40 protein-coding genes (1 of these 40 running past the window's edge) are annotated in these 57,671 nt (G+C 65.5%); 28 read left to right on the forward strand and 12 right to left on the reverse strand.

Annotation, left to right across the window (positions count from 1 at the left end):
• Positions 1-149: 149 nt before the first annotated feature.
• On the reverse strand, positions 150-2,900 hold the full coding sequence (gene glnE / locus EJB06_RS28235; protein ID WP_126077371.1) for a bifunctional [glutamate--ammonia ligase]-adenylyl-L-tyrosine phosphorylase/[glutamate--ammonia-ligase] adenylyltransferase: 2,751 nt from the start codon (positions 2,898-2,900) through the stop codon (positions 150-152).
• Positions 2,901-3,092: 192 nt separating this feature from the next.
• On the opposite strand from glnE, the gene EJB06_RS28240 reads away from it, so the two are divergent.
• The 3 genes from EJB06_RS28240 to tldD all read left to right on the forward strand — a co-directional run bounded on the left by EJB06_RS28240 (position 3,093) and on the right by tldD (position 9,662).
• Positions 3,093-7,298: a YhdP family protein gene (locus EJB06_RS28240; protein WP_126077372.1), complete on the forward strand. Its 4,206-nt coding sequence runs from the start codon at positions 3,093-3,095 to the stop codon at positions 7,296-7,298.
• A 35-nt stretch (positions 7,299-7,333) separates the two neighbouring features.
• Positions 7,334-8,131: a carbon-nitrogen hydrolase family protein gene (locus EJB06_RS28245; RefSeq protein ID WP_126077373.1), complete on the forward strand. Its 798-nt coding sequence runs from the start codon at positions 7,334-7,336 to the stop codon at positions 8,129-8,131.
• A 70-nt stretch (positions 8,132-8,201) separates the two neighbouring features.
• Entirely contained in the window at positions 8,202-9,662 is a 1,461-nt protein-coding gene (gene tldD / locus EJB06_RS28250; protein ID WP_126077374.1) for a metalloprotease TldD, read from the forward strand.
• A 142-nt stretch (positions 9,663-9,804) separates the two neighbouring features.
• Here the strand turns inward: tldD and EJB06_RS28255 are convergent, their stop codons facing one another.
• Positions 9,805-12,477, reverse strand: a complete 2,673-nt coding sequence (locus tag EJB06_RS28255) for a TonB-dependent receptor (protein ID WP_126077375.1) — start codon at positions 12,475-12,477, stop codon at positions 9,805-9,807.
• 516 nt (positions 12,478-12,993) lie between these two features.
• On the opposite strand from EJB06_RS28255, the gene aroG reads away from it, so the two are divergent.
• The 6 genes from aroG to EJB06_RS28285 all read left to right on the forward strand — a co-directional run bounded on the left by aroG (position 12,994) and on the right by EJB06_RS28285 (position 20,832).
• Positions 12,994-14,055, forward strand: coding sequence for a 3-deoxy-7-phosphoheptulonate synthase AroG (gene aroG, locus EJB06_RS28260; protein WP_126077376.1), 1,062 nt, complete (start codon positions 12,994-12,996; stop codon positions 14,053-14,055).
• Between the two features lie 716 nt (positions 14,056-14,771).
• Positions 14,772-17,504 carry a TonB-dependent receptor plug domain-containing protein gene (locus EJB06_RS28265; RefSeq protein WP_164558060.1) on the forward strand — a complete coding sequence of 911 codons (2,733 nt, stop codon included), beginning with the start codon at positions 14,772-14,774 and terminating at the stop codon, positions 17,502-17,504.
• A gap of 213 nt (positions 17,505-17,717) precedes the next feature.
• Positions 17,718-18,695, forward strand: a complete 978-nt coding sequence (gene ispH / locus EJB06_RS28270; protein ID WP_126077378.1) for a 4-hydroxy-3-methylbut-2-enyl diphosphate reductase — start codon at positions 17,718-17,720, stop codon at positions 18,693-18,695.
• Between the two features lie 19 nt (positions 18,696-18,714).
• The gene (locus EJB06_RS28275; RefSeq protein WP_126077379.1) at positions 18,715-19,065 is read left to right on the forward strand and encodes a hypothetical protein; all 351 of its coding nucleotides are present in this window, start codon (positions 18,715-18,717) and stop codon (positions 19,063-19,065) included.
• Positions 19,066-19,106: 41 nt separating this feature from the next.
• On the forward strand, positions 19,107-19,796 hold the full coding sequence (locus EJB06_RS28280) for a COG1470 family protein (protein WP_126077380.1): 690 nt from the start codon (positions 19,107-19,109) through the stop codon (positions 19,794-19,796).
• Positions 19,789-20,832 (forward strand): polyprenyl synthetase family protein, encoded by a 1,044-nt coding sequence (locus EJB06_RS28285; RefSeq protein ID WP_198420939.1) that lies wholly within the window; start codon positions 19,789-19,791, stop codon positions 20,830-20,832. Before EJB06_RS28280 ends, EJB06_RS28285 begins: the two co-directional genes overlap by 8 nt.
• On the opposite strand, the gene EJB06_RS28290 is transcribed toward EJB06_RS28285, so the two are convergent.
• Positions 20,808-22,331, reverse strand: a complete 1,524-nt coding sequence (locus EJB06_RS28290) for an NAD(P)/FAD-dependent oxidoreductase (RefSeq protein ID WP_126077382.1) — start codon at positions 22,329-22,331, stop codon at positions 20,808-20,810. The two genes, EJB06_RS28285 and EJB06_RS28290, sit on opposite strands and share 25 nt — an antisense overlap.
• A 220-nt stretch (positions 22,332-22,551) precedes the next feature.
• Here EJB06_RS28290 and EJB06_RS28295 point away from each other — a divergent pair, with 220 nt between their 5' ends.
• The gene (locus EJB06_RS28295; protein ID WP_126077383.1) at positions 22,552-22,821 is read left to right on the forward strand and encodes a RebB family R body protein; all 270 of its coding nucleotides are present in this window, start codon (positions 22,552-22,554) and stop codon (positions 22,819-22,821) included.
• A 49-nt stretch (positions 22,822-22,870) separates the two neighbouring features.
• Positions 22,871-23,923: a hypothetical protein gene (locus EJB06_RS28300; protein ID WP_126077384.1), complete on the forward strand. Its 1,053-nt coding sequence runs from the start codon at positions 22,871-22,873 to the stop codon at positions 23,921-23,923.
• A 79-nt stretch (positions 23,924-24,002) separates the two neighbouring features.
• Here the strand turns inward: EJB06_RS28300 and EJB06_RS28305 are convergent, their stop codons facing one another.
• Together EJB06_RS28305 and EJB06_RS28310 are read right to left on the reverse strand one after the other, a co-directional pair.
• Positions 24,003-26,621, reverse strand: a complete 2,619-nt coding sequence (locus EJB06_RS28305; RefSeq protein ID WP_126077385.1) for a TonB-dependent receptor — start codon at positions 26,619-26,621, stop codon at positions 24,003-24,005.
• A 287-nt stretch (positions 26,622-26,908) separates the two neighbouring features.
• On the reverse strand, positions 26,909-29,701 hold the full coding sequence (locus tag EJB06_RS28310; RefSeq protein WP_198420940.1) for a TonB-dependent receptor: 2,793 nt from the start codon (positions 29,699-29,701) through the stop codon (positions 26,909-26,911).
• A gap of 408 nt (positions 29,702-30,109) precedes the next feature.
• On the opposite strand from EJB06_RS28310, the gene EJB06_RS28315 reads away from it, so the two are divergent.
• The 17 genes from EJB06_RS28315 to EJB06_RS28400 all read left to right on the forward strand — a co-directional run bounded on the left by EJB06_RS28315 (position 30,110) and on the right by EJB06_RS28400 (position 51,462).
• A complete protein-coding gene (locus EJB06_RS28315; protein WP_126077386.1) occupies positions 30,110-31,048 on the forward strand; it encodes an ABC transporter permease in 939 nt (312 codons plus the stop codon).
• Positions 31,045-32,055, forward strand: a complete 1,011-nt coding sequence (locus EJB06_RS28320) for an ABC transporter permease (RefSeq protein ID WP_126077387.1) — start codon at positions 31,045-31,047, stop codon at positions 32,053-32,055. The genes EJB06_RS28315 and EJB06_RS28320 overlap by 4 nt, the downstream gene beginning before the upstream one ends.
• Before the next feature lie 8 nt (positions 32,056-32,063).
• The gene (locus EJB06_RS28325; RefSeq protein ID WP_126077388.1) at positions 32,064-33,728 is read left to right on the forward strand and encodes an ABC transporter ATP-binding protein; all 1,665 of its coding nucleotides are present in this window, start codon (positions 32,064-32,066) and stop codon (positions 33,726-33,728) included.
• Between the two features lie 102 nt (positions 33,729-33,830).
• Positions 33,831-34,778 (forward strand): VTT domain-containing protein, encoded by a 948-nt coding sequence (locus EJB06_RS28330; protein WP_126077389.1) that lies wholly within the window; start codon positions 33,831-33,833, stop codon positions 34,776-34,778.
• A gap of 179 nt (positions 34,779-34,957) precedes the next feature.
• The gene (locus tag EJB06_RS28335) at positions 34,958-36,001 is read left to right on the forward strand and encodes a glucokinase (RefSeq protein ID WP_126077390.1); all 1,044 of its coding nucleotides are present in this window, start codon (positions 34,958-34,960) and stop codon (positions 35,999-36,001) included.
• Positions 36,002-36,841: 840 nt separating this feature from the next.
• Positions 36,842-37,645 (forward strand): SMC-Scp complex subunit ScpB, encoded by an 804-nt coding sequence (gene scpB / locus EJB06_RS28340; RefSeq protein ID WP_126077391.1) that lies wholly within the window; start codon positions 36,842-36,844, stop codon positions 37,643-37,645.
• Positions 37,632-39,725 (forward strand): 23S rRNA pseudouridine(2605) synthase RluB, encoded by a 2,094-nt coding sequence (gene rluB / locus EJB06_RS28345; RefSeq protein WP_126077392.1) that lies wholly within the window; start codon positions 37,632-37,634, stop codon positions 39,723-39,725. Before scpB ends, rluB begins: the two co-directional genes overlap by 14 nt.
• Positions 39,726-40,056: 331 nt before the next feature.
• Positions 40,057-40,545, forward strand: a complete 489-nt coding sequence (rimP, locus tag EJB06_RS28350; protein ID WP_126077393.1) for a ribosome maturation factor RimP — start codon at positions 40,057-40,059, stop codon at positions 40,543-40,545.
• A complete protein-coding gene (gene nusA, locus EJB06_RS28355; RefSeq protein WP_099874597.1) occupies positions 40,542-42,107 on the forward strand; it encodes a transcription termination factor NusA in 1,566 nt (521 codons plus the stop codon). Before rimP ends, nusA begins: the two co-directional genes overlap by 4 nt.
• A 47-nt stretch (positions 42,108-42,154) precedes the next feature.
• Positions 42,155-44,992, forward strand: coding sequence for a translation initiation factor IF-2 (gene infB, locus EJB06_RS28360; protein ID WP_126077394.1), 2,838 nt, complete (start codon positions 42,155-42,157; stop codon positions 44,990-44,992).
• Between the two features lie 299 nt (positions 44,993-45,291).
• A complete protein-coding gene (gene rbfA / locus EJB06_RS28370; protein ID WP_126077396.1) occupies positions 45,292-45,729 on the forward strand; it encodes a 30S ribosome-binding factor RbfA in 438 nt (145 codons plus the stop codon).
• Between the two features lie 6 nt (positions 45,730-45,735).
• Positions 45,736-46,662, forward strand: coding sequence for a tRNA pseudouridine(55) synthase TruB (gene truB, locus EJB06_RS28375; RefSeq protein ID WP_126077397.1), 927 nt, complete (start codon positions 45,736-45,738; stop codon positions 46,660-46,662).
• On the forward strand, positions 46,663-47,154 hold the full coding sequence (locus EJB06_RS28380) for a metal-dependent hydrolase (RefSeq protein ID WP_126077398.1): 492 nt from the start codon (positions 46,663-46,665) through the stop codon (positions 47,152-47,154).
• Between the two features lie 234 nt (positions 47,155-47,388).
• Positions 47,389-49,221: a translational GTPase TypA gene (gene typA, locus EJB06_RS28385; protein ID WP_126077399.1), complete on the forward strand. Its 1,833-nt coding sequence runs from the start codon at positions 47,389-47,391 to the stop codon at positions 49,219-49,221.
• A gap of 225 nt (positions 49,222-49,446) precedes the next feature.
• Positions 49,447-49,968 carry a CPBP family glutamic-type intramembrane protease gene (locus EJB06_RS28390; RefSeq protein ID WP_126077400.1) on the forward strand — a complete coding sequence of 174 codons (522 nt, stop codon included), beginning with the start codon at positions 49,447-49,449 and terminating at the stop codon, positions 49,966-49,968.
• Between the two features lie 65 nt (positions 49,969-50,033).
• On the forward strand, positions 50,034-50,945 hold the full coding sequence (locus EJB06_RS28395) for a prolipoprotein diacylglyceryl transferase (RefSeq protein ID WP_126077401.1): 912 nt from the start codon (positions 50,034-50,036) through the stop codon (positions 50,943-50,945).
• A 175-nt stretch (positions 50,946-51,120) separates the two neighbouring features.
• Positions 51,121-51,462, forward strand: a complete 342-nt coding sequence (locus tag EJB06_RS28400; protein WP_126077402.1) for a YciI family protein — start codon at positions 51,121-51,123, stop codon at positions 51,460-51,462.
• A gap of 284 nt (positions 51,463-51,746) precedes the next feature.
• On the opposite strand, the gene EJB06_RS28405 is transcribed toward EJB06_RS28400, so the two are convergent.
• The 7 genes from EJB06_RS28405 to flgG form a co-directional block, all read right to left on the reverse strand.
• A complete protein-coding gene (locus EJB06_RS28405) occupies positions 51,747-52,766 on the reverse strand; it encodes a hypothetical protein (protein ID WP_126077403.1) in 1,020 nt (339 codons plus the stop codon).
• Between the two features lie 4 nt (positions 52,767-52,770).
• Positions 52,771-53,682, reverse strand: a complete 912-nt coding sequence (flgL, locus tag EJB06_RS28410) for a flagellar hook-associated protein FlgL (RefSeq protein ID WP_126077404.1) — start codon at positions 53,680-53,682, stop codon at positions 52,771-52,773.
• A gap of 10 nt (positions 53,683-53,692) precedes the next feature.
• Positions 53,693-55,063, reverse strand: coding sequence for a flagellar hook-associated protein FlgK (gene flgK, locus EJB06_RS28415; protein WP_126077405.1), 1,371 nt, complete (start codon positions 55,061-55,063; stop codon positions 53,693-53,695).
• A 72-nt stretch (positions 55,064-55,135) separates the two neighbouring features.
• The gene (locus tag EJB06_RS28420; protein WP_126077406.1) at positions 55,136-55,525 is read right to left on the reverse strand and encodes a rod-binding protein; all 390 of its coding nucleotides are present in this window, start codon (positions 55,523-55,525) and stop codon (positions 55,136-55,138) included.
• A gap of 13 nt (positions 55,526-55,538) precedes the next feature.
• The gene (locus EJB06_RS28425) at positions 55,539-56,657 is read right to left on the reverse strand and encodes a flagellar basal body P-ring protein FlgI (RefSeq protein ID WP_126077407.1); all 1,119 of its coding nucleotides are present in this window, start codon (positions 56,655-56,657) and stop codon (positions 55,539-55,541) included.
• A 53-nt stretch (positions 56,658-56,710) separates the two neighbouring features.
• Positions 56,711-57,364, reverse strand: coding sequence for a flagellar basal body L-ring protein FlgH (gene flgH / locus EJB06_RS28430; protein WP_198420941.1), 654 nt, complete (start codon positions 57,362-57,364; stop codon positions 56,711-56,713).
• Positions 57,364-57,671, reverse strand: the end of a protein-coding gene (gene flgG / locus EJB06_RS28435; RefSeq protein ID WP_167399876.1) for a flagellar basal-body rod protein FlgG. Its footprint extends 481 nt past the window's final position; only the last 308 of its 789 coding nucleotides appear in the window; its start codon lies off the right edge, out of view — the gene reads right to left on this strand; its stop codon occupies positions 57,364-57,366. The genes flgH and flgG overlap by 1 nt, the downstream gene beginning before the upstream one ends.

Below are 57,671 nucleotides of genomic sequence, written 5' to 3' on the forward strand. Positions count from 1 at the left end.
GCTCGCGGCGCGTCAACTTCTTCTTGCTGGCAAACTCGACGTCTGCAAAGCTCGTCTGCTTCATCATTTCGGTGTTGGAGATGGGATGCGTAATTGTGCCAGTTCTGCTCCTCACCTGGAACGGTCTGGTCGATTAAATCAGTGGTTCCCTAGGGAAACACCGCCTCCCACAACTGCCGCACCGGCGCGGCGTGCTTCGCCACTAGCGCGGCGTCGACGCGCGCATTGTCCTTGCCCTGCAAGCGCAGCTGGTGCTGCAGCTTGCGCATGGCGCGGTAGGCGTCGCCCACCGCCAGCGCCAGGCCGGCGTCGATCAGGCCCAGGTCGGCGAACATGCGCAGCAGGCCGATATTGCCCAGATTAATAGTCAGCTGCGGATACTGCGCGCAATGCCGCAGCACCAGGTATTGCGACATGAATTCGACGTCGATCATGCCGCCCTCGTCCTGCTTGAGGTCGAACAAGCCGGCGCGTGGCGGATAGGCGTCGTGCATTTTCTTGCGCATCTTCAGCACTTCCTGCTTGAGCTCGTCCGCGCGCACCGTGCGGTCGGTGCGCAGCACGCGCTCGCGCACGGCTTCGAAGCGCTCGCCGATGGCGGCGTCGCCGGCGCAGAAGCGCGCGCGCGTGAGCGCCTGGTGCTCCCAGATCCAGGCCGAATTCTCCTGGTAGCGTTCGAACGCGGCCACGCTCGACACCAGCATGCCGCTGGCGCCGTCCGGGCGCAGCGCGGTATCGATGTCGAACAGGATGCCGGCCGAGGTATGCGCCGTCATCCAGGTAATGAAGCGCTGGGCCAGCTTGGCGTAGTTGCCGGGCGCTTCCTGGTCGTCGTCGTCGAACAGGAAGATCACGTCCAGGTCCGACACATAGCCGAGTTCCTTGCCGCCCAGCTTGCCGTAAGCGATGACGGCGAAGCGCGGCACCTCGCGGTGGCGCGTGGCGATGGCCTGCCAGGCGGCATCGATGGTGGCGGCGACGATGGTGTCGGCCAGCGCCGACAGGTAATCGGCCAGCTTTTCCACGGTCAGCTCGCCCGCCAGGTCTTGCGCCAGCAGGCGGAACAGTTGCGCGTGGTGGGCTTCGCGCAGGATATCCATCTGGCGCTCGGTGTCGCCGGCGGCCGCGCCCAGCTGCTCCTTGAGTTCGGCGGCCAGGGCGGCACAGTCGGGCACGGCGCTGCGCACCCGTTCGTCGAGCAGTTCGTCGAGCACGAGCGGGTGCTGGGTCAGGAAGGTGGCGGCCCAGCCGCTGGCGTACATCATGCGGATCACCCGTTCCAGCGTGTGCGGATACTCGGTCAGCAGCGACAGGTAGGCCGAACGGCGCGCGATGGCTTCGAAAAACCCCAGCAGCCGGGTCAGGGTGGAACTGGCGCTGCCGGAGCCGGCTTCCTGCGCGGTCTTGCCGATCAGGGGCAGGGAAGCGTTGACCAGCGCCAGCAGGCGGGTGCGGCTCGCTTCGGGCAGGGCTTGCACCTTGCTCGACTGCCAGGTGCTCATCAGGCGGCCGGCGGCGCCGCCGGCGTCGTCGAAGCCCAGTGCGCGCAGGTGGGCTTCGATGGCTTCGCGATTGTCGAGGTCGGCGCCGCCCCAGTTGCTGGCGCCGGGGTCGACCGTGTCCTTGGCCTGCTCCGACTTGTCGCTGAAGATGGCGTCGAACTGGGCGGCCACGAAGCGGCGCGTGTCTTCCAGCTGCGCCAGCAGGGTGGCGACGTCGGGCAGGCGCATCATCTGCGCGATGACGGCGCGGTCGGCCTCGCTGGCGGGCAGGGTGTGGGTCTGGGCGTCGTCCAGGTATTGCAGGCGATGTTCGAGGTTGCGCAGGAAGCTGTAGGAGGCGAGCAATTGCTCGACCGTATCGAGCGGCAGCAATTCCTTGTCGGCCAGCACGCGCAGGGTGGCGCGGGTGGAGCGCTCGCGCAGGGCGGCGTCGCGCCCGCCCCGGATCAGCTGGAACACCTGGGCCAGGAATTCGATTTCGCGGATGCCGCCGCGCCCCAGCTTGACGTTGTTGCTGCGGTCCGGATGCAGGCGCTCCTGGCGGTCGACCTCGGCGCGGATCTGGGCGTGCATGGTGCGGATGGCGTCGATCACGCCAAAATCAAGATAGCGCCGGTACACGAAGGGATGGACGATGGCTTCCAGCGCGGCGATGTCGTCCGGCGCGCCGGTGACGGCGCGCGCCTTGACCCAGGCATAGCGCTCCCATTCGCGGCCCTGCACGATCAGGTATTCCTCGACCATGTTCAGGCTGGCGACCAGGGGGCCGGAGTTGCCGTTCGGCCGCAGCGCCATGTCGACCCGGAAGGTGAAGCCGTCTTCGGTGATCTCGGACAGGGCGGCGATCAGCTTCTTGCCCAGGCGCGCGAAAAATTCGTGGTTCGACAGCTGGCGCTGGCCCTCGCCGGCGGCGGTGTCGCCGTCTTCCGGGTACACGAAGATCAGGTCGATGTCCGACGACACGTTCAGCTCGCCCCCGCCTTGCTTGCCCATCGCCAACACAATCATTTCCTGCGGCAAGCCCGATTCGTAGCCGACCGGCATGCCGTGGCTGGCCACCTGCTCGGCCATGAGGGCGGCCAGGTGGGTGCGGATGGCAAAGTCGGCGAAGCCGGTCATGCTGGCGACCACTTCGGCCAGGTCGGCCTGGCCGTCCAGATCGCGCCGGATCAGGCCGCACACCAGCAGGTTGCGCAGGCGGCGCATGGCGCGCGCGGGCGGCAGCGGCGGGGCGCCCGGCCGGGCGTCGTCGAGCGCCAGGCGATCCAGCGTTTGCGCCAGATCAAGCTGGTCGAGCCGGCCCGCGCCGATGCTGGCAACTGCGCTTGCACGGCCCGGATCGGCCGCCAGCCAGCGTTGATAAAAGCGCGACAGCGGGGTCAGGGAGGCTGGAATCATTGTTTGGCTTGTGGAAATGGTAAGTGAAAGTCGGGTTCAGCGCGGCTTGTATAAGGTAAAATGGCCGGTCCGCGACAGGATGGGCCGCGCTACGGTGAGGATCAGGACGATGGTAAGGGAGCCTGCGGGATTCACGCAAGCGCAACCTTATTGCACTACATTTATACGGCGGGACCCTTTATCAGCTTATTGATGCACACACCGGAAGCACAGGAGGCCACGGAGCACCTGCCCATCGCAGAGCGCTGGCGGCGGCTGCGTTCCGCCTATCGGGCGTGCAACCGTGCCAGCCATCATGTGCTGGGCTTCACGATCAAGCTGGCGCTGCTGGTGTACTTCCTGTTCACCATCGTGTTCCTGGCGCTGCGCTACCTGATTCTGCCGAATATTGACTATTACAAGGGCAATATCGAGCGCATCGCCAGCCGCGCGCTGGGCAGCGACGTCACCATTACCCGGATTTATGCCTCCTGGCGCGGCTTGCGCCCGAACCTGTTCCTGGGCGACGTGATCGTGCGCGACCCGGGCGGGCGCCAGGTACTGAGCCTGCCGAGCGTGTCGGCCACCCTGTCGTGGTGGAGCGTGCCGACCCTGGAACCGCGCTTTTACTCGCTGGAGATCATCCGCCCCGACCTCGACATCCGGCGCGATGGCGCCGGCCAGCTGTTCGTGGCCGGCATGCCCATCAAGCCGGGCGCGGCGGGCGACGCCGGTGGCGCCGACTGGGCCTTCAAGCAGCGCCAGATCCTGATCCGCGAAGGGCGGGTGCAGTGGACCGACCAGCTGCGCGGCGCCCCGGTGCTGGCGCTGGAGAACGTCGACCTGGTGCTGAAGAACCGCTGGCAGCACCACCGCTTCGGCCTGCGCGCCACGCCGCCGGCCAGCCTGGCCGGCCCGCTCGACGTGCGCGCCGACTTCAAGCATCCGCGCTTCACGGCGCGCATGGCCGACGTGCGCCAGTGGAAAGGCGAGCTGTACGCCGATCTGGCCGATACCGACCTGTCCGCCTGGGCCCCTTACCTCGATTACCCGGTGAAAATCAGCCAGGGCCAGGGATCGGTGCGCGCCTGGCTGAGCCTGGACCGGGCCAAGCTGGCCGGATTCACCGCCGACGTGGCGCTGGCCGGCGTGTCGGCGCAACTGGGGGCCGACCTGCCGGAGCTCCAGCTGACGCGCGTGCGCGGCCGCCTGTCCGCGCGCGAAACCTTTGCCGCCGGCAGCAACCGGGGCACCCCGGCTTTCGGCGCGCACGGCCACGAAGTGACGCTCAGCGATTTTTCCCTGCTCACCGCCGACGGCCTGAGCCTGGCGCCGACCACCCTGTCCGAGTCCTACACCCCGGCGCGCGGCAAGGCGCCCGAGCGGGTGAAAGTGAGTGCCCGCCAACTCGACCTGGAAACCCTGGCGCGCCTGGCCGCCCAGCTGCCGCTCAGCGCCGTGCAGCGCGAGTTGCTGGGGGATGGCGGCCTGCGCGGCAAGATCAGCGATTTTTCGGCCGAGTGGCAGGGCAAGTTCCCGGACATCGCCAGTTACCGCGTGCGCGGCAAGCTCGACGGCCTGAGCATGCGCGCCCAGCCGGCCCGCCTGGCCGTGACCAGGACGGCGAGCACGCCCGCGCGCGCCGCGTTTCCGCCGATTCCCGGCATCGAGAACCTGTCCGGCACGCTGGACGCGAGCGAGAAGGGCGGCACGATCGCCCTCGATTCGCAGCAACTGGTGCTGCAATTGCCGGCCTGGTTCGCCGACCCGGCCATGGCCTTCGAGCAATTCGACGCGCGCGCGCGCTGGACCTTTGCGCCGGAAAACAAATTGCTGGTGGACCTGGAGCGCCTGAATTTCACGCAGGGCGCGCTGAGCGCTTCGCTGTCGGGCACGCACCAGATGACCCTGGGTTCGGCGCCGGGCAAGCCGGCCGACATCGTCGACGTCAGCGGCACCCTGTCCGGCTTTGCGATTAACACCATCGGCCGCTACCTGCCCCTGAAAACCCCGGAACACCTGCGCGACTGGCTGACCGGCGCGCTGGAAGACGGCATGGCGCAGGACGCCACCTTCCGCCTGCGCGGCGACCTGGCCCACTTCCCGTTCCGCAGCAATACGCCGAGCGAGCGCAAGGGCGAGTTCCGGGTCGGCGGCCGCCTGGAAAAGGCCAAACTGAACTATGCGCCCGGCCATGTCGCGCCCGACGGCGTGGCGCCGGTGTGGCCGCAGGCCGAGCAGATCGACGGCAGCTTCCTGTTCGAACGCGCGCGCATGGAAATCAAGGGCGACACGGCGCGCACCCGTGGCGTGGCCCTGAGCGCGGTCACAGCCGTGATTGCCGACCTGGCCGACCCGGACAAGGTGCTGGAGATCGACGGCAACGCCGCCGGGCCGCTGCAGGAATTCCTCGGTTATATGGAAGCGAGCCCGGTGCTGAACTGGATCGGGCGCTTTACCGAACACACGCGCGCCACCGGCAACGCCAGGCTGGGCCTCAAGCTGCAATTGCCGCTGAACCACCTGATCGAATCGAAGGTGCAGGGCACCTTGCAGCTGATGAACAACGACGTGGTGCTGTTCGATCCCTTGCCGCCGCTGCAATCGGCCATCGGCAAGCTCGAATTCAATGAAAAAGGCATCAACCTGAACGGCGTCGGCGCCAGTTTCCTGGGCGGCCCGCTGGCGCTGACCGGCGGCAGCGGCCGCGACAACACCATCGTGATCAAGCTGGCCGGCACCGCCACCGCCGACGGCATCCGCAAGACCTATCCCTCGGCCGCCATGCAGCATGTGCTGGGGCTGGTCTCGGGCGGGGCGCGCTACACCGGCTCGGTGGTGGTGCACGATCACCAGGCCCAGGTGACGGTCGACTCGACCCTGGCCGGCATGGGCGTGGACTTGCCGGCCCCGCTCAACAAGGCTGCCGCCGACAGCCTGCCCCTGCATTTCACCCTGACCGGCTTGCCGGGCGCGGAACCCGGGGTGGCGCGCGACGAAATCCGGCTGGCGCTCGGTCCGCACATGGGCGCGCGCTACCAGCGCATCAAGCTGGGCAAGGGGCCGTGGAAGGTCGAGAGCGGCGGCATCGGCGTCAACGTGCCGGCCCCGGCACCGGACTTCGGCCTGATGGTCAATGCCGAGATGAAGAGCCTGAACGTCGACCAGTGGATCGCGATCGGCGCTTCGGTGGCGCACGCCGCGCCCGAGCCGGCCGCTGCCGACGCGGCGGGCGGCACCTCGGTGGACGGCGGCATGGACCTGGCCCAGTACGTGGTGGCCGACGTGCTGGCCGCGCGCGCGAGCGAACTGATCATTAGCGAGCGCAAGCTCGACAACGTGGTGGTGGGCGCCTCGCACGTGAAGGATACCTGGCAAGCCAACATCGATGCGCGCCAGGTGGCCGGCCACCTGACCTGGGTCGAGGGACCGAGCGGCCAGGGCCTGGGCAAGGTGACCGCGCGCCTGGCCTCGCTGATCATTCCCGAATCGGCCGCCGCCGGCGTGAAGGACTTGCTCGAAGGCGGCAAGAGCGCGGCGGCCACCATTCCCGCGCTCGATATCGTGGCCGAGCATTTCGAACTGTTCAACAAGAAACTCGGGCGCCTGGAACTGGTCGCCAGCAATGCCCAGCTGGCCAGCGGGCGCGAGTGGCAGATCAACCGCTTGCTGCTGTCCAATCCCGACGGCGTGCTGCGCAGCACCGGCAAATGGGTGACCGGGGAAGGGCAGAGCAACACCAGCCTGAACTTCGTGCTCGACATCGAAGATGCCGGCAAGCTGCTGGACCGTTTCGGCTTCCCGGAAACGCTGCGGCGCGGCAAGGGCAAGCTGTCGGGCGACATCGCCTGGAACGGCTTGCCGTATTCGCTCGATATTCCCAGCCTGTCGGGCAAGATCGACATGAATGTGGCTTCCGGCCAATTTCTCAAGCAAGACCCGGGCGCGGCCAAGCTGCTCGGCGTGCTGAGCCTGCAAATGCTGCCGCGCCTGCTCAAGCTCGACTTCCACGATGTGTTTTCGGAAGGGCTGGCCTTCGACGGCATCAGCGCCAATGCCAGCATCACGCGCGGGGTGGCGCGCACCGATAACCTCAAGATGCATGGCGTGGCCGCCACCGTGCTGATGGCCGGCACCGCCGACATTGCCAACGAATCGGCCAACCTGCACGTGGTGGTGATTCCCGAATTCAACCTGGGCACCGGGCCGCTGGTGTATGCGCTGGCGGTCAATCCGGTGGTCGGGCTGGGCAGTTTTCTCGCGCAACTGTTCCTGCGCGCGCCGGTGATGAAGGCCCTGACCTACGAAATGCAGATCACCGGCCCGTGGAAGGCGCCCGTGATCACCAAGCTGGGCGCGCCGAAAGGCCCGCCGCCGCTGGTTTTGCCGGCGACCAATGTGAAACCCCAGACCAACTGAACAGACGACCGGCACGACCGGCGGGAGACAGGCAGATGACGACCGTGGCCGCAGTACAAATGATCAGCACGCCCGATGTGGCGGAGAACATCGCCAGCGCCACCCGGCTGGTGGGCCAGGCGGCCGCGCGCGGCGCCACCCTGGTGAGCTTGCCGGAATACTGGCCGATCATGGGCATGAGCGACAGCGACAAGGTGGCCCACGCCGAAGCGCCCGGGGCCGGCCCGATCCAGGCCTGCATGGCCGCCTGCGCGCGCGAGCACGGCATCTGGCTGATCGGCGGCACGCTGCCGCTGGTCTCGCCCGACGCCGGACGGGTGATGAACACCACCCTGGTGTACGACCCGCAGGGCCGGCCGGTGCAGCGCTACGACAAGATCCACCTGTTCGGCTTTACCAAGGGTAGCGAAAGCTACGACGAGGCGCGCACCATCGTGCCGGGCGAGGCGGTGGCGGCCTTCGAGGCGCCGTTCGGGCGGGTCGGCCTGTCGGTCTGCTACGACCTGCGCTTTCCCGAGCTGTACCGCGCCATGGGCGAGTGCGCGCTGATCGTGGTCACCGCCGCCTTCACCCACACCACCGGCCTGGCGCACTGGGAAGTGCTGCTGCGCGCGCGCGCCATCGAAAACCAGTGCTATGTGCTGGCCTCGGCCCAGGGCGGCACCCACCAGAACGGCCGCCGCACCTTCGGCCACAGCATGCTGATCGACCCCTGGGGCGAGGTCAAGGCGGTGCTGGACGAGGGCGAAGGCATCGTCAGCGGCACGCTCGACGCGGCCTTCCTGGCGGGCGTGCGCGAAAGCTTGCCCGCACTCAAGCACAGGAAGCTGTGAGCGACGCTGTGAGCTACCGTTATGGGCCGACTATGGCACAATGCCTGATCCACACTGAAAGACCCGCAAAATGACACCGTTCGAACCGAATCTCTCCTCCCTGGCTGTCGCGCGCGATGTGCTGCTGACGCCGTTTGGCCTGGACGAAGGCAAGCTGCTCTCCACCCTGGGCACCATGTTCACCCACAAGGTCGATTACGCCGACCTGTATTTCCAGTTCACCAAGAGCGAATCCTGGAGCCTGGAAGAAGGCATCGTCAAGACCGGCAGTTTTTCGATTGACCAGGGTGTCGGCGTGCGCGCCGTGTCCGGCGACAAGACCGCCTTCTCGTACTCCGATGAAATCTCGGAACGCGCCCTGCTGGACGCGGCCGCCGCCACGCGCACCATTGCGCGCGCCGGGGCCGGCAAGATCAAGGTGGCGTCCGCGATGACCCAGGTGGGCGGGCGCTCGCTCTACCTGCCCAACGACCCGCTCGCCTCGCTCGACGCGACCGCCAAGGTCAAGCTGTTGGAACGCGTGGAAAAAATGGCGCGCGCCAAGGACCCGCGCGTGGTGCAGGTCATGGCGGGCCTGGCCGGCGAATACGACGTGGTGCTGGTGGTGCGCAGCGATGGCGTGCTGGCGGCCGATATCCGTCCGCTGGTGCGGGTGTCGGTGACGGTCATCGTCGAGCAGAACGGCCGGCGCGAAATGGGTTCCTCCGGCGGCGGCGGGCGCTACAACTACGGCTACTTCGACGACGCGCTGCTGGAGCGCTACGCCGACGAGGCGGTCAAGGCGGCCGTGGTCAACCTGGACGCGCGTCCGGCGCCGGCCGGGCCGATGACCATCGTGCTGGGACCGGGCTGGCCCGGCGTGCTGCTGCACGAAGCGATCGGCCATGGCCTGGAGGGCGACTTCAACCGCAAGGGATCGTCGGCGTTTTCGGGCCGCATCGGCGAGCGCGTGGCGGCCAAGGGCGTGACCGTGGTCGACGACGGCACCCTGGCCGACCGCCGCGGTTCGCTGAACATGGATGACGAAGGCAATCCGACCCAGTGCACCACCCTGATCGAGGATGGCATCCTGAAAGGCTACATCCAGGACACCATGAATGCGCGCCTGATGAAGATGCCGGTGACCGGCAACGCGCGCCGCGAATCGTTCGCGCACCTGCCGATGCCGCGCATGACCAACACCTATATGCTCGGCGGCGACAAGGACCCGGAAGAAATCCTGGCCTCGGTCAAGAACGGCTTGTACGCGGTCAATTTCGGCGGCGGCCAGGTCGATATCACGAACGGCAAGTTCGTGTTCTCGGCCAGCGAAGCCTACATGATCGAAAACGGCAAGGTCACCTACCCGGTCAAGGGCGCGACCCTGATCGGCAACGGTCCGGACGTGCTCAACCGCGTATCGATGATCGGCAACGACATGCGCCTCGATTCGGGCGTGGGCGTGTGCGGCAAGGAAGGCCAGAGTGTGCCGGTGGGCGTGGGCCAGCCGACCCTGCGCATCGAAGACGTGATCGTGGGCGGTACCGCGTAAGTAAGACCTTCGTTCGCCCGCACAGGCAAATCTGGGCGGCCCTCAGCGGCAAGCCCGGTCCATTCCGGTGCCGTCGCGGTGCTTGCCAGGGCGCACTTCGGTGCGCCCTGGGCATGTCTGGCGGGCCGTTTGGTGCCCGCGCTCAGAATTTGTACATCGCCCTCACGTAGAACGTGCGCCCGATCGGGTCCGTGTAACGCGGATCGTAGCCTTGCTGGAAGGTGGTGCTCTGGAGCGTGAACGGCGGGTCTTCGTCGAGCAGGTTCTTGACGCCGGCGGTGACGCTGACGCGTTGGCTGGCCGTGTACGTGCCCGCCAGCGACCAGGTCGAGTAATGCCCGACGCGGCCTGGAACGACGCCGTCGGCATCGGGTTGGTCGTCGTAGCCGGACATGTAGCGGTTGGACAAGGTCATGTTGAGGGGACCACGGGTCCATCCCAGGTTCGCATTGTGACGCCAGCGGAACACCGGACTGGCGTCGGCGAAGCGTCCGGCGTTGACTGTGAACGGGCCGTTGCGCTCGTTCTGGTAGTCGTAGCGGTCGACGTACGTGCCTTCCACGCCCAGACTGAAGTTACCCAGCTGGCCCCTCTGCAGGCGCCACAACAGGCCCAGGTCGACGCCGCGCGTCTTGACCTCGCCCAGGTTCTGGGTGATCGCCAGCACGTAGTCGAGCCGGGTGCGGGCAGCGTTGTAGACATACAGGCCTTGGTATTTCTGGTAGTTGCCGAAGATCGATTCCTCCGCCAGCGAATTGATCTGGTCCTTGAGCCGGATATCCCAGTAATCGGCGCTCAGCGTCAGGTTGTCGGTCGGCTCCAGCACGATCCCGGCGCTGTAGGTGCGCGAGCGTTCCGGCTTGACGTTGGTGTTGCCGCCGCCCCGGATGTTCTGCTGCTGGTCGCACGACAGGTTGGGATTGGCCCCCGGGGCTGGCGTACCGCCCGGACACAGCACCGGATCGTTCCAGGAATTCCCGGTATTGGTCGTGGTCTGCGGCCCATGCAGGTCGTACAGGGTGGGCGCGCGGAAGCCCTTGTTGAACGAGCCGCGCAGCAGGACTTGTTTGCTCGGTTGCCAGCGCAGCGCCACCTTGGGATTGAAGCTGTGCCCGAAATCGGTGTAGTCGTCGTAGCGCGCGGCCAGGTTGACTTCCAGGTCCTTGAGGATCGGAACGTTGAACTCGGTGAACACGGCGCCGATATTGCGGCTGCCGGCCTGGTCCTGGGCGTCGGCATAGCCGGAGCTCGACGCCTGGCTGGCCAGTGCGCGGTTGACGCGGTAATCGGCCTCATCGCGCCGGAATTCCCCGCCCAGCGCGAAGCCGAGCGGGCCGGCGGGCAGGGTCATCAGTTCGCGGCTGGCCTTGAAGTCGACGGCCGCGCTCTTGATCTTGGCGCGCAGGTATTCGCCCTTGAGCAGCGACTGGCGCAGGAACTCGTTGCCGGCCGGTGTCTGTTCGCCGAAGGGGTTGAGCAAACCGCTGCCGACGCCCTCGATCATGCGCGCATCGACCACGTAGCCGTTGGTGAACGCGCTGCGCGCGCGCCCCGTGGCATACGACAGGCCGGCATTGTAGTCCCAGCCGCCGGCCGTGCCTTCCATGCCGGCCAGCAGGCGATCGGTCAGGCTCACATCGAGGCCCTCGCGCTTGCCGGTCACCAGCGGGCGCCAGCTGACGTCGAGCGGCTCGCCGCCCAGGCCGGCCACGGCGGGCGTGATGCCGGCGCCGGGGTAGTAGGGGCTGCTGCTGGTCATGGTCAGGCCGATGCCGGCCAGGGGCGGCGGCGCCACGCGTGCTTCGTTGGTGCTGCGGCTGTGCAGGTATTCCAGGGTGGCGGTGTGGTCGGCCCCCAATTTTTTGCTGAAGCGCCCGAGGAAGGTTTCTTGCTTGGTCAGCGGAATCAGGTCGATGAACTGGGTCGAATCGAAGCGGCAGTTCGGCGCGCCGCTCAGGTTGGGGATGGAGTAAGGCGGCCGGCACCCGCTTGCATGGCTGGGATTGCCGGAAACCCCTTCGTCCGAATAGAAGTTGGCGGGAAAGGTCGTGCCGCTGGTCTGGTACAGGCCGCGTTCGGGACGCACCCCGGTGCGCGCAAAGTCGCGGTCGGTCGCCATGAGCGGCGACTGGCGGTGGAAGTCGACAATGCCGAGCAGGTTATAGCCGTCGGTGGCCAGGTCGCCCCAGCCGCCGGTGAAGTTGATGCGCTGCTCGTCGCCGCCGCCCGAACCGGCCGGTTGATAGGCTTCCACGCTCACTTCCATGCCGCGGTACGAGCGCTTGGTAACGAAGTTGATCACACCGCCGATGGCATCGCTGCCGTAGATGGCCGAGGCGCCGTCGCGCAGCACTTCGACCCGTTCCAGCGCGGCCACGGGAATGATGTTCAGGTCGACCGTATCGGCGAAGAAAGGGTGGTTGGCCAGGCGCCGGCCGTTGAGCAGCACCAGGGTCTTGTCGCTGCCCAGGCCGCGCAGGTCGGCGGTGGACCGTCCGCCGGTGCCGGAACCGACCGACTGGCTGGCCCCGGTCGAGGTCTGGTTCATGGGAATGGTGGCCAGTACTTCCTGGACCGTCGAGAGGCCCTGCTTGGCGAAGTCGTCGGCGCGCACGGTGGTGATCGGCAGCGCGGTTTGCGCCGCCAGGCGTTGCCGGATCGAGGTGCCGACGATCTCGACTTTTTGCATCGGCTCTGCGGCCCCGGCCGGCGCCTGCGCCTGGACCTGTGCCGGCACGGTCAGCACGCCGGCGCCGAGGAGGGCGCCGCCGGCGCACAGGCGCCGCACGGCCGCCGCTAATACGTTTTCAATCATGTCATGCTCCAGTCAGTACGGGTGGTGCGCCTGCGTGACAAGCGCTGCGGATCCCGGCCGGGCATGCCGCAGTAAACTTGATCTGGATCAACGTAGCTAGCTGGAAAACTTGCCGATGTTTGATGCAGCGCAAAGCCCGGCCGGGGCTCGATGGACCGAGTTTTGCACCGGGCGCCTTGGCCCGACTGATCTGGATCAAATGTGACAGGCATCGGCGCGCCTCTTGTGGGAAAGGCGCAACCGCTTGCGCGCTGCGCTCCCGATGATCGCCGATAAACAGCTTGCCAAATTGCAGGAATCGTTGTTATAGTCCTTGCACCACTTTCGGATCTTGCCATGCACAACGTCTTCTTTTTTACCTGCTACTTTTACTTTAGCAATTCCAACCCAGGGGCGGTGGAGTAGCGGCAGGTTCACGTAGCAACAACGAGATCCTTGCAATATCCAGACAAACCGCCAGCCATGGCGGTTTTTTTTTAGTCCAGCCATTTTGAATAACCAGCCACGGAGAACACCATGCCACGCACCGACGATTTACGCATCCGCGAAATGAAGGAACTGACGCCGCCCTCCCATCTGATCCGCGAGTTTGCCTGCGGCGAACGGGCCGAGCAGACCGCCAGCGCCTCGCGCGTGGCGCTGCACCGCATCCTGCACGGCCAGGACGACCGCCTGATGGTGGTGATCGGCCCCTGCTCGATCCACGACACCAAGGCCGCCATGGAATACGCGCGCCGCCTGATCGGCGAGCGCGAGCGCTTCAAGGGCGAGCTGGAAATCGTCATGCGCGTGTACTTCGAAAAGCCGCGCACCACGGTCGGCTGGAAAGGCCTGATCAACGATCCGTACATGGACAACAGCTTCCGCATCAACGACGGGCTGCGCATGGCGCGCGAACTGCTGCGCGACATCAACGAGCTGGGCTTGCCGGCCGGGACCGAATACCTGGACGTGATCAGTCCGCAGTACATCGCCGACCTGATCAGCTGGGGCGCGATCGGCGCGCGCACCACCGAGTCGCAGGTGCACCGCGAACTGGCGTCCGGCCTGTCCTGTCCGGTGGGCTTCAAGAATGGCACGGACGGCAACGTCAAGATCGCGGTGGAAGCGATCAAGGCCGCATCGCACCCGCACCATTTCCTGTCGGTGACCAAGGGCGGGCATTCGGCGATCGTGTCGACCAACGGCAATGAGGATTGCCACGTCATCCTGCGCGGCGGCAAGACCCCGAACTACGACGCCGCCAGCGTGGAACTGGCTTGCCAGCAGATCGCCGCACTCGGCCTGGCCGCGCGCCTGATGATCGACGCTTCGCACGCCAACAGTTCCAAGAAGCCGGAAAACCAGGTGCCGGTGTGCGCCGACATCGCGGCGCAAGTGGCCGGCGGCGACAGCCGCATCGTCGGCGTGATGGTGGAGTCGCACCTGGTGGCGGGACGCCAGGACCTGGTGCCGGGCAAGGAGCTGGTGTACGGCCAGTCGATCACCGACGGCTGCATCGACTGGGACAGCAGCGTGGCCGTGCTCGAAGGCCTGGCCGCGGCGGTGCGCCAGCGCCGCCTCTGCCCGGAAGCCTGACACCCGCACCGCCGGCGTATGCACGGCTGAAGCCAGCGCGGGGTGCGCCGTCACCCCGCCGCAGACCGTCACGGCGGCGCCGCCCGGCGCCGTCCTCGTTCCATTTCCCCACGCCGCGACAAGCGCCGATATTGCACGCCGCCAGGCGCAGCAAGGCGCGCTTCGATGCCCCACGTTTCGTGCGGGCACGGCTGCGCATTGCCAACCGCTGCAATTAATTACCTTTATTCAATCACAAATTCCTGTTCCGTATGCAAGAAACTACAGCGCAATCGTATGCATGCGACCACGCCTGTTGTTTATATACATATTGTGTGTTTACCGTTGACATCAATTATTCCCGTATGTTTCTATCTTGGGCTTGATTGGCAAAAAAGCACAGAAGTGCGGCGCCAGTTGGAGAATGTCGCTTTAAGCGAAGTGAAGAAGTTTCAGCCGACGGAGACAAAGTTACCAAGAACTCGGCTGGTTGTACCTTGCATCGGGACGTGTCCGCGATCCGGAACGTGCCACCGCGAGGTTCGCTACTTAAATTGATGCACCCTCCAAAAGAGATGGTGTTAATACTAATATTTTATAAATCAAGGGATTCACAAATGATGACAGAAACAGTTTTATCGCGTTCTTTGCGCCTGGTCTTTTCGGGCGGTATCGCAGTCGGCCTCGGCCTTGCGGCATTGCCAGCCGTAGCCCAGACCGCTTCCCAGGACAATTCGATGCAGCGCGTCGAGATCACCGGCTCGTCGATCAAACGCGTCGCCGCTGAAACCGCGCTGCCTGTCACCATTCTCAAACGCGAAGACATCGAGCGTACCGGCGCCACCTCGGCCCAGGACCTGGTCAACCTGATTCCGGGTAACTTCGGCGGCGGCGTTACCGCCAACAACGTCGGCGCCTCCGGCGTGCCGTCGACCGCCAACCTGCGTGCCCTCGGCGCGCGCTACACGCTGGTGCTGCTGAACGGCCGCCGCGTGGCCAACTATGCGGTCGGCAACAATCCGGTCGACCTGAATTCGATTCCGCTGTCGGCCATCGAACGCATCGAGGTGCTGCGCGACGGCGCTTCGGCCGTGTACGGCGCCGATGCGGTGGCCGGCGTGATCAACTTCATCCTCAAAAAAGACTACAAAGGGATGGAAGTATCGGCCTACAAGACCCACGTCGACCAGGGCGGCGGCAACACCAAGAGCTTTAACGTCACGGGCGGCTTCGGCGACATCGCGACCGACCGCTTCAACGTGCTGTTCAGCGCCAACCACGAAGAAAACGAAAAACTGCGCGCCTCCGACCGCAGCTTCTCGACCACCTCCGTGCGTCCCGACCTGGGCATCAACAAGTCCTCGCCGCGCAACGGCGTGCCCAACCTGAACTTCACCGATTCGCTCGGCAACAAGTACGTGGGCGTGAACCCGTACCGCTACAACGGTTGCAAGAACGAGGAATTCAGCCTGGTCATCAACAGCGAAAAAGGCTGCGGCACCGACTACGTCAAGTACATCGACCTGATTCCTGAAGCCAAGCACAGCAACCTGGTCACGCGCGGCGTGTTCAAGGTCAGCGACAGCCTGGAACTGTTCGCCGAAGCGGCGTACACCAAGGACAAGATGATCGCGGCGTACTCGCCGGCGCCGTACACCGAGACCATGCGCTATCCGGCCAGCGGCCGTTTCTATCCTAAAACCGTCAAGCTGCCGAAGGGCCTGGTACTGCCTGCCGGCTACAAAATGCCGAACGGCACCGTGACCACCGCTGAAACCGTCCTCGCCGCCGACATGGATGTGATGCCGACCGGCGACATCACCGGTACCTGGCGCACCGTCGCCGGTGGCGGCCGCACCGACCTCAACGAGACCCAGAACACCCGTGTGGTGGTGGGCGCCAAAGGCAATCTGGCCGGCTGGGATTACGAGACTGGCCTGAGCTACGGCAAGAATGAAGTCGAAATCAGCTTCGGCCCCGGCAAGTTCAGCTACGCCAAGCTGCGTCCCCTGGTGGTTTCCGGTGAAATCAATGTATTCGGCTCACAGGACGCGGCCAGCCTGGCCGGCCTGCTCGGCGCCCAGCTGAGCGGCTTCCAGAACGGCGGCGTCTCGACCTCGAAAGAGTTCGATTTCCGCATGTCCAAGGAAGTGTTCAACCTGCCGGCCGGCGCGGTGGGCTTCTCGGTCGGTACCTCGTACCGTACCGAAAAGCTGACCCAGACCTCGTCCCCGGTGCTGTCCTCGGGTGACGAAGTCGGCGGCGCCGGTGAAATTCCCGGCGTCAGCGGCGACCGTAAAGTGTTCGGCCTGTTCACCGAAGCTGTTGTCCCGGTCATCAAGGACCTGGAGCTGACCGCCGCCGCGCGCTACGACAAATACAAGAACGGTTTCGGCACCGAATTCGACAACCTGAGCCCGAAACTCGGCTTCACCTATCGTCCGAGCACCGCCATCATGGCGCGCGGTTCGGTGGCACGGGGCTTCCGCGCACCGACCCTGGTCGACAACCTGAATCCGAAGGCGCTGAACAATACCTCGTCCAACTTCAACGATCCGGTCCGCTGCCCGAACGGCGTGCCGGTCAACAGCATCAATCCGGTCGGCGAGCTGCAGGATGAGTGCTCGGTCCAGCTGACCACCCAGAACAGCGGCAATCCGGACCTCAAGCCGGAGAAGTCGAAGCAGTACACCCTGGGCCTGGTATTCCAGCCAACCTCGACCATCAGCGGTTCGATCGATTACTGGAACGTGAAAATCGACAAGTCGATCAACGCCATGTCGGAAAACACGGTGTTCGGCGATCCGGTTGCCAACGTCAACCAGTTCTACCGTTACGATCCGGCCATCGAAGCGGCCACGCCAGGCGCACCAGGCTCGCTGGATAACCCGATCCGCGGCAGCACCAACAAGGACTTCCCGCTCGCCTACGTGGCCCTGCCACGCGTGAACACCGGCAAGTTCTTTGCTGCCGGCGTCGACCTGAACCTGAACTATCGCCAGAAGATGGGCGACATGGGCACGCTGGGTGCGAACTTCGATTCGACCTACTACACCAAGCACGGCTACCAGTACCAGGGTTCGCCGGAAGTCAGCGACCTGGGCAACTTCAAGGATTTCGGTCCGACCCCGCGTTTCCGCCACACCCTGGGCCTGACCTACGGCATCGGCCAATGGACCGGTTCCCTGACCCACAACTACACCAAGGGTTACTGGGATTACACCGATCCGGCGCTGATCGGACCGGATTACCCATTGCTGCGCAAGGTCGGCGACTACTCGACCTTCGACGCCACCCTGGGCTGGAAACCGATGAAAAACGTGAGCCTGACCTTCGGTGTCAAGAACATCGCCGACGAAGATCCGCCATCGTCGCGTAACGGCGCCAACTTCCAGGTCGGCTACGATGCGACCTTCACCAACCCGCTGGGCCGCACGTTCTACGCACGTCTGAACTACAAGTTCCTGTAATTGCCGGGGTGCGCGGCGGTTGACAGACAGCCACCGCGTATCTTTGCAAGAAACTTGTATGACGTAAAAAACCCCGCCGGACGCATGTCCGGCGGGGTTTTTTCTTGCCTCCTGTATTTGCGAAATATCAGGGGCTTGATCTGGCTCAAGCTCACCCGACCCGGCGCACGTAAGCTCTAAAGCGGACTGATCCAGATCCGCTTGGGAGGACATATGCAAATCGTGCTGGCCAATCCGCGCGGCTTCTGTGCCGGGGTCGAGCGGGCGATCGAGATCGTCGAGCGCGCCCTCGACGTCTTCGGCGCCCCGGTCTACGTGCGTCACGAGATCGTGCATAACCGCCACGTGGTCGCCGCTCTGCGCGAGCGCGGCGCGGTGTTCGTCGAGGAACTGGCGCAGGTGCCGGAGCACGGCATCGTCGTGTTCAGCGCGCACGGCATCGCGCCGCAGGTCCGGGCCGAGGCCGACGCGCGCCGCCTGCGGGTGTTCGACGCCACATGTCCGCTGGTCGCCAAGGTCCACATGGAGGTCGGGCGCCACGCGCGCGACGGCCGCGAGGTCATCCTGATCGGCCACGCCGGCCACCCGGAAATCGTCGGCACGCTCGGCCACTACCGCGGCGCGGCCGCGCGCGCCATCCACGTGGTCGGCACTGCCGGCGAGGCCGAGCGGCTCCAGGTGCAGGACGGGACGCGCCTGGCCTACGCCACCCAGACCACGTTTTCGATCGACGATGTCAAGCCGATCCTGCAGGCCCTGCAAGGGCGCTTCCCGGCGCTGATCGGGCCGCGCAAGGAAGATATCTGCTACGCCACCCAGAACCGCCAGTCCGCCATCAAGGAACTGGCCGCCAGCTGCGACCTGATCCTGGTGATCGGTTCGCCCGCCAGCGCCAACTCGCAGAGGCTGCGGGAAATTGCCGCGCAACAGAACGTCGGCGCCTACCTGCTCGATCACGCCGACCAGTTGCAGCGCGACTGGTTCGACGGCCGCCACTGCGTCGGCATCACTTCCGGCGCCTCCACCCCCGAAGTCCTGCTCGAGCAGGTGGTGGCGCGCCTGGTCGCCTGGGGCGCCGGGCCGGTCGTCAACCGGGCGGGCGTGCAAGAGCACGTGGTGTTCGCGCTGCCGCGCGCGCTGGCCGGCGCCGCGCCGCGCGTCGCCGAACCCGAACCCGAACCCGAACTTTAACCTCTTGAGGAGAACCATCATGCCCGAGCAAACCGTTTCCATCGTGTCCTGGCCCGAGCAGCCGGCCCGGATCGACCATACCTTCACGCTGGACAAGCCGTGCCCGGTGTCGATCTCCTTCGAACCGGCGCCGGCCAACGTGACGCTGTCGAGCGACCCGCAGCGCCCGCTCCAGGTCAGCATGAACATGCAGCTCGTCGCGCGCGAGCCAGTGCCGGTCTGCATCACCGTGTGCGAACCGATCTGCGCGCGCAGCGACTATACGATCGGCATCGAGGTGTTCGGCAACCCGTTCGCCAGCATCAGCGTGCGCGGCACCACGCGCCTGTTCGCGTGCCGCGACGACACGCCGACGCCGGTGCCGGGCTGATACCTTCCGATATGCGCCACCACCACCAGGAGCCGTGAGCGATGCCAAGCAATGACAGCGACAACATCAGCATGACCCGGGCCGAACTCGATTACCTGATGCGCATGGCCGGCAAGACCTCGCGCATCGTGCAGCAGGCCGCCTCGACCCTGGAAGAGGAAATCGCGCTCGGCGTGGCGGCCGCCAAACGGGTCGAAATGCGTTTCGTGGACGTGGAAAAACTGCGCGCCGCCGACCCGGCCGACGTGATGCAGCGCTTCCGCCGCGATGCGCACGAGGTGGTCGACATCCTGCTCGACATGGTGGTGCTGGCCAGCAACTCGCTGGGCGCGCTGTCGGAGCGGGTGGTCACGGTGCGTCCCGGCGGCGCGGCGGCGCCGAAGCAGGGCGGCGACGCCACCGCATCCTTGAGAATGCCGCAGCCGGTCGCGCCGGGCGGATCGCTCAGCGTGCCGATGACCCTGGAAAACGCGGCCGATGTGCCGACCGACACCTTCCGCCTCCACTGCGCCGACCTGCTCAGCGACAGCGGCGCCCGGCTCGCGTCGGCCCAGATCGGCTTCGCGCCGGAGCAACTGGCCATCCCCGCGCGCTCCTCGGCGACCGTGCTGATCACCGTGACGGTCCCGTCCGATGCCGCGCCCGGCACCTATTCCGGGCTGCTCCTGGCCAGCCAGCTGGAGCAGGTGCGCGCCGTGCTCACCGTGCAGGTCGAGTCGGCCGGTGAGTGAGGCGGCCGGGCGTTCCCGTTTTGTCGAGGCCAGCCTGGCGCGCTACAAGGAAATCACCATGGCGCGCCTGCTGGACTACCTGCCCAGCAAGGAGCCGCGCCGTTATCTGTACGACTTGCTGCCCGTGTATCCGCTGCGCTCCGGCAAGGGCTTGCGTCCGGCGCTGTGCATCGCCGCCTGCTGCGCCTTCGGCGGCGAGGTGCGCCGGGTGCTCGAATCGGCCGTCGCCATCGAGCTGTACCACAACGCCTTCCTGATCCACGACGACATCGAGGACGGCAGCGAACACCGGCGCGGGCAACCCACCCTGCAGGCCGACCAGGGCCTGGCGGTCGCGCTCAACGTGGGCGACGCGATGCAGGCGCTGTGCATCCGCCTGCTGCTCAACAACCTGGCCATCGTCGGCCCGCAACTGACCTGGCGCATCGTCAACGAAATCGAGCACATGGTGTGCCAGACGGTCGAAGGCCAGGCGCTGGAACTGGGCTGGGTGCGCGACAACGTGGCCAACCTGAGCGAGGAAGACTACCTGCGCATGGTGCTCAAGAAAACCTGCTGGTACACCTGCATGCACCCGCTGCGCATCGGCGCCCTGGTCGCCAGCGGCGGGGCCGTCGCGCCCGAGCGCTTCGACCGCTTCGGCTACTACATGGGCGCGGCGTTCCAGATCCAGGACGACATCCTCAACCTCGACGCCGACGAGGGCAAATACGGCAAGGAAATCAACGGCGATATCTGGGAAGGCAAGCGCACCCTGATGCTGATCCACGCGGCGGGCCGCTGCGACGAGGACGAAAAACAGCGGATCCGGCGCTTCCTGGCGCTGCCGCGCGGCGCGCGGGAGCAAGCCGAGGTCGCGTGGGTGCGCGCCACCATGGACAAGTACGACAGCATCGCCCATGCGCGCAGCTGCGCGCGCCAGCTGGCCGGCGCGGCCCTGCACGAATTCGACCTGATCTTCGGCGCGCTGCCCGACTCCGAACACAAGCGCTTCTTGCGCCAGGTGGTGCTTTACATGATCGAACGCGATCTGTAATCGGGCGCGGCGGGCGTATGCTCCTGTGCGCCGGGCCGCAGCAGCGCCCCGGCCACGCCGCCGCCCAGCTCGAGCGCGCTGCCGGCCACGCCCAGGCCCCAGTCGAGCGCGGCGCGCGGGTGGGCCGCCATCGACAGCGCCACCCCAGCCGCCGCCGTGCCGGTCCGCAAGCCGAGGCGCAGGCAATGGGCGCGCCCGCGCAGCAGGTGCTGCGCGCCCATGCCCGCCAGCGACAGCACCGCCTGCTGCGCGCTCTTGCGCAGGATGTCGGCGCCCATCACGCGGCGCGCCGGCACCAGTCCGGCCAGCACGCCGCCGGTGATGTCGGCGTAGGCGGGGTCGGCGCGGGCGCGGGCCACGATGATGTGCAGCGCTTCCAGCCAGAGCGGGGTCAGGTGGCGGTTGCGGATCAGCTGCACGATCAGGCGCGCCAGCGCCATGTCGAAGCGCAGCTCGCGTTCGATCCGCTGCGCGTAAGGCAGCAGGCCGGCGTGCGAAAAATCGTCGCGCGCGCGGGCCGCGATGAGCGTCTCGGCGGCCCAGCGCCCGCTCAGCATGGCGTACTGGATGCCTTCGCCGTTGAGCGGGTTGATCAGGCCGGCGGCGTCGCCCGCCAGCAGCACGCGCCGGCCCACGCAGGGCAGGGCGGCATCGTAGGTGGTCAGCGGCCAGCCCGTTACCGGTCCGCGCAGTTGCGCGTTGCCGAGGCGCGCGCGCAGGGCCGGATCGCTCGTCAACAGCTGCAGCATCCGCTGGCGCAGGTGTTCCTCGTTGCGCGGCAAGGTCTCGCGCACCATGCCGATGCCGACATTGGCCGCGTTCGGCCCGGTGGGAAACAGCCAGTAATAGCCGGGAAAGGTCGCGTCCGAAAAATACAGGTCGCAGCGGTTGCCGGTGTCCGGCAAGCCATCCATGTAGCAGCGCATCGCGACGATGCGGTTGCGGTCCGGCACCGCGTGCCCGCGCAGCAGGCGCGCCACCACGGAGCTGCTGCCGTCGGCGCCGATCAGGGCCTGGGCGCGCAGGGTGGCGCGGCCGGCCGGCCCCTTGACCGTCACGCTCACGCCGCCGGCGTCGCTGGCGAAGCCTTGCACGCGGGTGTTTTCCAGCACGCGGGCGCCGGCCGCGCGCGCCCGGTCGAGGATCCACTGGTCGAGCGCCTTGCGCGCGATGACCCTGCCGTGCGCCGGCATGCCCGCCACGCGCGGGATGGGATGGGTGATCAGGTGGCGCCCGTTCAGGTACAGCGCGGCCTCGTGGATGATGTTCGTTTGCCGGTAGCCGGGCAGGGCGGCCATGCCGAGGCGGTGCAGTTCGAGCAGGGCGGCGGGGCCGACGAAGTCGCCGCAGACTTTGTCGCGCGGAAATTGCTGATGGTCGATCAGGAGGACGGCAAAGCCGGCATCGGCCAGGTGGGCGGCCGCAGCCGCGCCCGCCGGGCCGGCGCCGGCGACGATCACGTCGCCATCGAACGCGGCGGCAATTTTCAGAGTCAGCATGGCGGGCAGTTCTGGACAGGGAATCGTTCAGTATCCGCGCCGTGCGCAAGTGCATTGCTGATGTAGCGCAAAAAGCGCACAAAAACGCGTGCGGCGGTAGGGATCCCAAGCGTGGACATACGCCCGCGCGCGCAGTTGTGCGATCATTGACTGCCGGCCCTGTTCCCTCGGGCAGACATGCGCATCGCGACCCGCTTCCATCCGTTCAAGGAGAATGACCATGGCTTTTCCAACCGCTGTTAACAGTCAAATCACCGATTCGGTCACCCAGGCCAACACCAAGGTGCTGGGCGACGCGCCCGCCATGGCGATGGGCACGCTGTTCCAGGCCAGCGCCGAGACCCTGGCCGAGGCCGCGCACAATGCCACTGGCGCTCAGCAGCAAAGCAATATCGTCGCCCAGGCTGGCACCAGCATGGGAGTGGGGGTCTTGTACACGATCGACAGCGCCGCCGACGGCATCGCCACCAGGGCCAATCGCGGCGGCTGAGCGTGCGCGCCATCTTAGCGACCAGTGCCTTTATGAAAGGAACGTCCTCATGACTGTCATCGTTGCCGGCAAGCTGATTCAAGATCCCGCCGCGCTGTCCGAACTCGCGCGCCAGGTGCTGGCCTGCATCGACGGCGGCGTGCAATGGCTGGCCTGGGCCATCCCCCATCCCCAGGTCAGCTTTACCGTGGCGGACGAAACCACGCTGCTGGACGAGGTCCAGCAAGGATTGCATGGCTCGCCGATGACCTTGCTGCCGAAGTGGGGACTGATGCTCGGTCCGGTCAAGCTCATGACCCTCGGCAGCGCCAATCTGCGCCTGCTCGCCCAGTGCGAAAGCGGTGACGCCAGCAGCGCCATGTGGGCCCAGGCCGAGCGCTTCCTGCTCGATCAGCGCCTCTACACCGCGCAGCAGTTGAACGAGGCCAGCGCCTTCCTGCGCGCCCTGGGCGTGGGCGCGGCGCCGCTGTTTCAGGCCATCGGCTTGAACGAGCGCGTGACCCTGACCGAGCTGGCGATCGGGATCGGTGATACCCGGTCCGATAGCGTGGCGGTGACGCCGCTGCGCAAGGAAGCGGCCGCCTTTGCGGTGGAGCAGGCCCGTACCGTGGCCGAGTTTTGCGACTATTACCAGTTCTACCTGGTGTATGCGCGCAAGCGCGATGCCTTGTCGGCCACGGCGACGGTGCGTGCGCAACTGGCGAGCGAGGCCATGGCAACGCTGCTGCCGCTTGCCTTCGGCGCCCTCGACTGTCCGCAGCTGGAAGACCGCTTGCCGGCGCCGATGGAGGTCGACAGTGCGCTGCGTCACTGGCTGGCGCGCGGCGGCAAGGTCGGCTTTGCGCGCCTGTCGCAGGCGGTGTTGCAGGTCGCGGAGCACAGCGCGTTCACGACCGAAACGGGGGCCGCGGCGGCGCGCCTGCTGGAACAGTATCTGGGCGCGGCGCACGCCTTCCTGGACAGGCATCGCATCGCGGAAGGGCGCCTCGAGCAGGACGGCGCCACGCTGAGCTTCACCGTGCGCGGCGAGCGCCAGCAGGCGCGCCTGCACCTCAGTGCCGCGCGCGTGCTGTCCCTGCGCAGCTTCGGCAGCCTGACGTAGGCCTCCTCCTGGCGGCGGCGCCCATAAAAAAAACCGCCGGACTGCGCATCCGGCGGTTTTTTTCGTCAGCTGAAAACGCTTAGAAGGCGTAGCTGGCGCGCAGGTACACGGCGCGGCCGATCGGATCGCTGAAACGCGGATCGTAGCCCTTCTGGAACAGCGTGCCCTGGTTCGAGAACGGCGGCTGCTCGTCCAGCAGGTTTTTCAGGCCGGCGGTCAGGGTCAGGCCCTGGATGCCGCTGTAGCTGCCCGACAGGTTCAGCAGGCTGTAGGCCTCGACCTTGTGCTTGAACTCGTCGGCCACCTGGTTCTGGTCCTGGTACGAGGACTTGAACGATTGCGACAGGTTCACGCCCCACGGGCCATTGCTCCAGTTCAGCGCGGCCGTGTGCTGCCAGCGGAATACCGGCGCCATGTCGGCGTAGCGGCCCACGTTGTGGATGAACTCGCCATTGCGCTCGTTCTGGTAGTCGTACTTGTGCACGTAGGTGCCGTCCATCGTCACCGTGAAGTTGCCGAAGCTGGTGCGCGGCAGGCGCAGGGTGGCGCTCAGGTCGACGCCGTCGGTCTTGACTTCGCCCAGGTTGTTGAGGAAGTTCTCGATCGCGTTCGGCGAGCCGTCCGGGAAGCGCAGGAACAGGGCCTTGTACTTCTCGTAGTTGCCGTAGATGGTTTGCTCAGGCAGGGCGGCGATCTTGTCCTTCAACTGGATGTTCCAGTAATCGGCGGCAATCGTCACGCTCGGGATCGGCTCGATCACGGCGCCGAAGGAGAAGGACTTGGATTTTTCCGGCTTCAGGTTGATATTGCCGCCTTGCAGCTTGAACTGTTGCAGGTCGCAATCGCGCAGCGGATTCGAGCCGGGCTGCGGCTTGCCGCCCGGGCACAGGATCGGATCGTTGTAGCTGTCGTTGGTATCGTTGCGCGATGGCGGGCCGTTCTTTTCGAACAGGGTCGGGGCGCGGAAACCGGTGCTGGCCGAGCCGCGCACCAGCAACTGCGGCATGGGCTGGTAGCGCAGGCCGATTTTCGGGTTGGTGGTGTTGCCGACGTCGCTGTAGCGGTCGTAACGGGCCGCCAGCTGGATTTCCAGTTCCTTGGTGAACGGCAGGTTCAGTTCGGTGAACACGGCCTGGATATTGCGCGAACCGGATTTCGACAGCGAACCCGACAGGCCCGAGCTGGACGCCTGGCCGGCGATCGCGCGGTTGACGTTGAAGTCGGCCGTCTCGCGCCGGATCTCGGTGCCGACCGCCACCGCCATCTGGCCGCCGCCCATCGCCATGATGTCGCGGCTGGCCTTGAAGTCGAAGGCGGTGTTCTTCACTTCGGCGCTCTGGACGCGGCCGCGCAGGGCGGTGCTGTCCAGGTAAGCCTTGCCGGCCGCATCCTGCAGCGCGAACGGGTTGAGGATGCCGTTGGCCACGCCGGCCGCGAACGATGCGTCGGCCACGTAGCCGCCGACGAAGTCTTCGCTCGACTTGGAGATCGAGTGCGCGATGCCGCCCTTGTAATCCCAGCCGGACAGCACGCCTTCCATGCCCAGCACCACGCGGTCGGCCTTGCCCTGCGAATCGATGGTGCGCTGGCCCGCTTCGGTCGGACGCCAGTTGATCGACAGCGGTCCGCCCGAAACGCCGCTCTTCGGATAGTACTTGCTGGTGTTCGTCATGATCAGGCCGGTCTGCGGCGGCGGCGCGGTGCGCGAGGTGACGTCGTTTTGCGAATGCAGAAATTCCAGGCTGGCCAGGTGGTCGGCGCCCAGCTTCATGCTGCCGCGCGCGAAGACGGCCAGCTGTTCCTGGTCGGGCATGCTGTCGATCTGGCGCGTGTAATCCTGGCGGCAGATGCCGGCCGCGTTCGGTACCGAAAACGGCGGATTGCAACCCGCGGCCCAGCCCGGATTGCCGGACTTGTCGGCGGCGGCGTCGTAGAAGTTGCCGGGGAAGGTGGTGCCGGACGTCAGGTTCAGGCCGCGGCTGGGGACGATCCCGGTTTTCGAGAATTCGCGCTGCTGCGAGCTGATCGATTCCTGCTTATGCCAGTCGACCACGCCGAAGACATTGAAGCCGTCCTTGTCGAGGTTGCCGAAGCCGGAGGACAGGTTGACGCGTTCTTCGTCGCCGCCATCCTTGCGTGGACGCACCAGTTCGCCGGTGATGGTGGTGGTGGTGACCGAGCGCTTGGTGATGAAGTTGATCACGCCGCCGATGGCGTCGGTGCCGTAGATGGCGGAAGCGCCGTCGCGCAGCACTTCGACGCGGTCGAGGGCGGACAGGGGAATCATGTTCAGGTCGACGCTGGAGCTGTCGTAGGGGTGGTTGGCGAGGCGCCGGCCGTTGAGCAGCACCAGCGTCTTGTCGCCGCCCAGGCCGCGCAGGTCGGCGCTGGCCTGGCCGCCGGTCGGCAGGCCGCTGCTGTTGCCGCCAACCACGTTGCCGCTGCCCATGGTGCTCTGGTTCGATGGAATGCGGGAGAGCGCTTCCTGGGCCGTGGTCAATCCCTGTTTGATGAATTCGTCGGCTTTGATGATGGAGAGCGGGTTGGCGGTTTCGCTCTGAATGCGCTTGATCGACGAGCCGGTGATCTCGACGCGCTGCATTGGCTGGCCGTCCTGTGCGAACGCCGCGCCTGCAAAACCGCCGCCGGCTGCAAACATCGCGCCCAACGACAGGGATAATACGGTTGGCTTCATCATGCTGTTCAACTCCATCCAAAAGTGAGAGGGGACTATAGAATCATCAGGCGGCTGCGGGTGTCAATCGAACAAGATTGGCTTTGATCGAAATACAACGGAAATGGCTAAATTGTTTAGCTTGATTTGCAAAGTAAGCTTCCAGTCAGCAAGCATGTTCCGAGTGACAGCATCTGCTGCATTGCAACACTTGGCGCGCCGATGCATGGTCATACCGATAAGACGTGCATATGGAAAAGGGCAGTGCCTGAGCACCGCCCCTGTGGTTTGTGATGGCTTACCGGATCAGCTTAGAACTGGTAGCGCGCGCCGGCCTTGAAGTAGCGGCCGATGGCGCCGGAGGCGTCCATCGGGTTGTAGCTCATGCCGCCGTAGGTCAATGGATCGAGCGGCGCCACCTTGTCGAACAGATTGTTGACCGAGCCGAACAGCTGGAAGTTCTTCGACAGGTTGTAGCGCACCGACAGGTCGGTCGCGGTGAACGAGGCCAGCGTGCATTCCGCGTTCGGCGCCGAGGCGCCGTTGGCGAACTTCGATGCGCACAGGTCGCCTTCGAACTGCACGTTCTTCATCTTCGAACGGTAGTTGGTGGTCAGGGTCAGGTTCAGGTCCTGCCAGTCCCAGCCTGCCACGAAGCTGATCTTCTGCTTCGGCGTACCGGCGCAGTTGGAGGTGTCGCAGTTGCCGTGGGTGCCGGCGTACTGGTACTTGACGGTGGCCGACTCGGCCCGGATCCACGAATCGATGTAGGTCCAGGTCAGGCCCAGGTTGGCGCGGCCGTAGTCGCCGAGCTTGAACTTCTGCTTGATGTCGAGGTCGACGCCCTTGATTTCGGTGAAGCTCGAATTGCGGTACGGCGCATTCGAAATCAGGATGGTGCCGGTGTTCGGAATCGCCACGCCGCCCACCACCAGGTTGTTATCCGCGCGCACCGCGGTCGGCAGGGCCGCCGCTTCGTTGTACGGCAGCGGATTGATCTCGTCGCTGCGCTTGATCTTCCACAGGTCGACCGACAGGCTGGTGTCGTTGAGCGGATCCCAGACCATGCCGAGGGTCATGCCTTTCGAGGTTTCGGGCTTGAGGTTCGGGTTGCCGACCTTGACCGCCGCCAGCGAAATGGCGCAATCGGTGGCGCTGCCGCCGCCGGCTGCCGGCGTGCCGCCAGGGCAACGGATCGGATCGCGCGTGGTGGCGGTGCCGGTCGAACGCGACGAGGCGCTCGCTTCGGCCGCGCCCGGGGCGCGGAAGCCTTCCGAGTAGGTGCCGCGCAGGGCGAAGGTCTTGACCGGGGTCCACTTGGCGCCCAGCTTCGGCGTGGTCGAGGAGAAGTTGGTGTACTTGTCGTAACGCAGCGCGGCCGACAGTTCCAGCGACTTGATCACCGGCGCCGCCACTTCGACGAACACGGCCGAGATTTTCTCTTCGCCCTTGGCTGCCACGTACGACGAGTTGATGCTGCCGTCTTCGGTGCCCGAGAGGGAAGGATTGTCGAGTTTTTCGCGGCGGTGCTCGGCGCCCACGGCCACGCCCAAGGCGCCGCCCGGCAGCTGGAACAGCTCGCGCGAGGCCTTGAAGTCGACGATGTCGAGCTTGGTGGTCGAATGCGAGGTGGCCGTGCGCACCATGGCCTGGTACAGCGAGGCCGGGTTCTTGCCGGCCTGCTCGCCGATGTAGTACGGGAAGTACGGGCTGGCCGGATTGCCCAGCGCCGCCTGCACCACGCGCAGGTTCAGCATATTGCTGTACAGGAGGTCGAGTTTCGATTCCGAATGCACGTAGGAGGTGTCGAAATCCCAGCCCATGGCCGCGCCCTTGGCGCCGACCACGATGCGGTTGAATTCATTGTTGACCGAACGCTCGCTCGGGCCCACGTCGAAGGCCGAATAGCGCACGCGCACCGGCACGCCGTACGGGTTTTGCGGGTGGTTGGCGGCCAGCTGCATGGTGGTGCCGGCGCCCGAACCCCAGTTGGTCACGCCGGTCGGATTGCCGGCCGTCGGCGGGCCGGCATAGGTACGCGTGATTTCGCCCGGAATCAGGGTGAACGAGGTATCGCGCTTGGAGTAGCCGACTTCGCCGTAGACCTGCAGGTCCTCGCCCAGCTTCTTGCTCACGCGCGAGTACAGGTTCAGGCCGTCGACCTGGGGCTGCATCGAGCGGAACTGGTCGTGGTGCCACAGGCAGCCGCCTTGCGGGTCGCGGTTGGCGGTTTGCGACAGGGCCGCGCAGCCGGGCAGCGAGACGTAGGTGTTGTTGGCCGGATTGCGGATCGAGCCGGTCGGGCTGGCGCCGGTGTTGTTGCTGCCCGCCAGGTAGCCGGAGGCGAACTGGGTATCCATCGCATAGCCGTACGGGCGCAGGTCGCCGTGGCCGATCCAGCCGCGCTCGGCGCGGTCTTTGTTCTTCAGTTCGTTGTTGGTGTAGTACTCGGCGTTGACCAGCACGTTGTAACCGTCGGCTTCCAGGTTGCCCTTGCCCCAGGTCAGCGAGCCCTTGGCCATTTCGCCATCCTTGTACTTGGACTGGCCGATCGTGCCCTTGGCGATCAGGCCCGTGAAATCCTTGCGCAGGATAATGTTCACCACGCCGGCGATCGCGTCCGCGCCGTAGGTCGAGGAAGCGCCGTCTTTCAGCACTTCGATGCGCTCGACCGCTTCCATCGGGATGGTCGAGAGGTCGGTGAAGCTCTTCTGGCCGTCGTCGGCGCGCGCGAACGGCGCCATGCGGCGGCCGTTGAGCAGGACCAGGGTCGAGGTGGCGCCGAGGCCGCGCAGCGAAATCGCGGTCGAACCGGCGGCGAAGCCGTTGCCGAAGCCGGTCGGCAGCGAGCCCGCGCCATCGGCGGTGAGAGTCTGGAGGTATTCGGCGACGGTGCCCTTGCCCGACTTGGCCATGTCTTGCGCGGTGATGACCTGGACTGGGGAAGCGGTTTCGGCGGTAGCACGCTTGATGCTGGAACCGGTGACCTCGACGCGTTGGATCGGGCCGGACGGGTCTTGCGCCATGGCCGGTGCGGCCAGGGAGAATGCTGCCGAAGCGAGCGCCACTGAGACGGCGTGCGCCATTACGGTTTTTCTAAACATGGGTAACTCCAGAGGGTATCAATGTTAAAAACTTCTATATCTGCATGCATATTTCGCTTTCCGCCGCATTCCCAGCACAGGCTTTCTGAGATGGGCGGAAAATACATGGTGTCTCTCGTTTTCTTGTGAAATAGTTGGTGAGAACGTTTTCCAAGCGCACACATCTCAACACTGGAATGTCGGACTGTCAATGTACACACAAGCCAGTTTGGCAGCGAAACAACAGTTTCCCGACGCTACAAATTTGTACTTGAATTTGTGTCCGTTGTCTGCCGTCAACGAAGATTATTTTCTATGTGGCAATGACGACATTGTTCGCCTGTCATCACCGCAGGGAGCGGAAATGCGCTATCGTCATGCCCTGCCGACGAACCGGCCATACCGACCGCGAAGGACCCGCTCCAGCCCATGCTTGCCTATCTCCTGCGCCGCCTGTGGCAGATGCTGCCCACCATGGCCGGCGTCGTGCTGCTGGTGTTCATCCTGTTCAACTGGATTGGCGGCGATCCCGCGTACCTGCTCGCCGGCAAGATGTCCGACGCCGCCGAGATCGAGAACATCCGGCGCCAGCTCGGCACCGACCAGCCGATGCCTGTGCAGCTGTGGATCTTCGTCAAGCAAATCCTCATGTTTGATTTCGGCAACGCCTGGAGCACGGGCGAACCGGTTTCGCGCATCATCGCCAGCCGGCTGGGGCCGTCGCTGACCATCCTGGTTCCGCTGACCGTGCTGGAAACCCTGATCGGGATTGGACTGGCGCTGGCCGTGGCCTTCGTGCGCGGCTCGCTGACCGACCGCGCGCTGATGCTGGCCTGCACGGTCGGGATGTCGGTCAGCATCCTGGTGTACATCATCGCCTTCCAGTACGGGCTGGCTTACAAGCTGGGCCTGTTTCCGGTGCAGGGCTGGGGGAGCGGGCTGGGCGAGAACCTGCTGCGCTACGCGGCGCTGCCGGTGCTGATCGGGCTGACGGTATCGCTCGCGCCGACCCTGCGCCTGTACCGCAGCTTCGTGCTCGACGAAGTGCAGCAGGACTACGTGCGCACGGCGCGCGCCAAGGGCTTGCCGGAACGGCGCATCATGTGGGTGCACGTGCTGCGCAATGCCGCCATTCCGATCATCACGCACGTGATGGCCAACCTGCCGGCCCTGCTGATCGGCGCGTTCCTGCTGGAGCGGTTTTTCGGCATTCCCGGGATCGGGCGCGAAGTCATCCTGGCGGTCGAGCGCAGCGATTTTCCGGTGATTAAGGCGATCACCGTGTACGTGGCTGCCGCCACCATGGTGTTCAACCTGCTGGCCGACCTGCTGTACAAGGCGGTCGATCCGCGCGTGCAGCTGGCATGACGAAGCGCAACCCTGCGGGTCTGTGGACCCTGGCCCTGCGGCGCCTGCGCGCCGACCGCGTGGCGATGGCGTCGCTGGCGGTGCTGGCGCTGTTCCTGGCGCTGCTGGCCTTGTCCAGCTTGGGCCTGGTCGCCGCCGGCTGGGAAGAGGAGGTGGCCGTCAGCTACGCGCCGCCCTCCTTGCTCGGCCCGGATGCGCCTGTGCATGACGGCGCCGTGGCGGCGCGCGCGGCGCCGCCGCCGAACGCCTTCGATCCGCTGGCCGCCGATATCGCCGCGCTTGTCAGCGAACGCGGCGAGGCCATCGCCGCGCCCGCGCCGGCGCGCCTGGCCACCCTGCCGTTCGGGGCCGACAAATGGGGCCACGACATCCTGCTCAAGACCATCAAGGGCGGCGAAACCTCGATCGTGGTGGGGCTGGCGGCGGCGCTGCTGGCGGTCGCGCTGGGGACCTTGTTCGGGGCCGTGTCCGGCTACTTCGGCGGCGTGGTCGACGACCTGTTCAACTGGTTCTACAGCGTGTTCACGGCGATTCCCGCGATCCTGATGATCCTCGCGGTGGCGGCGGTGCTGCAGCACAAGGGCGTGGCGACCATCGTGCTCATTCTCGGGCTGACCGGCTGGACCGGGCCGTACCGCCTGATGCGCGCCGAATACATGAAGCACAAGGGACGCGAGTACGTGCTGGCGGCCGACGCCATCGGCGCCTCGCACTGGCGCAAGATGTTCTCGCATATTTTTCCCAACGTCAGCCATGTGGCGCTGGTGCAGTTGTCGATCCTGGCGGTCGGCTTCATCAAGGCCGAAGTGATCCTCAGTTTCCTCGGCTTCGGCGTGCCGGTCGGCGTGGTCTCGTGGGGCAGCATGCTGAACGAAGCGCAGAACGAACTGATCCTCGGCAAATGGTGGCAGCTGGGCGCCGCCGCGAGCGCCATGGCGCTGCTGGTGACGGCGTTTTCGCTGTTTACCGACGCGCTGCGCGATGCGCTCGATCCCAAACTCAAGTAGAGGACGGCATGCTGCTTCAGGTAGACAATTTGCGCATCGCCTTTCGCGTCGACAAGCACACCACGGTCGAGGCGGTGCGCGGGGTATCGTTTTCGGTGCCGCGCAATGCCACGGTGGCGCTGGTGGGCGAGTCCGGCAGCGGCAAGTCGGTCAGCTCGCTGGCGGTGATGGGTTTGCTGGCGCCGGAGACGACGCTCGTCGATCCGGCGTCGCGCATCGTGTTCGACGGGACCGACCTGCTGGCGCTGCCGCGCGCCGCGCGGCGCCGCCTGTGCGGCAAGGAGATCGCGATGATTTTCCAGGAGCCGATGTCGTCCCTCAATCCGGTGCTGACGGTCGGCTACCAGATCGGCGAAGTGCTGCGCCAGCACATGGGCATGAGCGCCAGGCAGGCGCGCGTGCGTACCCTGGCCCTGCTCGATGAAGTCGGCATGCCCGATGCGGCGCGCAAGATCGATGCCTATCCCGCCCAGTTGTCCGGCGGCCAGCAGCAGCGCGTGATGATCGCCATGGCGATCGCCTGCGAGCCGGCCCTGCTGATCGCCGACGAACCGACGACCGCGCTCGACGTCACCATCCAGAAACAGATCATGGCGCTCATTGCCAGCCTGCAGAAGCGGCGCGCCATGTCGGTCCTGTTCATCACGCACGACCTGGCGCTGGTGAGCGAGATGGCCGACCGGGTGATCGTGATGCGCCACGGCCAGGTGCGCGAGCAGGGCCCGGCGCGCCAGGTGCTCGATCATCCGCAGGACGCCTATACGCGCGCGCTGCTGCATTGCCGTCCGCGCCTGGACCAGCGTCCGCTGCGCCTGCCGGTGCTGGAGGATTACCTGGAAGGGCGCGCGCAGGAGGGCGGCGCGCAACGCGTGCGTGGCTCTGTGGCGGGCGAGCAGAACGTGCTGGTGGTAAACAATCTGAGCAAGAGCTTCTATGCGCGCGAGGGCCTGTTCGGCAAGCGCGAACTGCGCGCCGTGAGCGATGTGTCGTTCACCCTGGCGCGCGGCAAGACCCTGGGCGTGGTGGGCGAGTCCGGCTCGGGCAAGACCACGGTCGGACTGACCCTGCTGCGGCTGCACCAGGCCACCGGCGGCACGGCCCTGTTCGACGGCAAGGACCTGATCGGCATGCCGGCGCGCGACTTCATGGCCTACAAACGGCGCATCCAGATTGTTTTTCAAAACCCGTACGCCTCGCTCAATCCGCGTTTTACGGTGGGGCAGATCCTGCTCGAGCCGATGCGCATCCACCGCATCGGCGCGGGCGACGGCGAACGCGCCGCCATGGCGCTGCGACTGCTCGACAGGGTCGGCCTGCCGGCGCAGGCCATGCAGCGCTATCCGCACGAGTTTTCGGGCGGGCAGCGGCAGCGCATCGCGATCGCGCGCTGCCTGACCATGCGCCCCGAGATCCTGGTCTGCGACGAATCGGTGTCCGCGCTCGACGTCTCGGTGCAGGCGCAAGTGCTCAACCTGCTGCAGGACCTGCAGGACGAATACCGCATGAGCTACCTGTTCATCTCGCACGACCTGGCGGTGGTGAAATACATGGCCGACCGGGTCATGGTGATGCGCGCCGGCAGGGTGGTCGAGATGGCCGATTCGGACGAGCTGTACCGTAATCCGCAGGATCCGTATACCCAGGCGCTGCTGGCGGCGATTGCGCGCGCGTAAACGATCCGCATGCGGCGCCGTTGCCACAGGCGCTGGTCGCGGGCGGGGCGCGATACCACCTTCGGGGGAGAAGGGCGGCGCGTTTTCGGATAAGATAGCGGCATGCCCAATCTTATCGAACTGCTGCAGGTCTACGGTGTGCTCATCGTGTTCGCCATCGTGCTGATCGAGCAGATCGGGATGCCGATCCCGGCTTTCCCCATCCTGATCGTGGCCGGCGCGCTGTCGGCGGGCGGCGAGATGAGCTGGGGCGTGTGCCTGGCGGTCAGCATCGTCGCCTGCCTGATCAGCGACGTGGTCTGGTTCAACGCCGGGCGCTATTACGGCAAGCGCATCCTGCGGCTGCTGTGCAAGATCTCGCTCTCGCCCGACTACTGCGTCAGCCAGACCGAAGACCGCTTCAAGCGCTTCGGCCCCAAATCGCTGATGGTCGCCAAGTTCATTCCCGGCTTTAACATCATCGCCTCGCCCATGTCGGGCGCGCTGGGGGTGAGCGCGCCGCGCTTCCTCGCCTTCAGCATGACGGGCAGCCTGTTCTGGAGCGGCACCGGGATCGCGCTCGGCGCCATCTTCCACAAGAGTGTCGACAAGGTCCTGCTCATGCTCGAAAACATGGGCAGCACCGCCCTCATGGTCCTGCTGAGCTTGCTGGGACTGTTCATCCTGTACAAATACATCGAGCGGCGCCGTTTCCGCCAGGGCATGCAGATCGAACGCATCAGCATGAGCGACCTGGCCCAGCTGATCCGCGGCGGCCAGCAGCCGATCATCGTCGACGCGCGCAGCATCACCGCGCAGCAGCTCGAACAGGCCGTGCCCGGCGCGCTGATCTACAACGCCTCGGCGCGCGAGGGCTTCGTCGCCCTGCTCGACAAGGAGCGCCACATTGTCGTGTACTGCAGCTGCCCGAACGACGTCACGGCCGCCCAGGTGGCCAAGGAACTGATCGCGCTCGGCTACCACCGCGCCCGCCCGCTGCATGGCGGACTGGACGCCTGGAATGCCCACCACGCCGGCGAAGCCGGCCAGCAGGCCGCCCACGCCGGCTGATTCCCCCTTCCGCAACCTCCCTGTCGCCCACGCCGCGCGTACCTATACTACGCCCGGTGTTGGTGAAACTCGCCTTGAGGCCGGAATTTGCGCTCCCGATGTACTAAAACTACAAAGAAAGCTTGCACCGTGGGCATGTGATCCATTAAGCTTGGCGAGTCCATCCTACACTCGCCGCCATGACCGACCACGCCACCGCGCCACACCCTGCTGTCCCGTCTTCCCCGTCTTCTCCGTCTTCTCGGTATACCGATGGTCCGCGCCTGCTGGCCGACATCGGCGGCACCAACGCCCGCTTCGCGCTGGAAACGGCTCCCGGGCAGGCCGGCCTGATCGACGTCCTGCCGTGTGCCAACTACCCGACCCTGGCCGACGCCCTGCGCGCCTATCTGGGCTCGCCCAAGGTGGTCGCGGCCGGGGTGGCCGGCTTGCGCCACGCGGCGCTGGCGATTGCCAATCCGATCACGGGCGACATGGTGCGCATGACCAACCATCACTGGGAGTTTTCGATTGCCGCCTTGCGCCTCGAGTGCGGCTTCGAGACGCTGGAAGTGGTCAACGACTTCACCGCGCTGGCGCGCGCCTTGCCGCACCTTGCCGACGGGCAGAAGCAGCAGATCGGCGGCGGCGCGGCGCGCGCGCATACGCCCTTGGGGCTGGTCGGGGCGGGAACCGGGCTGGGCGTGTCGGGACTGATTCCGGCGGGCGACAGCTGGACCGCCTTGCTCAGCGAAGGCGGGCACGTGACGTTTTCGCCGGCCAACGAGACCGAAGTGGCGATCCTGCAGTATGCGTGGCGCCAGTACGAGCATGTCTCGGCGGAACGGCTGCTGTCGGGCGACGGTATCGAGCTGATCTATCGCGCGCTGGCGCAGCATGCCGGGCAGGCGGCGCAGGAGCTGGACGCGCCCGAGATCTCGCGGCGCGCGCTGGCGGGCGAATGTGCGCTATGCGACCGGGCGATCGAGGCCTTCTGCGGCATGCTGGGCACGGTGGCGGGCAATCTTGCGATTACCCTGGGGGCGCAGGGCGGTATCTACATCGGTGGCGGGATCGTGCCGCGCCTGGGCGAGCGCTTTGCGCGCTCGTGCTTCCGTACGCGCTTCGAGCAGAAAGGGCGCTTCGTCAACTACCTGGCGCAGGTGCCGACGTTTGTCATTACGGCCGACTACCCCGCCTTCCTCGGCGTTTCCGCGGTCCTTTCCGAAAAGCTCGGCCGCTAAAACTTCACCACGGTCCGGCCTCCGATTCGCAATTAATTTCTCAAAGGCACACTCAAAGGCACAGCAATCTGCGTCATTTCTGAGGTTTTGCCAGGAAAATTCCCGCCACCGGGGTCAGAGCTTTAATTAGAAACTTCATTATCCCCGGCATTTTCCCGTACCCTGGCCTGCGCTCTGGCCAGCAATTCATTGAATTTCTTGTGTCTGATAAGCCAGTTTACGGCACACTTGCGGGCCGAAAATTCAGCTGTCTCCTGACGCTTTTCATAGAGGGGGTGGCGAGAATGGCGCGCGACTCTGACGCTGCGGTGTTCGTGCGGTAACTAGCTTCTCATCGGTGGTCAGGCCCCGCTCGGGAGCCCGTTCGGTTTCCGGACGGTATTTAGATGCAAATTAAAGCTCTGACCCCGGTTTGGGGGGGGAACTGATTGCTGATCAGGGCGCAGGCCCCGGGTGCGGCGCGTTTGCAGGCGTTTCCGACGCCGGGGATTGTGCTTTTTGCGCTTTTATCGGGTACAATGGCCTGTGTTGGAGTAAACGATGTCGATCGTTCGTGTAGTGCGCGCCCGGAGCTTGGCCTCCTTGCCGCTGCGACGAACCAGCGTTTCTCTTGAAAATCAACGGTTTAGCCTCGCCAGGTATGCAGGCAACCGTGTGGCAGGGTTCGCATCTCGCCACCTGTAACATTCCCGCCCAGCGCGCTTCGTCCCGGGCGACGGATTCCAGTTTCAACGTGTTTTCATGCTGTCGGCGTCTTGTTTGACGCGCGCCACCATGCGTTGAGTGGTATTTGTTTGATTTTTTCTCGCACCTAATTGCAACATCCGCACAGACATCGTTATGAATACTGATGAGGCCAAACGGGTCCTCGAAACCGCTTTGCTCTGTGCGCGCGAGCCCATGTCGATCCATGGCATGAAGAAGCTGTTCGTCGATGTCGATGACCATGGCCGCCCGATCGGCGCCGGGGTCGGCGCCGACACCATCAAGATCATGCTGGAAGAGTTGCGCCGCGACTGGAGCGAACGCGGCATCGAAATCGTCAGCCTGGCCAGCGGCTGGCGCTTCCAGAGCCGCCCTGAAATGAAGCAGTACCTCGATCGCCTGAGCCCGGAAAAGCCGCAGAAGTATTCGCGCGCGACCCTGGAAACCCTGGCGATCATCGCCTATCGCCAGCCGGTCACCCGCGGCGATATCGAAGAAATACGCGGCGTTGCCGTCAATTCGCAGACGATCAAGATGCTGGAAGACCGCGGCTGGATCGATGCGATCGGTTATCGCGATGTGATCGGCCGCCCGGCCTTGCTGGGCACGACCAAGCAGTTCCTTGACGATCTGGGCTTGAATTCGCTGTCCCAGCTGCCTCCCTTGCAGCAAATCAGCGACATGCAGGGCGGTCACGAAATGGAAGCACTCGAGGCTGCCTTGCAGGAAAATTTTGATAAAGCGGCGGCCTCGGAGGCCGCAAACGACGATGGTGCAGGTAGCGGCGACGCGCTGGAGGCATTTCCTCCCGCCGTCGCGGATGCGGCCGGCTCCGATACTTCATCTCCTGAAGTCCTCATTCACGACCCTGCGCCAGAAATAACGGTTGACGCTGCGCCAGGTCAGCACAACCAAGAAACGAATAATGAATCCAACTAAACCGACTGAGACAATTACCGCCGACATCGCTGGCATGGATGAGGCCGCGACTAAGCCAAAACGCCGCACCAAGGCACAGATAGAGGCGGACGCCGCCGCCGGCATCGAGGCGCCGAAACCGAAGCGCGCCGCCGCCAAAAAGGCCGTCGCCGACAGCGAGGCCAGCGCGCCCGCCGCCGACGCCGCGCCCGCCAAGGCCCCGGCCAAGCCGCGCACGAAAAAGGCAGTTGCCGTAGCAGCGGATGAGTCCGCTCCAGCAGCCGCCAGCGCCGCCGCTCCCGCAGCAGCCGCTCCCGCAGCGGCCGCTCCGGCAGCCGCCGCCAGCGCCCCCGTGGACGCCGCCCCGGCCGCCAGCGACAAGCCCGCCGCCCGCAAGCCGCGCGCCCCGAAAGCAGTCGTCGCCGAGTCCGCTCCCGCCGCCGATGCGGCCGCCCCGGCCGCCGACGGCGCCGCCCCCGCCAATGGCGAACGCGGCCCGCGCCCGCCACGCGGCCCGCGCCAGATGCGCGAACTGCGCGGCCAGCGCGAAGCCCGCATCCAGATGGAGCGCCTCGAAGCCGGCGAGCCGGCGGAACCTGTCGCCGAAGCGCCGGCCGAGCCGGCCGCCCGTCCCGAGCGCGGCCCGCGTCCGGAGCGCAGCCTTGACGCCAAGCCGCGCGTCAAGAAGAACAAAAAAGGCAATCCGGGCCTGCAGCACCACGGCAAGAACAAGCTGAACGACGCCGATGCGGCCTTCTCGTACGTCACCTCGGACGCCTTCGACGCCAACGACGGCGGCCGTTCGCAGCCGGTCAAGCAGGTGCGGCGCGACCTGACCTCGGACGACGACGCACCGAAATTGCACAAGGTCCTGGCCGAAGCCGGCCTCGGTTCGCGCCGCGACATGGAAGACCTGATCGTCGCCGGCCGCGTGTCGGTCAACGGCGAGCCGGCCCACATCGGCCAGCGCATCCTGCCGACCGACGCCGTGCGCATCAACGGCAAGCTGATCCACCGCAAGGTGAGCAGCAAGCCGCCGCGCGTGCTGGTGTACCACAAGCCGGCCGGCGAAATCGTCAGCCACGACGATCCGGAAGGCCGTCCATCGGTGTTCGACCGCCTGCCGACCATGAAGGCCGGCAAATGGCTGGCCGTCGGCCGCCTCGACTTCAATACCGAAGGTCTGCTGCTGTTTACGACTTCCGGTGACCTGGCGAACCGCCTGATGCACCCGCGCTACAACATCGACCGCGAATACGCGGTGCGTACCCTGGGCGAACTGGAAGAGGGCATGCGCCAGAAACTGCTGGCCGGCGTCGAGCTCGACGATGGTGTGGCATCCTTCACCAAGATCGCCGACGGCGGCGGCGAGGGCATCAACAAATGGTACCGCGTGGTCATCGGCGAAGGCCGCAACCGCGAGGTGCGCCGCATGTTCGAGGCGATCGGCCTGACCGTCTCGCGCCTGATCCGTACCCGCTACGGCATCATGACCCTGCCAAGCAACCTGAAACGCGGCCGCTGGGATGAGCTGGAAGAAAACACCGTGCGCGACCTGCTGGCCGCGTTCGGGGTCGAGAAGAAGGGCGCCGGCAACGACGCGCGCGGTCCGAAGGGCCGTGGCGACGCCAAGCAGCGCAGCGACGACGACAAGCGTTCCGACGGCAACCGCATCGACCGCGTCGACGCCAACCGCAATGCCGATCCTTTCGGTCCGCCGAGCGGGCGCGGCGCTGCGGGACGCGGCGCCGGCGGCCGTCCGCAGGGACGTCCCGGCGGCATGGGCGGCATGGGTGGCATGGGCGGACAGCCGCGCGGCGCCGGCGGGTTCGACGGCCAGGGCCGCGGCCAGGGCCGTCCGCAAGGCGATGGCCAGCGTTCGGCGCGTCCGCAGGGCGACGCCCAGCCGCGCAGCGGCCGTCCGGGCGGCAATGGCGGCAATGGCGGCAATGGCGGCGGCGCCAAGGGCCCGCGCCAGCCCGACCCGTTGCAGACCACCTTCGGTTTCGCCAATGCCGGCGGCGGCAATCGCCGTCCGCAGGGGCCGCAAGGCCAGCGTGGCGCCGACCACGGCATGCCGCGCCGCGGCCGCCGCGGTTAAGGCTTGCCCCGCCTGCGGCAATGCCGCAGGCGGGGCCGCGCGGTGTTGTTTTGCGGCCTACGGCGGCGCGCACGCATCCCGGCGCGGCACTTCTGGCCCGGCTTTTGTTTTAAACTTGTTAAGTGTTGTATGCCTGTTCATTTGCCCGTCATCGGATTGCGAACGGCCCGATAACAGGTTATAATCTGCAGCCTAATAAAAGTTCTTCCCACCTCGGACGGGTGCAAGTACTTTCATGTGGTTGGGAGTATAGGAAGATGGGCACATGCCCATTTTTTTTTTGGTAAATCGTTTTTAGTGGTCCCGCGGGACCGTGATCTGGAGAACTTGTTTGCAGCAGTTTGAATTAATCGCCAAGACAGTCAGTGGCCTGGGCTACGAACTCGTTGAAGTCGAACGGGGCGAGCGCGGCATCCTGCGCGTGTATATCGATTTCACTGCAGCCGACGCGGCCGAAAAGGGCCCGATTACGGTCGAGGACTGCGCCACCGTGAGTCACCAGCTGTCGCACGTACTGACGGTCGAAAACGTCAATTACGAGCGCCTGGAAATCTCGTCGCCGGGGCTGGACCGCCCGGTGCGCACCCTGGCCGATTTCGCGCGTTTCGCCGGTTGCGAATGCACCGTCAAGCTGCGCGTGGCCCTGCCCGGCACGGCCGACCGCAAGACCTACACTGGCGTCTTGCAGGCCCCGGAAGGCGAGAATATCGCATTGGAATTTGAAAGCAAGGATGGTCCGGCGCTGTTGGAGTTTACGCTCGCCGACTTGGATAAGGCACGCTTGGTGCCGCAGGTGGATTTTAGGAGTCGCAAAGCATGAGTCGCGAAGTTTTACTATTGGTTGATGCGCTGGCGCGCGAAAAAAATGTCGATAAAGATGTGGTCTTCGGGGCGCTCGAATTCGCCTTGGCGCAAGCCACGAAGAAGCGTTACGAGGGCGAAGTCGACATTCGCGTGTCCATCGACCGCGATTCGGGCGAGTTCGAATCCTTCCGCCGCTGGCACGTCGTGCCCGACGAGGCCGGCCTGCAACTGCCCGACCAGGAAATCCTGCACTTCGAAGCCAAGGAAAACATCCCCGACATCGAAGTCGACGAATACATCGAAGAACCGATCGAGTCCGTGGAATTCGGCCGCCGCTTCGCGCAGGACACCAAGCAGGTGGTCCTGCAGCGTGTGCGCGACGCCGAGCGCGAACAGATCCTGGTCGACTTCCTGGAGCGCGGCGACTCGCTCGTGACCGGCACCATCAAGCGCATGGAACGCGGCGACGCGATCGTCGAATCGGGCAAGATCGAAGCGCGCCTGCCGCGCGACCAGATGATCCCGAAAGAGAATCTGCGGATCGGCGACCGCGTCCGCGCTTACATCCTGCGCATCGACCGCAATATGCGCGGCCCGCAGGTGATCCTGTCGCGCACCGCGCCGGAATTCATCATGAAGCTGTTCGAACTGGAAGTGCCGGAAATCGAACAAGGCTTGCTGGAAATTAAATCGGCGGCGCGCGACGCCGGCGTGCGCGCCAAGATCGCCGTCTACACGGCCGACAAGCGCATCGACCCGATCGGCACCTGCGTCGGCATGCGCGGTTCGCGCGTGCAGGCCGTGACCGGCGAACTGGGCGGCGAGCGCGTCGACATCGTGCTGTGGTCGGAAGACCCGGCGCAATTCGTCATCGGCGCCCTGGCCCCGGCCAATGTGTCGTCGATCATGGTCGACGAAGAAAAGCATGCGATGGACGTCGTTGTCGACGAGGAAAACCTGGCAATCGCGATCGGCCGTTCCGGCCAGAACGTACGCCTGGCTGCCGAGCTGACCGGCTGGAAGATCAATATCATGACGGCGGAAGAGTCCGAGAACAAATCGGCTCAGGAAACCGCGGCGGTACGCGCGCTGTTCATGGAAAAACTCGACGTCGACCAGGAAGTGGCCGACATCCTGGTGGAAGAAGGCTTCGCTAGCCTCGAAGAAATCGCGTATGTGCCGATTTCCGAGATGCTCGATATCGAATCCTTCGACGAAGATACCGTCAACGAACTGCGGACCCGTGCCCGCGATGCGCTGGTGACCGAAGCGATCGCTTCGGAAGAAGGCCTGGAAGGGATGGACGAGCAGCTGGTTAACCTGGAAGGCATGGACCGCAACACTGCGGGCAAGCTGGGCCTGGCCGGTATCAAGAACGTTGAGGCGTTCGCGGCGCTCGCGTACGACGAATTCGGTGCCATCCTGGCGCTGGCGTCGGACCGTGCACGCGATCTGATCAAGAATGAATTTAATGATGTGACCGACGACGAGATGAAGCTGGTCGACTCAAAGTATGACGACCGCGCCAAGGCGCTGCAGGCGAAAGCCTGGAGCCTGGCAGAAGTGGCCAAGGCTTAATTTGAGTAACCTTATCATCTGTCTCGACACAAAGAAAAGAGGACTGAATGGCGAGTAACAACGTAGCCCAATTTGCCACCGAACTGAAGATGCCTGCAGATTTGCTGCTGACGCAGCTGCGTTCTGCCGGCGTCGATAAAAGTTCGACGTCAGATCCATTGTCGAAAGATGATAAGGATAAGTTGTTGGATCACCTGCGCCGCACCCACGGCACGGCAACCGACACCGAGAAGAAGAAAATCACGCTGACGCGCAAAGAAACCACTGAGATCAAGCAGGCTGACGCCACCGGCAAGTCGCGCACGATCCAGGTAGAAGTGCGCAAGAAGCGCACCTTCGTCCAGCGCGACGATCCGGCACCGGCGCCCGCGCCGGTGGCCGCAGCCCCTGTTGCACCAGTGATCGATGCGGCCGAAGTGGCCCGTCGCGAGGAAGAAGCACGCCGCCAGCAAGAGCTGATTGCGCGCCAGGAAGCCGACCTGCGTGAAAAGCAGGAGCGCCTCGCCAAGCTGGACGCTGAAAAAGAAGCCCAGGCCAAGCAGGCCGAGCAGGACGCCAAGAAGGAAGCCGACGCCGAAGCGAAGCGGGTAGCCGCTGCCGCCGCCGCGGCCGCCGCTGGCGCCGACCAGGCTGCCGCCGAGGAAGCCAAGAAGACGGCCGCCGACGAAGCCAAGAAGAAGGCTGCGCTCGCCGCCCAGGAAGCTGCGGCCCGTGCCGAAGCGAACGAGCGCGCCCGCAAGGCCGTGGCCGACGAAGTGGCGCAGATCAAGGCCATGATGAATGCGCCGCGGCGCGCGATCAAGGCGCCGGAACCGGCGCCTGCGCCGGTGGCCGCCCTCAAGCCGAAGGCGCCGGAAGGCACCCTGCACAAGCCGGCCGACAAGAAACCGGGCGACAAGCCTGGCGACAAGAAGCCGGCCACGGCCGACAAAAAGTCGATCAAGTCGGCCAATGTGTCGTCGACCTGGTCGGACGACGCCAAGAAACGCGGCGCGCCGGGCTCGATCAAGCCACGTGGCAACACCGGTTCGCCGGGTGGCCGCGACAGCTGGCGCGGTGGCGCCAAGGGCCGCCGTCCATCGCACAGCGATGACCGCGAAACCAATTTCCAGGCGCCGACCGAAGCGGTGGTCAAGGACGTGCACGTTCCTGAAACCATCACGGTGGCCGAACTGGCGCACAAGATGTCGGTCAAGGCATCCGAAGTGATCAAGCAGCTGATGAAGCTGGGCCAGATGTGCACCATTAACCAGGTGCTGGACCAGGAAACGGCGATGATCCTGGTCGAAGAAATGGGCCACAAGGCATTTGCGGCCGAACTCGACGATCCGGAAGCGCTGCTGGCCGACCAGGGCGAGCACGCCCACTTCGAGTCGAAGGCGCGCGCACCGGTGGTCACCGTCATGGGTCACGTCGACCACGGCAAGACCTCGCTGCTGGACTACATCCGCCGCGCCAAAGTGGCGTCGGGCGAAGCGGGCGGGATCACGCAGCACATCGGCGCCTACCACGTCGAAACGCCGCGCGGCATCATCACCTTCCTCGACACCCCGGGCCACGAAGCGTTTACCGCGATGCGTGCCCGTGGCGCCAAGGCAACCGACATCGTCATCCTGGTGGTTGCCGCCGACGATGGCGTGATGCCGCAAACCAAGGAAGCGATTGCTCACGCAAAAGCTGCAGGCGTACCGCTGGTGGTGGCGATCAACAAGATCGACAAACCGGGCGGCAACGTCGACCGCGTCTCGCAAGAGCTGATCGCCGAGCAGGTCGTGCCGGAAGAATACGGTGGCGAATCGCCCTTCGTGCCGGTATCGGCCAAGACCGGCCAGGGTATCGATGCCCTGCTGGAACAGGTTCTGCTGCAAGCCGAAGTGCTGGAACTCAAAGCCCCGGTCGACGCCCCGGCGCGCGGCCTGGTGGTCGAGGGACGCCTGGACAAGGGCCGCGGTCCGGTCGCGACGATCCTGGTGCAGTCCGGTACCCTGCGCCGCGGCGACGTGATCCTGGCCGGCTCCTCGTATGGCCGCGTGCGCGCCATGCTCGACGAGAACGGCAAGGCGATCACCGAAGCCGGTCCGTCGATCCCGGTCGAAATCCAGGGCCTGACCGAAGTGCCGGTGGCCGGTGAAGAAGTGATGGTCATGGCCGACGAGCGCAAGGCGCGCGAAATCGGTCTGTTCCGTCAAGGTAAGTTCCGCGACGTCAAACTGGCCAAGCAGCAAGCGGCCAAGCTGGAAAACATGTTCGACAACATGGGCGAAGGCGAAGTCAAGAATCTGCCGGTCATCGTCAAGACCGACGTCCAGGGTTCGCAGGAAGCGCTGGTCGGCTCCCTGCAAAAACTGTCGACTTCCGAAGTGCGGGTACAGGTTGTGCACGCGGCGGTGGGCGGCATTACCGAATCGGACGTCAACCTGGCGGTCGCATCGAAGGCGGTCATCATCGGGTTCAACACCCGTGCCGACGCCCAGGCGCGCAAGCTGGCCGAGTCGAACGGCGTGGACATTCGCTACTACAACATCATTTACGATGCGATCGACGAGATCAAGGCGGCCTTGTCGGGCATGCTGGCACCGGAGAAGCGCGAGCACATCACCGGCCAGGTCGAGATTCGCCAGGTCATCCTGGTCTCGAAAGTCGGCGCGATTGCCGGTTGCCTGGTCACCGATGGCGTGGTCAAGCGTTCGTCCTCGGTACGCCTGCTGCGCAACAACATCGTGGTGTGGACCGGCGAGATCGACTCGCTCAAGCGCTTCAAGGACGACGCGAAAGAAGTGCGCGCCGGTCTGGAGTGCGGCCTGTCGCTCAAGAACTACAACGATATCGAAGTCGGCGACGTCCTCGAAGTGTTCGAAGTTCAAGAGATCGCCCGTACCTTGTAATCGTTGGCGGCGGCATCGGAAAGCATCCTGGCGACAGGCTGCGGACCGGGTGCCGCCGACTTCCGCCGACGCCATTCTGGCCGCAAGCCCCCAAACCGTCATTCCCGCGCAGGCGGGAATCCAATCTTCGTCGCTGAGCGAAGGAGCCTTGGATTCCCGCCTGCGCGGGAATGACGGTTTTAAGGTTTATGGCGACAACTGCGCCATGCCCGAGCGGGCGCGCGGCGCGGCATCCTGCCGCCGCTTCAGGGCACGCCACAATGTGCCCCCTACAAAATCATAAAGAGTAGTATACGAACATGGCTAAACACAGCAAAACCATTCCCGCCCGCGGCTTGCGCGTGGCCGACCAGATCCAGCGCGACCTGGCAGAAATCGTCGCGTACGGTCTGAAAGACCCGCGCATCGGCATGATCACCATCACCGAAGTCCAGATCACCCCCGACTACGCCCACGCCAAGGTGTTCTTCACCATGTTCAAGGACGACAAGGAATCGATCAGGAACACGGTCGACGGCCTTGGCGCCGCAGCCGGCTTCATCCGCAACCAGCTGGGCAAGCGCCTGCACATCCACACCCTGCCGATGCTGCATTTCGTGCACGACACCTCGACCTCGCGCGGCATGGAAATGTCGCTCCTGATCGACCAGGCCAACGCCACCCGCGCGGCCGATGCCGAGCCGGATCCGCTGCCGCAAGACAGCGCGGCCCCGGCAGCCAAGCCAGACGCCGAATAACGCAGCATGAAACAAGCCCATATCAAACGGGTGCGCGACCTGGTCGACGGCGTGCTGCTGCTCGACAAGCCGGTCGGCCTGTCGTCCAACGATGCGCTGATCAAGGCCAAGCGCGTGCTCAATGCCAAGAAAGCCGGCCACACGGGCACGCTCGATCCTTTCGCCACCGGTTTACTGCCGCTGTGCTTCGGCGAAGCGACCAAATTCTCGCAAGACCTGCTCGAAGCCGACAAGACCTACGAAACCACGGTCCACCTGGGCATCACCACCACCACCGGCGACACCGAGGGCGAAGCGATCGACATGCGCGACGTCGACGTCACCCTGGCCCAGATCGAGGCGGTGCTGCCGCGCTTCCGGGGCCCGATCATGCAGGTGCCGCCCATGTATTCGGCGCTCAAGCGCGACGGCAAGGCGTACTACGAGTACGCGCGCGAAGGCATCACGCTCGAACGCGAGGCGCGCCCGGTGACCATTCTCAAGCTCGAACTGATCTCCTTCGAGACGCCGCTGCTCAAACTGGCTGTCACCTGCAGCAAGGGCACCTACATCCGCGTGCTGGGCGAAGACATCGGCCAGGCGCTCGGCTGCGGCGCCCACCTGGTGCAGCTGCGCCGCACCCGGGTCGGCGCCCTGACCATCGACGGCATGGTGACGCTGGAAGCCTTGCAGGCCCATGCAGAACCCTTGAGCCTGCTGGCCCCGGTCGATGCCTTGCTGTCGAGTTTTCCGGCGCTGCAATTGACGCAAGAACTGGCGAAACGCTTCCTGCAGGGCCAGCGGCTTGCCCTCGGCAAGGAAGAGGGACTGAGCCTGCCCGCCACCCTGGGCCGGGTGCGCGTGTACCACGACGAGCGCCTGCTCGGCACCGCCAACTTGCAGGAATACGCGATCCTGGCGCCCGAGCGCCTGATCGCCGCCACGCACGGGTAAATGCCGTTCACGCCCTTCCACCTCGGGCCGGGCGCGGCGATGAAGGCCGTCGGCGGGCGTCATGTCAGCTTCATGGCCTTCGGCGGCGCCCAGGTGCTGATGGATATCGAACCGCTGGTGCGCATGATCGCCGCCAGCGACATCCTGCACGGCCCCACCCACAGCCTGCCCGGCGCGCTGCTGGTCGGCGCGCTGGCCGCGCTGAGCGGCAAACCGGTCAGCGAATTCGTGCTGCGGCTACTGCGCATTCCCCATCAGGCGATCAGCTGGCTCGCCTCGTGCACGGGGGCCTTCCTCGGCACCTTTTCCCATGTGTTCCTCGACGCCATCATGCACGGCGACATGCAGCCATGGTGGCCGCTGTCGGGCGCCAACCCCTTCCTCGGCCTGGTGTCGCTGCGCACCTTGCATCTGGCCTGCGTGGCGGGCGCGGCGCTGTGGCTGGTGGCCGACGCCTGGCGCCGCTTCAGGCAAGGCCGGCAGCGGCGGTGACGCCCGCGCATCGGCCTGCGCCATCCTTGTCATGCTGCGGACACGAAAAGCCCGCACAATTGCAGCTCCCCGTTGCGTATCTGTGGTGAAAAAAGCAGCAAGCCATTGAAATTGCAGGGCTTTTCAAATTGGTGGTGCGCAATACACCGCTTTAGCGTGCTATACTAGTCGGTTCCTGATTTACGCAGCACCGTACACCTTCGTACACCACGTACATTTCCGTTCCTTACGACCATGTCAAATTCAAAACGCGCAATTCGTAACATCGCTATCATCGCCCACGTTGACCACGGCAAAACCACGCTCGTGGACAAGCTGCTGCGCCAATCCGGTACCTTCCGTGAAAACCAGGCAGTCGAAACCCGCGTAATGGATTCGAACGACCTCGAAAAAGAACGTGGCATTACGATTCTGTCGAAGAACTGCGCGGTTGAATACAACGGCACCCACATTAACATCGTCGACACCCCGGGCCACGCCGACTTCGGCGGCGAAGTCGAGCGCGTGCTGTCGATGGTCGACTCGGTGCTGCTGCTGGTCGATGCGCAGGAAGGCCCGATGCCGCAGACCCGCTTCGTGACGCGTAAAGCGCTGGCGCTGGGCCTCAAGCCAATCGTCGTGGTCAACAAGATCGACCGTCCGGGCGCGCGCGCCGAATGGGCGATCAACCAGACCTTCGAACTGTTCGACAAGCTGGGCGCCACCGACGAACAGCTGGACTTCCCGGTCGTGTTCGCATCGGCCCTGAACGGCTACGCCAGCCTGGACGCGGAAACCCGCGAAGGCGACATGACCCCGCTGTTCGAAGCCATCCTCAAGCACGTTCCCGTGCGTGACGACAATCCGGACGGCCCGCTGCAGATGCAAGTGACCTCGCTGGACTACTCCTCGTACGTCGGCAAGATCGGCATCGGCCGCATCAACCGCGGCCGCGTGAAGACCGGCCAGGACGTCATCGTCCTGAACGGTCCCGATTCGACCCCGATCAAGGGCCGCATCAATCAGGTGCTGAACTTCAAGGGCCTGGAACGCGTGCTGGTCGACGAAGCGGTCGCCGGCGACATCGTGCTGATCAACGGTATCGACGAAATCGGCATCGGTTCGACCATCTGCCAGCCGGACACCCCGGAAGCGCTGCCGATGCTGACCGTCGACGAGCCGACCCTGACCATGAACTTCATGGTCAACAACTCGCCGCTGGCCGGCCGCGAAGGCAAGTTCGTCACCAGCCGCCAGCTGCGCGACCGCCTGGACCGCGAACTGAAAGCCAACGTCGCCCTGCGCGTGGCGCCGACCGACGACGACACGATTTTCGAAGTCTCGGGCCGTGGCGAACTGCACCTGACGATCCTGATCGAAAACATGCGCCGCGAAGGCTTCGAGCTGGCCGTCTCGCGTCCACGCGTGGTGTTCAAGATGGTCGACGGCGTGCGCCACGAGCCGTTCGAGCAACTCTCGGTCGACGTGGAAGAAGCCAACCAGGGCGGCGTCATGGAAGAACTGGGCCGTCGTCGCGGCGACCTGCAGAACATGGAATCGGACGGTAAGGGCCGTGTTCGTCTGGAATACAAGATTCCTGCACGCGGCCTGATCGGCTTCCAGGGCGAATTCATGACCCTGACCCGCGGTACCGGCCTGATGAGCCACGTATTCGACGAATACGCACCGGTCGACAACTCGAAAGGCGAAATGGCCGGCCGCCGCAACGGCGTGCTGATCTCGCAGGACGACGGCGCCGCTGTTGCCTACGCCATCTGGAAACTGCAGGACCGCGGCCGCATGTTCGTGGTGCACAACGACCCGGTCTACGAAGGCATGATCATCGGCATTCACTCGCGCGACAACGACCTGGTGGTCAACCCGATCAAGGGCAAGCAGCTGACCAACGTGCGTTCCTCGGGTACCGACGAAGCGGTGCGCCTGGTACCGCCGATCCAGATGTCGCTCGAATACGCGGTCGAATTCATCGCCGACGACGAACTGGTCGAAATCACGCCGAAATCGATCCGCCTGCGCAAGCGCTTCCTGAAAGAGCACGAGCGCAAAAAAGCCAGCCGCGAAGCGTAATCGACGCCGGCGGCGTGCCCCGCACGCTGTCGCGACAACGCCTTCCCCCGGACTTGCATCGGCATCGATGCGGGCCCGGCGGAAGGCGTTTTGCATTCCACCGGGGTCAGAGCTTTAAATTGCAATATTGCTCACGGGCGAGCGGATTATGCGGATCGTATTGACGAGCAGGGCACTGAACCTGCATTAATAGCGTTCCGGTCTCATCCACTTCGGGAGCTGTCCATGCACGAGTTTGCCCTGCGGGCCTTGCAGCCCGCGTCGCCGCCACTGCCACGTTTCAGGGCCGCGCTGGCCGGCGCCGTCCTGCTTGGCGTGACCCTGGCACTGTGCGCGATGGTGCTGGGGTGGGTGCTCGAACCGCTGTTGCGGGGGCGCAGCGTGAAGCTGGCCGGCGATGCGGTGTTCCGCTCGCGCGACTGGTTTCACATTCTCTTTGTTGCCTTGTTGTGGTCGCCCGTGTTCGACACCCTGGTCGCGCAATGGCTGTCGATTTCGTTCGTGCGTCGGTTCTCGCGGTCGATGGCCGCAGCGGTGATTGCCGGGGCTGCCGTGTTCAGCCTTTGGCACATGCACAGCGGCGGCGGGTGGGAGCAAGGTATCATGACCGCCATCTCGGGCGCGGTGTTCAGCTGGCGCTATGTGCACGGGCTCGACTACGGCATGCCGGGCGCAATTGCATTGACTGCGGTGGTTCATGCAAGCAACAATGCCCTGTTATTGTGCGCGCTCGCGCTGCAGGGCTAGGCTGCCGGCCTGGTATCGGCCTGATATCAGCCTGGTATCGGCCTCGTTTTTAAGGAAAGAATGTCATGTCGTATCCGTATCTAAGTGATGTCATCAAGGACTTGACCGGCCTCGAGCTGCCGTTGCCGATCGCCACCTTCGGCCTGCTCGTCGCCATGGCGATCCTGGCCGGCGCCGCCTGTCTCAAGCGCGAACTGGCGCGGCTGCATGCCGAGGGGCGGGTCGGGCCGGCGTACAAGCGCGTCAAGGGCGACGATGGGGTGGTGGGCGAGGTGGCGCTGCCGCCGCAGGACATCGTCAGCGACCTGGCGTTCATCGTGGTGCTGGTCGGGATTGTCGGGGCGCGCCTGTTCCATATCCTGGAGCACACGGACCAGTTTCTTCTCGATCCGTGGAGCATGATTTTCAGCCGCTCGGGCCTCAGCGTGTTCGGCGGGCTGATCCTCGGTACGGTGGCCGGCGTGCTGTGCCTGCGCCGTTGGAAGCTGCCGATCCGCCCGCTGCTCGACGCGGTGGCGCCGGCCATGATGCTCGGCTATGCGCTCGGCCGGGTCGGCTGCCAGGTGTCGGGCGATGGCGACTGGGGGACGGCCGCCAACATGGCGCTGAAACCCGAGTGGCTGCCGACCTGGTTCTGGGCGCAGACCTACGACAACAATATTTACGGTGAAGTGATCGCGGCGCCGGGCGTGTATCCGACCTCGGTGTACGAGACGGCGATGGCGCTGGCGTGTTTCGCGCTGCTGTGGGCGCTGCGCAAGCACCGTTTCCAGAGCGGCTGGCTGTTTTCGGTGTACCTGGTCCTGGCCGGTATCGAGCGCTTCCTGATCGAGCAAATCCGGGTCAATCCCCTCATCGACCTCGGCGGCGTGCAGGCGAGCCAGGCGGAGATCATCGCCGTGGTGCTCACGCTGGCCGGCCTGATCGGGATGGCGCTGCTGAGCCGCCGCGCGGCGCCGGCGCTGTCGGCGACGTGACGGCTTCCGGTGTTGCCTGATCGGTCGAGCGCAGACGTCAACGGGGCTTGGAGCGGGCTCTTCTTGATACACTGGACGGGGCGCCGGCCGTAGCGAACGAAGGGGCATGCGCCGTGCGCGTCGGGCCGCACAAGCCGCCCCGCAACTGACATCGATCTCCAAAGGAACTAGCACCATGGCCAAGTATCTGATCTCCTTTCCCAGCGCTGCGATGGTCGTGCCCGACGGCGAGTGGGACGCGGTGGTGCGCGACTCGCACGCCGTGATCGACGAAGCGAAAGTTGCCGGCGTGTACGTCTTCGGCGGCGGCATCGACGAAGGCGTGCCGCCCGTTCTGGTCGCCGCCGACGGCGCGCTCGCCGAGGGCGGCTACCCGTGGGCGCCGCCGCTCGATGGCGGCTTCACCGTGCTGGAATTACCCTCGCGCGAGGAAGCTGTCGCGTGGGCCGCGCGCATTGCGAAGGCTTGTCGTTGCGACCAGGAGCTACGCGTCTTCGGCTTCGACCCGCAGTCCTGAGGGCGCTGGGGCTCAAACCGGGCTCAAACCGGGTCAGAGCTTTAACTTGAAACATTTCACATTAAAGCTCTGACCCCGGTTGTAGGCGCAATCAGGCGTGAATCGGATTAATCGCAGCTTGCGAAGCGGAACTGGGCCGCCGACACCCTGTAAGAGCACCGGGGCCAGACCTCCGATTCGAAACGTTTCGAATCAGAGGTCTGACCCCGGTGGTAGGCGCAATGGCGCGTTTGTCGGATTAATCGGCAAACTTGCAGATAAAAGCTCTGACCCCGGTGTGCGGGTCAGTGCAGGCCGAGCAGGGCGAGGACGCGTTCGCGGCTGATGCCGACCAGCGCCGAGGTGATCGCCAGCAGCGATTCATAGTTCGGCGTGCTGGCGGTGTCGGCAAAATCCTGCGCCATCACTTCGATGTCGGCCGCCGGCGGCTGGTTGGCCGAGGCGCGGCTGGCCGCGGCACTGAGCGCCTGGCTGGCCGCATCCTGCGAACGCTGCACTTGCGAGAGCGCTTGCACCACTTCATGCAAACTCTGGCGCAGGGCGTCGGTGTCGTCGGCGCGCCATTGCTGCGGCGTGATGACTTCGGTGTCGGCTTCCACCGCCACCCGTCCCACTCCCTGGATCGAGAGCGAGTCGCGCACCATCGGCCAGGCATTTTCCGGCGTGCTGAAGACCAGCGCGCCGCTGCCGTCGGCGCTCACGCGCATGTTGGCCGGCGCCAGCGCGCGGTCGAAACGGACCACGATTTCGTCGCGCGTCAGGGTCGGGTCGACCGCCACCGTCAGCGGCTGGGTGTTGCCGCCCACCGAAAACGACAGGGTCTGGCTGGACCCGGCGGTGAGCATGTCGAGGTTCAGTCCCTTGACGCGGAAGCGCTGGCTGGCCGGCTGCGGGCTGCTGAAGTTCAGGCGCGCGTCGACGCTGCCGCCGCTGGCCTGTCGCCGTTTGTCCATGGTCGCGCCGAGCTGGCTCAGGTGCGCTTCGATGGCGCCGTTGTCGCCGCGCCGCGAGGTGAGCTTGGCGCTGATTTCGCTTTTCAGCGCCTGCAGCTGGCCGGCCACCTGTTCCAGGAAGTCGAGCGCCTGCTGGGCGCTGGCGACGTCGCCCTGGAGCTGGTGGTCGACCCGCGCCAGGCCGCGCCGCAAGGGCGGGGCCGCGCCCGGTACCGGCTGGGCCGGCGACAGTTGCGGCGGACGCGTCTGCCCGGCGCCGGGGGCGGCTTCGCTGCGCACGCCGGCGCCGCTGGTCCCGGCCGGGCCGGTGGTGGCGCTGGTGGCGCCGGGGGTGGGGCGGATGGCTTCCATGACCTTAGAGCGCCGCAAACAGGGACAGGTTGCCGATCTTGGCGTAAGCCTTGTAGGTCGCTTCCAGCGCGCTGGTATAGCCGTTCAGCTCGGTCGCGGCGAGGCCGTAGTCGAGCTGGCCGATGTCGGTCAGCGCCATCTGGTTCGACAGGCTCACATTGGTGTGGTTTTCGTCGAGCGTGCCGATGATGTTCTGCGAGCCGCCCAGGACTGCGATCTTGCCGGAAATCAGGTCGAGCGCGGTGTCGAAGCCGTCCAGGTTGGCGGCCAGGATGGTGCGCACAGCCGGGTCGTTGGCCGACACGCCCGGGGCGGCCAGGGTGGTGATGGTCAGGTCGAGCTGGTTGAGCATGGTTTCGATGCCCTTCATGTTGCCGTTCGCGACCTGGGTGATGCCGTTGCCGACCACCACGGTCTGGTCGTTGGTATTGCCGGCGTAGCTGTAGCGCGAACCGGCCGGGGCCGCCGCGTTGTAGGCGATCGGGGCGGTGCCGGTCTGGGTCCCGGAAAACACGTAGCGCCCTTCCTGGTCGATCGAGTTGGCCGTGTACAGCAGGCTTTCGCGCAGGGCGGTCAGGGGCGAGACCATGGCGGCCAGGTCGGCCGGGGCGTTGCCGCCGTCCGAGGACCAGACCAGCAGGTCGCGGCCCTGCATCATGTCGTTCACCATGCTGCCGAGGTAGGCTTCGTTCTTGGTCAGGCGGATCTTCAGGGCGGCGATGTTGGCGCGGTACTGGGTCACGTCCGATTCTTCGCGGTGCAGGCGCGACATGCGCACCGTGTCGACCGGGTCGTCCGAGGGCAGCAGGATGCGGGTGCGGCTGGACATCTGCTGGTTGACGTAGCTGATGCGCTCCTGGTTCAGCTGGAGCGAGATGTTCATCGTCGATTGGTACTGGCTGGTGGCAATCCGCATACGTTTCTCCTTAACCCATCATGGCCAATGTCGCATCGAACAGCGAATTGGCAACTGACATCACTTTCATGTTCGCCTGGTACATATTCTGGTACTCGACCAGATTCACCGCTTCTTCATCCTTGTTCACGCCGCTGGTCGAGGTCCAGTCCGACATCGCATGGTTGCGCATGGTCTCGGCGGTGGCCAGGGCGACCCGGTTTTGCTGGCTGTCGACGGCGAGCTTGCCGACCAGCTGGGAATCGGCGTCGCTGATCAGCACTGCGCCGAGCCCGGTGAGGGTGACCGGCTGCTTCTTGATGCCGATCAGCTTTTGCAGGTTGCCGCTGTCGCCAGGGGTATTATCGCCCGAAAAGGCGAGGTCGGCGGTCTGGAAGCCGGCCGCGACCTGCAGCATATTGGACGGGCTGCCGGGGGTAAATACGAACAGCGGGCCGCCGGCCGCGCCGTTCATGGTGTAGCCGGCGGACAACTGGGTGTTGACCTTTTGCGCCAGCTGCTGGGCCAGGTCGGAGACGCGCTGCTGCATCGGCAGCAGGATGTCGCGTTCGTACAGGCCCAGGCCGCCGAGCTGGGCGCCCACGCCGGCCTTGTCGAGCTGGAACGAGGAGCCGGCGAAGTCGACCCGCAGGTTTTGCGTCGCGCCCGGTTCGGCCACCAGGGTCGCGGCGATGTCGCCGATCACCAGCGCCTGGCCGGTTTTCAGCGAAATGCTGCGGGTGCCGTCGGGCTGGTCGGTCACTTCCAGGCTGACCTGGGTCGAGAGGGCGTCGATGGCCAGGTCGCGCGCGTCGACCAGGGTCGAGGTGCTGCTGCCGGAGGCGCTGGCCAGGCTGATCTGGCGGTTCAGGTCGGCGATGGTCTGGATCGAGGCATTCGCCGAGGACACGATGGCGCTGCGCTGGTCGCGCAGCGATTGCAGCTGGCCGTTGTACAGATTGTTCATGCTGTTGAAGCGCTGCGCCATGGCGCCGGCGGCGGTCAGCACCTGCTGGCGCAGCGGGGTCGAGGTCGGATCGACGCCGGCCACCGCGTTCAGGGCCTGGAAGAATTTGTCGACGCCGTTGCTCAGGCTGGCGTCGTTGTCGCCCATCACCCGCTCGAGCTGGGTCAGGTAGGGCTGGGTCTGGGAATACTGGCCGACGCCGGAGGCGGCGCGCCACAGTTGCTGGTTCTTGTAGCCATCGGAAAAGCGCAGCAGCGAGTTGACCGCCACCCCGTTGCCGGCCGAGCGCGGACCGGACTGCGGACCGACGGCGGTCAGCAGGGCCGACTGGCGGGTATAACCCTTGGTTTGCAGGTTAGCAATGTTCTGGCTGGTGGCCTGCAGCGCGAGCTGGGAAGCAAGGGCGCCGCTCAAGGCGTTGTTCAGGATGCTCATGGCTTACTTCTTTCTCGATGGGCCGGCAAGATGGGTCGTCTTATCTGTAAGGCGACCGTTTTATTGCCGCCATTAAATTTTTTCTTGCGGAGTCTGGAGCGGGGCGGGTGCGGCGGAGGCGTGCGCCGCGCCCGGCGCGGCGGCCGGCAGCAGCTGGCGCAGGATGGCGTCGGCCACGCCGAAGGCGCGCTGCTGCGCCATCTGGCCGGCCATCATGTTGTCGGCCATGTCTTGCATGTCGCGGTTGACCGGGTCCTTGAAGACGCTGTCGTCGTCGGCCATGGCGCGCGTGCCGCTGCGCATTTGCTGCAGCATATTGCCGATAAAGAAACTTTCGAATTCGATGGCGGCCTTGGTGGCCTTGGCCACGAAGACCGGGTCGGCCGCCGGGGCGACGGCCGCTTCATGGCCGGCGGGCATGCCGGCGCGGTTGAGCTTGCTGGTAAGGTCGAGCGGATTCATGGCAACTCCGGAATTAAATGACGACCAGTTCGCCTTCGATGGCGCCGGCCTGGTCGAGCGCCTGCAGGATCGCCATGATGTCGTCGGGCGAGGCGCCCAGGCTGTTGACGATGTCGATGATGGTTTGCAGCTTGGCGCCGGCCGGCCATTTGAACATGGCGCCCGAACCCTGGTCGACCGACAGCTTCGATTGCGGGGTGACGGCGGTGCGGCCGTTGGAAAACGGGCCGGGCTGGCTCACGGCCGAGCTTTCGGCGATCACCACCTTGAGCGAGCCGTGGGTGACGGCGGCGGCCTTGACGCGCACGCCTTCGGCGATCACCACCGTGCCGGTGCGCGAATTGAAGACCACTTTCGGGGTGTCGGCGCCGACATCGACCGACAGCGCTTGCAGCTTGGCCATGAAGGCCACGCGCTCGGTCGGGTTGGCGGGGGCGATGACTTCGATGCTGGCGCCGTCGGCGGTGGTGGCCAGCGGGCCGAAGCGGCGGTTGATGGCGTCGACCACGTTGGTGGCGGTCTGGAAGTGCGGGTTTTTCAGGCGCAGCATGACCTCGGCGCGGGTGGAAAAGTCGCTGCCGATTTCGCGTTCGATGTTGGCGCCGTTGGGAATCCGGCCGCCGGTCGGGGTGTTTACGGTGACGCTGGAACCGCTGGCGCCGGTGGCGTTCAGGCCGCCGACCACCACATTGCCTTGCGCCAGGGCGTAGACTTCATTGTCGGCCGCGCGCAGCTGGGTGAGCAGCAGCACGCCGCCGCGCAGGCTCTTGGCGTCGCCGAGCGAGGAGACGGTGACGTCGATCGGCTGGCCGCGCCGGTAGCCGGGCGGAAACACCGCGCTGACCATGACCGCCGCCACGTTCTTGTTCTTCGCTTCGGCGCCGTCCGGCAGCTTGACGCCGAACTGCTTGAGCATGTTGACCACCGACTGGCTGGCGAACTTGACCTGGGTGCTGTCGCCGCTGCCGTTCAGGCCGACCACGAGGCCGTAGCCGACCAGCGGGTTCTCGCGCACACCTTCCACGCTGACCAGGTTGCGCAGGGTTTGCGCGGCCGAGGCGGTCGTCGGCAGGGCCAGGCAGGAGAGCAGGGCCAGCACGGAAAGGGGGAGGGTCAGAAAGCGTGATTGCATGGTGTTTCCTTAAAACGGCAAGGACGGCAAAAGCGGCAAGCGCGGAACGGCGTTCAGAACGGCATCCAGGGACCGAGGAAGAAGCGGGTCAGCCAGCCTGGCTGGTTGGCATTGGCGAGCGCGCCCTTGCCGGAATAACTGATCTGGGCGTTGGCCACGCGCAGCGAGGAGACCTGGTTGTCGGCGTCGATGTCGGCGGCGCGCAGGTAGCCCTTGAGGCGCACGAATTCTTCGCCCTGGTTCAGGGTCAGGCTTTTTTCGCCGGCCACGCGCAACAGGCCGTTGGGCAGCACTTCCTGCACGATCACGGTCAGCGCGCCCGACAGGGCGTTCTGCTGGGTGCTGGTGGCGTCGCCTTCGAAGCCGCGTTCGGCCGAGAGGTCGATCCCGGCTTTCGGGAACGTCTTGCCGAGCAGGATGGGCGGGGTCACGCCCACGCTCGACTCCTTGCTGATGCTGGTGCCGGCGCGCTTGCTGGCCTGGGTGGTCTCCTGCAGGATCACGGTGACCACGTCGCCGGTGCGGAAGGCGCGGCTGTCGGACGTCAAGGGCACGGCTTCGGCGTTGAACACGCCGCCCGACATGCCGCCGCGCACCGCCGCCCGCGGCAGCGGGGCGGTTTCCTCGGCCATCGCGCGCGGCGGCGGCTGGACGCTGCCGGCGCAGCCTCCCAGCACAGCCAGCGCCAACAAGGCGGCGGCTTTCATCAGCGCGCCGCCTGGGCCAGGTATTGCAGCATATTGTCGGCGGCCGAGAGCACCTTGGTGTTCATCTCGTAGGTGCGCTGGGCGGCGATCATGTCGACCATTTCTTCGACCACCTGGACGTTCGAGCCTTCCAGCGCGCCCTGCTTGAGCTTGCCGAAAGCGCCGTCGCCCGGACGCCCTTCGGCGGCGGCGCCGCTGGCCGGGGTTTCCGAGAACAGGTTTTCGCCGAGCGCCAGGAGGCCCGTCGGGTTGACGAAGTTCGACAGCGTCAGCTGGCCCAGTTCGGACGGCGTGGTGCTGCCGGCGA

Source organism: Massilia atriviolacea (assembly GCF_003953935.1).
In the GTDB taxonomy this organism is placed as follows: Bacteria; Pseudomonadota; Gammaproteobacteria; order Burkholderiales; family Burkholderiaceae_D; genus Telluria_A; species Telluria_A atriviolacea.

What these genes read in the sequence shown, in the direction of transcription:
- truB (WP_126077397.1), top strand. Translation starts at nt 45,736, where the DNA reads ATGAAACAAGCCCATATCAAACGGGTGCGCGACCTGGTCGACGGCGTG.
- EJB06_RS28290 (WP_126077382.1), bottom strand. Translation starts at nt 22,331, where the DNA reads ATGCTGACTCTGAAAATTGCCGCCGCGTTCGATGGCGACGTGATCGTC.
- rluB (WP_126077392.1), top strand. Translation starts at nt 37,632, where the DNA reads ATGAATCCAACTAAACCGACTGAGACAATTACCGCCGACATCGCTGGC.
- scpB (WP_126077391.1), top strand. Translation starts at nt 36,842, where the DNA reads ATGAATACTGATGAGGCCAAACGGGTCCTCGAAACCGCTTTGCTCTGT.
- EJB06_RS28400 (WP_126077402.1), top strand. Translation starts at nt 51,121, where the DNA reads ATGGCCAAGTATCTGATCTCCTTTCCCAGCGCTGCGATGGTCGTGCCC.
- rbfA (WP_126077396.1), top strand. Translation starts at nt 45,292, where the DNA reads ATGGCTAAACACAGCAAAACCATTCCCGCCCGCGGCTTGCGCGTGGCC.
- glnE (WP_126077371.1), bottom strand. Translation starts at nt 2,900, where the DNA reads ATGATTCCAGCCTCCCTGACCCCGCTGTCGCGCTTTTATCAACGCTGG.
- EJB06_RS28305 (WP_126077385.1), bottom strand. Translation starts at nt 26,621, where the DNA reads ATGATGAAGCCAACCGTATTATCCCTGTCGTTGGGCGCGATGTTTGCA.
- infB (WP_126077394.1), top strand. Translation starts at nt 42,155, where the DNA reads ATGGCGAGTAACAACGTAGCCCAATTTGCCACCGAACTGAAGATGCCT.
- typA (WP_126077399.1), top strand. Translation starts at nt 47,389, where the DNA reads ATGTCAAATTCAAAACGCGCAATTCGTAACATCGCTATCATCGCCCAC.
- EJB06_RS28395 (WP_126077401.1), top strand. Translation starts at nt 50,034, where the DNA reads ATGTCGTATCCGTATCTAAGTGATGTCATCAAGGACTTGACCGGCCTC.
- EJB06_RS28310 (WP_198420940.1), bottom strand. Translation starts at nt 29,701, where the DNA reads ATGTTTAGAAAAACCGTAATGGCGCACGCCGTCTCAGTGGCGCTCGCT.
- EJB06_RS28315 (WP_126077386.1), top strand. Translation starts at nt 30,110, where the DNA reads ATGCTTGCCTATCTCCTGCGCCGCCTGTGGCAGATGCTGCCCACCATG.
- EJB06_RS28325 (WP_126077388.1), top strand. Translation starts at nt 32,064, where the DNA reads ATGCTGCTTCAGGTAGACAATTTGCGCATCGCCTTTCGCGTCGACAAG.
- aroG (WP_126077376.1), top strand. Translation starts at nt 12,994, where the DNA reads ATGCCACGCACCGACGATTTACGCATCCGCGAAATGAAGGAACTGACG.
- EJB06_RS28300 (WP_126077384.1), top strand. Translation starts at nt 22,871, where the DNA reads ATGACTGTCATCGTTGCCGGCAAGCTGATTCAAGATCCCGCCGCGCTG.
- flgK (WP_126077405.1), bottom strand. Translation starts at nt 55,063, where the DNA reads ATGAGCATCCTGAACAACGCCTTGAGCGGCGCCCTTGCTTCCCAGCTC.
- EJB06_RS28280 (WP_126077380.1), top strand. Translation starts at nt 19,107, where the DNA reads ATGCCAAGCAATGACAGCGACAACATCAGCATGACCCGGGCCGAACTC.
- EJB06_RS28245 (WP_126077373.1), top strand. Translation starts at nt 7,334, where the DNA reads ATGACGACCGTGGCCGCAGTACAAATGATCAGCACGCCCGATGTGGCG.
- EJB06_RS28295 (WP_126077383.1), top strand. Translation starts at nt 22,552, where the DNA reads ATGGCTTTTCCAACCGCTGTTAACAGTCAAATCACCGATTCGGTCACC.
- nusA (WP_099874597.1), top strand. Translation starts at nt 40,542, where the DNA reads ATGAGTCGCGAAGTTTTACTATTGGTTGATGCGCTGGCGCGCGAAAAA.
- EJB06_RS28255 (WP_126077375.1), bottom strand. Translation starts at nt 12,477, where the DNA reads ATGATTGAAAACGTATTAGCGGCGGCCGTGCGGCGCCTGTGCGCCGGC.
- EJB06_RS28265 (WP_164558060.1), top strand. Translation starts at nt 14,772, where the DNA reads ATGCAGCGCGTCGAGATCACCGGCTCGTCGATCAAACGCGTCGCCGCT.
- flgL (WP_126077404.1), bottom strand. Translation starts at nt 53,682, where the DNA reads ATGCGGATTGCCACCAGCCAGTACCAATCGACGATGAACATCTCGCTC.
- EJB06_RS28275 (WP_126077379.1), top strand. Translation starts at nt 18,715, where the DNA reads ATGCCCGAGCAAACCGTTTCCATCGTGTCCTGGCCCGAGCAGCCGGCC.
- EJB06_RS28330 (WP_126077389.1), top strand. Translation starts at nt 33,831, where the DNA reads ATGCCCAATCTTATCGAACTGCTGCAGGTCTACGGTGTGCTCATCGTG.
- EJB06_RS28335 (WP_126077390.1), top strand. Translation starts at nt 34,958, where the DNA reads ATGACCGACCACGCCACCGCGCCACACCCTGCTGTCCCGTCTTCCCCG.
- EJB06_RS28425 (WP_126077407.1), bottom strand. Translation starts at nt 56,657, where the DNA reads ATGCAATCACGCTTTCTGACCCTCCCCCTTTCCGTGCTGGCCCTGCTC.
- ispH (WP_126077378.1), top strand. Translation starts at nt 17,718, where the DNA reads ATGCAAATCGTGCTGGCCAATCCGCGCGGCTTCTGTGCCGGGGTCGAG.
- flgH (WP_198420941.1), bottom strand. Translation starts at nt 57,364, where the DNA reads ATGAAAGCCGCCGCCTTGTTGGCGCTGGCTGTGCTGGGAGGCTGCGCC.
- tldD (WP_126077374.1), top strand. Translation starts at nt 8,202, where the DNA reads ATGACACCGTTCGAACCGAATCTCTCCTCCCTGGCTGTCGCGCGCGAT.
- EJB06_RS28420 (WP_126077406.1), bottom strand. Translation starts at nt 55,525, where the DNA reads ATGAATCCGCTCGACCTTACCAGCAAGCTCAACCGCGCCGGCATGCCC.
- EJB06_RS28390 (WP_126077400.1), top strand. Translation starts at nt 49,447, where the DNA reads ATGCACGAGTTTGCCCTGCGGGCCTTGCAGCCCGCGTCGCCGCCACTG.
- EJB06_RS28240 (WP_126077372.1), top strand. Translation starts at nt 3,093, where the DNA reads ATGCACACACCGGAAGCACAGGAGGCCACGGAGCACCTGCCCATCGCA.
- EJB06_RS28405 (WP_126077403.1), bottom strand. Translation starts at nt 52,766, where the DNA reads ATGGAAGCCATCCGCCCCACCCCCGGCGCCACCAGCGCCACCACCGGC.
- EJB06_RS28320 (WP_126077387.1), top strand. Translation starts at nt 31,045, where the DNA reads ATGACGAAGCGCAACCCTGCGGGTCTGTGGACCCTGGCCCTGCGGCGC.
- EJB06_RS28380 (WP_126077398.1), top strand. Translation starts at nt 46,663, where the DNA reads ATGCCGTTCACGCCCTTCCACCTCGGGCCGGGCGCGGCGATGAAGGCC.